Source organism: Microbacterium immunditiarum (assembly GCF_013409785.1).
Lineage (GTDB): Bacteria > Actinomycetota > Actinomycetes > Actinomycetales > Microbacteriaceae > Microbacterium > Microbacterium immunditiarum.
In genome coordinates this window covers 1,434,828-1,490,051 of the sequence record NZ_JACCBV010000001.1, presented here as the reverse complement: position 1 = coordinate 1,490,051, position 55,224 = coordinate 1,434,828, and the positions used below count along the sequence as shown (strand labels likewise).

General features: G+C 70.3%; 56 protein-coding genes and 1 tRNA gene (2 of these 57 running past the window's edge). 16 read left to right on the top strand and 41 right to left on the bottom strand.

The genetic code is table 11. From position 1 onward, the window contains the following. Positions 1-835: the 5' end (the start) of a helicase HerA-like domain-containing protein gene (locus BJ991_RS06725; RefSeq protein ID WP_179488582.1), read on the bottom strand. It extends 1,172 nt beyond the left edge of the window; 835 of the gene's 2,007 nt are visible here — the first part of the coding sequence; the start codon lies at positions 833-835; its stop codon lies beyond the left edge, outside the window. A 60-nt stretch (positions 836-895) separates the two neighbouring features. Then, the gene (locus BJ991_RS06720) at positions 896-1,570 is read right to left on the bottom strand and encodes a phosphatase PAP2 family protein (protein WP_179488580.1); all 675 of its coding nucleotides are present in this window, start codon (positions 1,568-1,570) and stop codon (positions 896-898) included. 50 nt (positions 1,571-1,620) lie between these two features. On the opposite strand from BJ991_RS06720, the gene BJ991_RS06715 reads away from it, so the two are divergent. Next, positions 1,621-2,115 (top strand): nitroreductase family deazaflavin-dependent oxidoreductase, encoded by a 495-nt coding sequence (locus tag BJ991_RS06715; protein WP_179488578.1) that lies wholly within the window; start codon positions 1,621-1,623, stop codon positions 2,113-2,115. A 15-nt stretch (positions 2,116-2,130) separates the two neighbouring features. Here BJ991_RS06715 and BJ991_RS06710 read toward each other — a convergent pair whose 3' ends face one another. After that, entirely contained in the window at positions 2,131-3,477 is a 1,347-nt protein-coding gene (locus tag BJ991_RS06710) for a multidrug effflux MFS transporter (RefSeq protein ID WP_179492568.1), read from the bottom strand. Between the two features lie 421 nt (positions 3,478-3,898). Between BJ991_RS06710 and BJ991_RS06705 the strand changes: the two genes are divergently transcribed. From BJ991_RS06705 to BJ991_RS06695, 3 genes are read left to right on the top strand one after another with little or no spacing between them, the layout of a single operon-like run. After that, the gene (locus tag BJ991_RS06705) at positions 3,899-4,618 is read left to right on the top strand and encodes a thioredoxin-like domain-containing protein (RefSeq protein WP_179488576.1); all 720 of its coding nucleotides are present in this window, start codon (positions 3,899-3,901) and stop codon (positions 4,616-4,618) included. A 7-nt stretch (positions 4,619-4,625) separates the two neighbouring features. Next, the gene (locus tag BJ991_RS06700; protein WP_179488575.1) at positions 4,626-5,300 is read left to right on the top strand and encodes a DUF305 domain-containing protein; all 675 of its coding nucleotides are present in this window, start codon (positions 4,626-4,628) and stop codon (positions 5,298-5,300) included. A 16-nt stretch (positions 5,301-5,316) separates the two neighbouring features. After that, positions 5,317-5,757, top strand: a complete 441-nt coding sequence (locus BJ991_RS06695) for a hypothetical protein (RefSeq protein ID WP_179488573.1) — start codon at positions 5,317-5,319, stop codon at positions 5,755-5,757. A 6-nt stretch (positions 5,758-5,763) separates the two neighbouring features. Here the strand turns inward: BJ991_RS06695 and BJ991_RS06690 are convergent, their stop codons facing one another. The 4 genes from BJ991_RS06690 to BJ991_RS06675 form a co-directional block, all read right to left on the bottom strand. Next, the gene (locus tag BJ991_RS06690; protein ID WP_179488571.1) at positions 5,764-8,190 is read right to left on the bottom strand and encodes an HAD-IC family P-type ATPase; all 2,427 of its coding nucleotides are present in this window, start codon (positions 8,188-8,190) and stop codon (positions 5,764-5,766) included. A 70-nt stretch (positions 8,191-8,260) separates the two neighbouring features. Continuing rightward, positions 8,261-9,232 (bottom strand): carbohydrate ABC transporter permease, encoded by a 972-nt coding sequence (locus BJ991_RS06685; RefSeq protein WP_179488569.1) that lies wholly within the window; start codon positions 9,230-9,232, stop codon positions 8,261-8,263. Beyond that, positions 9,232-10,365 (bottom strand): carbohydrate ABC transporter permease, encoded by a 1,134-nt coding sequence (locus BJ991_RS06680; protein ID WP_179488567.1) that lies wholly within the window; start codon positions 10,363-10,365, stop codon positions 9,232-9,234. The genes BJ991_RS06685 and BJ991_RS06680 overlap by 1 nt, the downstream gene beginning before the upstream one ends. A gap of 99 nt (positions 10,366-10,464) precedes the next feature. Beyond that, a complete protein-coding gene (locus BJ991_RS06675) occupies positions 10,465-11,799 on the bottom strand; it encodes an ABC transporter substrate-binding protein (protein WP_179488565.1) in 1,335 nt (444 codons plus the stop codon). A gap of 258 nt (positions 11,800-12,057) precedes the next feature. Between BJ991_RS06675 and BJ991_RS06670 the strand changes: the two genes are divergently transcribed. Further along, positions 12,058-13,113, top strand: coding sequence for a substrate-binding domain-containing protein (locus BJ991_RS06670; protein ID WP_179488563.1), 1,056 nt, complete (start codon positions 12,058-12,060; stop codon positions 13,111-13,113). A gap of 79 nt (positions 13,114-13,192) precedes the next feature. Here the strand turns inward: BJ991_RS06670 and rplL are convergent, their stop codons facing one another. The 3 genes from rplL to BJ991_RS06655 all read right to left on the bottom strand — a co-directional run bounded on the left by rplL (position 13,193) and on the right by BJ991_RS06655 (position 15,526). Continuing rightward, entirely contained in the window at positions 13,193-13,582 is a 390-nt protein-coding gene (rplL, locus tag BJ991_RS06665; RefSeq protein ID WP_179488561.1) for a 50S ribosomal protein L7/L12, read from the bottom strand. Between the two features lie 41 nt (positions 13,583-13,623). Beyond that, a complete protein-coding gene (rplJ, locus tag BJ991_RS06660) occupies positions 13,624-14,139 on the bottom strand; it encodes a 50S ribosomal protein L10 (protein WP_179488559.1) in 516 nt (171 codons plus the stop codon). A 403-nt stretch (positions 14,140-14,542) separates the two neighbouring features. After that, complete coding sequence (locus tag BJ991_RS06655) at positions 14,543-15,526, bottom strand: hypothetical protein (protein ID WP_179488557.1); 984 nt, start codon at positions 15,524-15,526, stop codon at positions 14,543-14,545. A gap of 297 nt (positions 15,527-15,823) precedes the next feature. On the opposite strand from BJ991_RS06655, the gene BJ991_RS06650 reads away from it, so the two are divergent. Beyond that, positions 15,824-16,492: a YqaJ viral recombinase family protein gene (locus BJ991_RS06650; RefSeq protein ID WP_179488555.1), complete on the top strand. Its 669-nt coding sequence runs from the start codon at positions 15,824-15,826 to the stop codon at positions 16,490-16,492. Positions 16,493-16,516: 24 nt separating this feature from the next. Here BJ991_RS06650 and BJ991_RS06645 read toward each other — a convergent pair whose 3' ends face one another. After that, positions 16,517-17,020 (bottom strand): 2'-5' RNA ligase family protein, encoded by a 504-nt coding sequence (locus tag BJ991_RS06645; protein WP_179488553.1) that lies wholly within the window; start codon positions 17,018-17,020, stop codon positions 16,517-16,519. A 167-nt stretch (positions 17,021-17,187) separates the two neighbouring features. Between BJ991_RS06645 and fdhA the strand changes: the two genes are divergently transcribed. From fdhA to BJ991_RS06620, 5 genes are all read left to right on the top strand, one after another. After that, a complete protein-coding gene (fdhA, locus tag BJ991_RS06640; protein ID WP_179488551.1) occupies positions 17,188-18,405 on the top strand; it encodes a formaldehyde dehydrogenase, glutathione-independent in 1,218 nt (405 codons plus the stop codon). Between the two features lie 43 nt (positions 18,406-18,448). After that, the gene (locus tag BJ991_RS06635; protein ID WP_179488549.1) at positions 18,449-18,853 is read left to right on the top strand and encodes a GlcG/HbpS family heme-binding protein; all 405 of its coding nucleotides are present in this window, start codon (positions 18,449-18,451) and stop codon (positions 18,851-18,853) included. A gap of 172 nt (positions 18,854-19,025) precedes the next feature. Next, a complete protein-coding gene (locus BJ991_RS06630; RefSeq protein ID WP_179488547.1) occupies positions 19,026-20,741 on the top strand; it encodes an MDR family MFS transporter in 1,716 nt (571 codons plus the stop codon). Continuing rightward, positions 20,738-21,244, top strand: a complete 507-nt coding sequence (locus tag BJ991_RS06625) for a MarR family winged helix-turn-helix transcriptional regulator (RefSeq protein ID WP_179488545.1) — start codon at positions 20,738-20,740, stop codon at positions 21,242-21,244. The genes BJ991_RS06630 and BJ991_RS06625 overlap by 4 nt, the downstream gene beginning before the upstream one ends. Before the next feature lie 129 nt (positions 21,245-21,373). Further along, on the top strand, positions 21,374-22,405 hold the full coding sequence (locus BJ991_RS06620; RefSeq protein WP_179488543.1) for an NADP-dependent oxidoreductase: 1,032 nt from the start codon (positions 21,374-21,376) through the stop codon (positions 22,403-22,405). A gap of 33 nt (positions 22,406-22,438) precedes the next feature. Here the strand turns inward: BJ991_RS06620 and BJ991_RS06615 are convergent, their stop codons facing one another. Then, a complete protein-coding gene (locus tag BJ991_RS06615) occupies positions 22,439-23,332 on the bottom strand; it encodes an ArgP/LysG family DNA-binding transcriptional regulator (RefSeq protein ID WP_179488541.1) in 894 nt (297 codons plus the stop codon). A 71-nt stretch (positions 23,333-23,403) separates the two neighbouring features. Here BJ991_RS06615 and BJ991_RS06610 point away from each other — a divergent pair, with 71 nt between their 5' ends. Next, complete coding sequence (locus tag BJ991_RS06610; protein WP_179488539.1) at positions 23,404-24,072, top strand: LysE family transporter; 669 nt, start codon at positions 23,404-23,406, stop codon at positions 24,070-24,072. On the opposite strand, the gene BJ991_RS06605 is transcribed toward BJ991_RS06610, so the two are convergent. After that, entirely contained in the window at positions 24,050-24,421 is a 372-nt protein-coding gene (locus BJ991_RS06605) for an iron chaperone (protein ID WP_179488537.1), read from the bottom strand. The genes BJ991_RS06610 and BJ991_RS06605 overlap by 23 nt on opposite strands. Positions 24,422-24,483: 62 nt before the next feature. On the opposite strand from BJ991_RS06605, the gene BJ991_RS06600 reads away from it, so the two are divergent. Then, a complete protein-coding gene (locus tag BJ991_RS06600; RefSeq protein WP_179488535.1) occupies positions 24,484-24,759 on the top strand; it encodes an acylphosphatase in 276 nt (91 codons plus the stop codon). A 14-nt stretch (positions 24,760-24,773) separates the two neighbouring features. Here the strand turns inward: BJ991_RS06600 and BJ991_RS06595 are convergent, their stop codons facing one another. The 5 genes from BJ991_RS06595 to BJ991_RS06575 form a co-directional block, all read right to left on the bottom strand. After that, complete coding sequence (locus tag BJ991_RS06595; RefSeq protein WP_343048666.1) at positions 24,774-25,814, bottom strand: NAD(P)H-dependent flavin oxidoreductase; 1,041 nt, start codon at positions 25,812-25,814, stop codon at positions 24,774-24,776. Positions 25,815-25,874: 60 nt separating this feature from the next. Continuing rightward, positions 25,875-26,852, bottom strand: coding sequence for an aldo/keto reductase (locus tag BJ991_RS06590; protein ID WP_179488533.1), 978 nt, complete (start codon positions 26,850-26,852; stop codon positions 25,875-25,877). A gap of 224 nt (positions 26,853-27,076) precedes the next feature. Beyond that, positions 27,077-27,766: a 50S ribosomal protein L1 gene (gene rplA, locus BJ991_RS06585; protein WP_179488531.1), complete on the bottom strand. Its 690-nt coding sequence runs from the start codon at positions 27,764-27,766 to the stop codon at positions 27,077-27,079. Between the two features lie 14 nt (positions 27,767-27,780). Continuing rightward, positions 27,781-28,212 (bottom strand): 50S ribosomal protein L11, encoded by a 432-nt coding sequence (gene rplK / locus BJ991_RS06580; protein ID WP_179488529.1) that lies wholly within the window; start codon positions 28,210-28,212, stop codon positions 27,781-27,783. A 114-nt stretch (positions 28,213-28,326) separates the two neighbouring features. After that, the gene (locus BJ991_RS06575; protein WP_179488527.1) at positions 28,327-29,307 is read right to left on the bottom strand and encodes a helix-turn-helix transcriptional regulator; all 981 of its coding nucleotides are present in this window, start codon (positions 29,305-29,307) and stop codon (positions 28,327-28,329) included. Between the two features lie 101 nt (positions 29,308-29,408). Between BJ991_RS06575 and BJ991_RS06570 the strand changes: the two genes are divergently transcribed. Beyond that, positions 29,409-29,804, top strand: coding sequence for a VOC family protein (locus BJ991_RS06570; RefSeq protein WP_179488525.1), 396 nt, complete (start codon positions 29,409-29,411; stop codon positions 29,802-29,804). Positions 29,805-29,865: 61 nt separating this feature from the next. On the opposite strand, the gene nusG is transcribed toward BJ991_RS06570, so the two are convergent. The 7 genes from nusG to gabT form a co-directional block, all read right to left on the bottom strand. After that, on the bottom strand, positions 29,866-31,011 hold the full coding sequence (gene nusG, locus BJ991_RS06565) for a transcription termination/antitermination protein NusG (RefSeq protein WP_179488523.1): 1,146 nt from the start codon (positions 31,009-31,011) through the stop codon (positions 29,866-29,868). Between the two features lie 59 nt (positions 31,012-31,070). Further along, complete coding sequence (gene secE / locus BJ991_RS06560; RefSeq protein ID WP_179488521.1) at positions 31,071-31,343, bottom strand: preprotein translocase subunit SecE; 273 nt, start codon at positions 31,341-31,343, stop codon at positions 31,071-31,073. 45 nt (positions 31,344-31,388) lie between these two features. Next, positions 31,389-31,461: transfer RNA gene (locus tag BJ991_RS06555), tRNA-Trp, on the bottom strand. Between the two features lie 170 nt (positions 31,462-31,631). Next, positions 31,632-32,066: a pyridoxamine 5'-phosphate oxidase family protein gene (locus BJ991_RS06550; RefSeq protein WP_179488519.1), complete on the bottom strand. Its 435-nt coding sequence runs from the start codon at positions 32,064-32,066 to the stop codon at positions 31,632-31,634. A gap of 71 nt (positions 32,067-32,137) precedes the next feature. Further along, positions 32,138-32,479: a hypothetical protein gene (locus BJ991_RS06545; RefSeq protein ID WP_179488517.1), complete on the bottom strand. Its 342-nt coding sequence runs from the start codon at positions 32,477-32,479 to the stop codon at positions 32,138-32,140. Positions 32,480-32,543: 64 nt separating this feature from the next. Beyond that, positions 32,544-33,908: an NAD-dependent succinate-semialdehyde dehydrogenase gene (locus BJ991_RS06540; RefSeq protein ID WP_179488515.1), complete on the bottom strand. Its 1,365-nt coding sequence runs from the start codon at positions 33,906-33,908 to the stop codon at positions 32,544-32,546. A 61-nt stretch (positions 33,909-33,969) separates the two neighbouring features. Next, a complete protein-coding gene (gabT, locus tag BJ991_RS06535) occupies positions 33,970-35,337 on the bottom strand; it encodes a 4-aminobutyrate--2-oxoglutarate transaminase (protein ID WP_179488513.1) in 1,368 nt (455 codons plus the stop codon). A gap of 91 nt (positions 35,338-35,428) precedes the next feature. On the opposite strand from gabT, the gene BJ991_RS06530 reads away from it, so the two are divergent. After that, on the top strand, positions 35,429-37,000 hold the full coding sequence (locus BJ991_RS06530) for a helix-turn-helix domain-containing protein (RefSeq protein WP_179488511.1): 1,572 nt from the start codon (positions 35,429-35,431) through the stop codon (positions 36,998-37,000). 55 nt (positions 37,001-37,055) lie between these two features. Here the strand turns inward: BJ991_RS06530 and BJ991_RS06525 are convergent, their stop codons facing one another. The 15 genes from BJ991_RS06525 to BJ991_RS06455 all read right to left on the bottom strand — a co-directional run bounded on the left by BJ991_RS06525 (position 37,056) and on the right by BJ991_RS06455 (position 52,586). Further along, entirely contained in the window at positions 37,056-37,577 is a 522-nt protein-coding gene (locus BJ991_RS06525) for a LeuD/DmdB family oxidoreductase small subunit (RefSeq protein ID WP_179488509.1), read from the bottom strand. Next, positions 37,570-38,844, bottom strand: coding sequence for a 3-isopropylmalate dehydratase large subunit (locus tag BJ991_RS06520; RefSeq protein WP_179488507.1), 1,275 nt, complete (start codon positions 38,842-38,844; stop codon positions 37,570-37,572). Before BJ991_RS06520 ends, BJ991_RS06525 begins: the two co-directional genes overlap by 8 nt. Further along, the gene (locus BJ991_RS06515) at positions 38,841-40,109 is read right to left on the bottom strand and encodes a 3-isopropylmalate dehydratase large subunit (protein WP_218852889.1); all 1,269 of its coding nucleotides are present in this window, start codon (positions 40,107-40,109) and stop codon (positions 38,841-38,843) included. Before BJ991_RS06515 ends, BJ991_RS06520 begins: the two co-directional genes overlap by 4 nt. After that, the gene (locus BJ991_RS06510) at positions 40,109-40,624 is read right to left on the bottom strand and encodes a LeuD/DmdB family oxidoreductase small subunit (protein ID WP_218852888.1); all 516 of its coding nucleotides are present in this window, start codon (positions 40,622-40,624) and stop codon (positions 40,109-40,111) included. The genes BJ991_RS06515 and BJ991_RS06510 overlap by 1 nt, the downstream gene beginning before the upstream one ends. Next, entirely contained in the window at positions 40,621-41,700 is a 1,080-nt protein-coding gene (locus tag BJ991_RS06505; RefSeq protein ID WP_179488505.1) for an ornithine cyclodeaminase family protein, read from the bottom strand. Before BJ991_RS06505 ends, BJ991_RS06510 begins: the two co-directional genes overlap by 4 nt. Positions 41,701-41,723: 23 nt before the next feature. Beyond that, on the bottom strand, positions 41,724-42,752 hold the full coding sequence (locus BJ991_RS06500) for an aminopeptidase P family N-terminal domain-containing protein (RefSeq protein ID WP_179488504.1): 1,029 nt from the start codon (positions 42,750-42,752) through the stop codon (positions 41,724-41,726). Next, positions 42,749-43,930, bottom strand: a complete 1,182-nt coding sequence (locus BJ991_RS06495) for a M24 family metallopeptidase (protein ID WP_179488502.1) — start codon at positions 43,928-43,930, stop codon at positions 42,749-42,751. Before BJ991_RS06495 ends, BJ991_RS06500 begins: the two co-directional genes overlap by 4 nt. Further along, a complete protein-coding gene (locus BJ991_RS06490) occupies positions 43,927-44,730 on the bottom strand; it encodes an ABC transporter ATP-binding protein (protein WP_179488500.1) in 804 nt (267 codons plus the stop codon). Before BJ991_RS06490 ends, BJ991_RS06495 begins: the two co-directional genes overlap by 4 nt. A gap of 1 nt (position 44,731) precedes the next feature. Next, entirely contained in the window at positions 44,732-45,601 is an 870-nt protein-coding gene (locus BJ991_RS06485) for an ABC transporter permease (RefSeq protein ID WP_179488498.1), read from the bottom strand. A 78-nt stretch (positions 45,602-45,679) separates the two neighbouring features. Beyond that, positions 45,680-46,696 (bottom strand): ABC transporter substrate-binding protein, encoded by a 1,017-nt coding sequence (locus tag BJ991_RS06480; RefSeq protein WP_179488496.1) that lies wholly within the window; start codon positions 46,694-46,696, stop codon positions 45,680-45,682. A gap of 358 nt (positions 46,697-47,054) precedes the next feature. Beyond that, positions 47,055-47,579, bottom strand: a complete 525-nt coding sequence (locus BJ991_RS06475) for a LeuD/DmdB family oxidoreductase small subunit (protein ID WP_179488494.1) — start codon at positions 47,577-47,579, stop codon at positions 47,055-47,057. Beyond that, positions 47,576-48,850, bottom strand: a complete 1,275-nt coding sequence (locus BJ991_RS06470) for an aconitase/3-isopropylmalate dehydratase large subunit family protein (protein WP_246301286.1) — start codon at positions 48,848-48,850, stop codon at positions 47,576-47,578. The genes BJ991_RS06475 and BJ991_RS06470 overlap by 4 nt, the downstream gene beginning before the upstream one ends. A 34-nt stretch (positions 48,851-48,884) precedes the next feature. Next, a complete protein-coding gene (locus BJ991_RS06465) occupies positions 48,885-49,376 on the bottom strand; it encodes a MarR family winged helix-turn-helix transcriptional regulator (RefSeq protein WP_218852887.1) in 492 nt (163 codons plus the stop codon). 52 nt (positions 49,377-49,428) lie between these two features. Further along, positions 49,429-51,180 (bottom strand): thiamine pyrophosphate-requiring protein, encoded by a 1,752-nt coding sequence (locus BJ991_RS06460; RefSeq protein ID WP_179488490.1) that lies wholly within the window; start codon positions 51,178-51,180, stop codon positions 49,429-49,431. Further along, positions 51,177-52,586: an aldehyde dehydrogenase family protein gene (locus tag BJ991_RS06455; RefSeq protein WP_179488488.1), complete on the bottom strand. Its 1,410-nt coding sequence runs from the start codon at positions 52,584-52,586 to the stop codon at positions 51,177-51,179. Before BJ991_RS06455 ends, BJ991_RS06460 begins: the two co-directional genes overlap by 4 nt. Before the next feature lie 85 nt (positions 52,587-52,671). Between BJ991_RS06455 and BJ991_RS06450 the strand changes: the two genes are divergently transcribed. Continuing rightward, entirely contained in the window at positions 52,672-53,970 is a 1,299-nt protein-coding gene (locus tag BJ991_RS06450; RefSeq protein WP_179488486.1) for an MFS transporter, read from the top strand. A gap of 49 nt (positions 53,971-54,019) precedes the next feature. On the opposite strand, the gene BJ991_RS06445 is transcribed toward BJ991_RS06450, so the two are convergent. Further along, a protein-coding gene (locus BJ991_RS06445; protein WP_179488484.1) for a helix-turn-helix transcriptional regulator crosses the window boundary here: on the bottom strand, positions 54,020-55,224 show its 3' portion. Its footprint extends 274 nt past the window's final position; only the last 1,205 of its 1,479 coding nucleotides appear in the window; the start codon falls outside the window, past its right edge; the stop codon is at positions 54,020-54,022.

Genomic DNA, 55,224 nt, shown 5'->3' with positions numbered 1-55,224 from the left:
CCTGCGTCTCGTTGAGCCCCAGCACCTTGCTCAGCAGCAGCGGGCCGAAGCCCGACACCGTCGCCCGCACGGGGACGCCCTTTCCGATCCCGCCGAGGGCGAAGAACTCGGTGACGGATGCCTCGGGCTTCCAGTCCTGCCCGATCCCGCGCGTGCGGTCGAGGAGCTTCTCGTTCGCCTCGCCCGGCGTCGCGACACCGGAGAGATCGCCCTTGATATCGGCCGCGAACACCGGGACGCCCTTCGCCGCGAGCTGCTCCGCGAGCCCCTGCAGCGTGCGGGTCTTACCTGTTCCGGTCGCTCCCGCGACGAGGCCGTGCCGGTTCATCATCCCGAGCGGGATGCGGATCTGCGCCTCGGGCACGGGGTCGCCGTTGACGAGGGCTCCGACGTCGAGCGTCTCGCCCTCGAACGCGTACCCCGCAATGACCTTGGCGACCTCGTCCGCATCGAGGGGACCATCGGCGGCTGCCGCGGGAGGAGTTGTGGCGGCGGGAGGAGCGGATTCGACGGATGCCTCCGCCGGTGGCTTCTCCTCCTCCGGTTGCGCGGGCTGCGGCTCCTCTGCCGCTGCCCCCGGTTCGGACGCAGGAGATGGTGCGAGGGTAGGAGCATCCGCGGGGGATTCGTCCTTCGCCCGAGCCGTCTCCTGCGCCGGAGGCGCGTCCGCCCCCGCCGCGCGCGCCTTCGCGGCATCCGCCTCCGCCGCGGCGAGCGCCGCCCTCGCCTGAGCCGCCTTGAGCTGGGCTTCGGCCGCTTCCGCCTCGGCGCGGAGCCTCGCGAGCTCGGCTTCGGCTGCGGCGACGGCGGGATCGGGCGAGGCGGGCGCTGACATGGCCACAGCCTATCGACGGGCGCGCGAGCGGGTCGTCCCGCGAAGGCCGGAGCCGAGGTGCTACTCGACGGCGATGCGGCGGTCCGCGGCATCCGACCGCTCTCGCGAGATCTGCGACCAGAACACCGCCGCGACGACAAGCGCCGCGCCCGTGCCTGCGAGCGCTCCTCCAACCGTGTCGCTCAGCCAGTGCGCGTGGAGGTACGTGCGGCTGAAGGCCATGAGCAGGACCCATACGGACCCGGCGACGACGACCGAGAGGCGCGGGAACAGCACGACCGCCACGGTCGCGATCGTCGCCGCGTTCGCGACGTGCCCCGACGGGTAGGAGCCGACGTCCGAGAGGACGAGGATCTCGTCGGGGCGCACGCGACCGAAGACGTGCTTCATCACCTGCACGACCGCGACCGAGCCGATCTCGGCCGCCAGGAAGTACGCCGCCGACCACGGCCTTCGCAGCAGCACGAGCGCGCCGGCGCCGATGATCGGAACGGCGAGCACGCCGAACCATCCCCCGCCGAGCCAGTTCATGACGCGCGAGAACCCGCCGATCGCGGGGACCCACCACTCGACGAGCAGGTCGTTCCACCACACGTCGACCGCGAACGGATCGTCGCCCCGCAGGAAGATCGCCCATCCGAGCAGCACGCCGAGGCCGATGAGGCCGACACCCACGATCGTGACGGCGATGAGGCGGGACGGCGCGGCATCCGGTCGTGTCGTCGGGCGTTCCATCGCCCCATTCTGCCTCCCGCGCCCCGTCGATCGAGGGCAGGATTGACGCCATGTCCCGTGTTGTGCAAGCCGTCCGCGCCGTGGTCGCACCCCTCTCGCGAACGCGGGTCTTCCGCCGCTGGATCGGCCCCACGCTGCTGCCGCCGATCGAGCGGGTCGTGTCGTGGATCTCGCGGGGCCGCGTCCAGGTGAGCGGGCTCATCGTCCCCTCGCTCGTGCTGCACACGATCGGTGCGAAGTCGGGCGAGCCGCGCGACGCGCCGCTCATGTACACGCCCGACGGCCGGGGTCGCGCGATCGTCGCCGGAACGAACTTCGCGGGCAGGAACCACCCCGCGTGGACGAACAACCTGCTCGCGCGCCCCGACGCCGAGATCACCGTGCGCGGGCGCCGCATGGCCGTCCACGCGACCCTCATCCCCGACGACGAGCTCGACGCGGCGTGGGCCACCATCGAGCGGCAGTGGCCGGGCTATCGCGATTACGAGCGGTCGTCGGGCCGGAAGGTGCGGCTGTTTCGCCTGCAGCCGGTCAGGCGGGACTGAGCCGGATGCCGAGCCTCACGGCGTCAGCTGCTCGACCGTGCGCGGCCGCACGATGATCCAGAGCGCGAGCACGCCGACGACCGCGCAGCCGACCATGACCGAGGCCATCGTCGTCGCGGTGATGCCGGCGCCGGTGGCGATCGCGCCGACGAGCGGCGAGATGATGCCCGCGACGCCGAAGTTGGTCGCGCCGATGATGGACTGCGCCGTGCCCGCGGCCTTGCCGTGGCGGTCGAGCGCGAGCACCTGGACGCACGGGAACGTGAACCCGCACGCCGTCATGAACACGAACAGCGGCACGATCGTGCCCCACAGCCCGAGTCCGAGCTGGTCGGTCACGATGATCGCGACGGATGCCACGACCAGCGTCGCGGTCGAGACGGCGAGCACCCACTGGGGCCCGAACCGGGCTGCCAGCCGCGCGGCCGTCTGCACGCCCGCGACGACGCCGACCGAGTTGACCGCGAAGAGGACGCCGTACTCCTGCGGGCTGAACGCGTACATCCCCTGGAACAGGAACGACGAGGCGGACAGGTAGGAGAACAGACCGCTGAAGGTCATGCCGCCGATGATGAGCACGCCGATGAACACGCGGTCGCTGAAGACGCTGCGGTAGCGCTGCCACACGGTCGTCGTGCCGCGCTCGCGGCGTCGCGCCGGAGGGAGGGTCTCCGGCACGAACGCGATCGCCGACACGAGCATGACCGCTCCGTAGAGGGCGAGCACGACGAAGACGCCGCGCCACGGCATCACGAGCAGCAGCGCCGAGCCGACGAGCGGCGCGAGCACGGGCGCCACACCCGACACGAGCGCGAGGCGCGAGAGCATCACGACGAGTCGGCGACCGCCGAACAGGTCGCGCACGATCGCCGCCGCCACGACACCGCCGGCCGCGGCGCCCGCTCCCATCAGCACGCGCGCCACGCTGAGCAGCTCGAGCGACGGCGCGAGCGCTGCGGCGACGCTCGCGAGCACGTGCAGCGCCGTCACCGACAGCAGCGGAAGGCGCCGGCCGACCTTGTCGCTGAGCGGCCCGACGATGAGCTGCCCGAGCCCGAACCCGATCATCGTGCCCGTGAGGGTGAGCTGGATCGCGGCCGCGGTCGTGTCGAAGTCGGCCTCGAGCACCGGGAACGCCGGCAGGTAGAGGTCGATCGTGAACGGCCCGAGCGCCGTGAGCGCGCCGAGCAGGATCACGTAGAGCAGGCGGCGCCCGGACGACAGCGAGTCGCCCGGGTGGAGCACGATCGGCGCGGTGGCCGGGTTGCTGCCGAGTGTGCGGATCGCGCCGGTCGGGTTGCTGCCGCGCGTGCGGATGGAGCCCGTCGCGGTCGAGGCGCCGGCGGGCGCGGCATCCGTCATCGCCTTCTCCGGCGTCGCGGCGAGCACGTCGGCGTCGTCGGAGAGGGCGGGCGGCGTCTGGGTGGGGATCGAGGCGGTGTCGAGCAAAGGTCTTCGGCAATCGAGACGAGGGCGGCGTGGGAAGGCGAACCATCGGGGCAGGCGGCGGCAGCCGGGTGCGGCGACGGGACGACGACGAACGATGCGAGCAAGAGCATCTCGAATCGATTCGGGGCCGGTCCATGCTATCGGATGCCGCGAACCCTCCCGCGACCGAAACGACCCGGCAATACCCGATTCACGGCGTACTTCTCCCATTGCCCGGGCTGGTTCACAGGCGGCGGATGCATCGAGACGAATAGGCTTGTGCCAGCGGGCCTGCTCTGCCCGCCGCATCCGTTGTCCGTCGCCCGCCGGGCGCCCGAGCCGAGATCAGCGCCACATGACCCCGACATCCCCGCGCCCCACCGACAAGCGCACGAGCGGCAACCCCGCCAAGCGGGCCGAGATCAACCTCACCGTCAAGCAGCAGCGCGAGCAGAAGCGCCAGGAGAAGCTGGCCGAATACCAGAAGCAGCTCGCCCGTCGCCGCCGCGGCAAGGTCGTCGGCTGGGCCGTCGGCGCCGTCGCGGTCGTGGGCATCGTCGTCGCGATCATCGCGTCGTTCGCGTTCGCTCCCCCTCCTCCCGCCAGCTACACCGCGGGCGGCGAGGGTGTCGAGATCCAGGGCGTCGAGACCTTCACGAACGAGACCAACCACGTCGAGGGCGCCGTCGACTACGAGCAGACCCCGCCCGCCGGCGGTCCGCACAACGCCGTGTGGCTCAACTGCGGCATCTACACCGAGCCCCAGCCCAACGAGAACGCGGTGCACTCGCTCGAGCACGGCGCCGTGTGGGTGACCTACGACGCCGACGGACTCAGCGACGACGAGCTCAACGCGCTCGAGCGCAAGCTCCCCTCGAGCTACGTGATCCTGTCGCCGTACGAGGGCATCGACACGCCCATCGCGCTCAGCGCGTGGAACGCGCAGCTCAAGGTCGACTCCGCCGACGACGAGCGCATCGGGCAGTTCTTCGAGGAGTACTGGCGCAACCAGAACGCGCCCGAGCCGAACGCCGCCTGCACCGGCGCGCTGGACGGCCCGGGCAAGGTCTCGTGACGCGGGCATGACCGCCCCGGAGCGCCCCTCCCGCACCGCGCGCTGGCTCGTGCCCGCGCTCGTCGTGCTGGCGGCCGCCGCCCTCGCGTTCGCGATCGGGCGCTTCTCGACGTTCGGCTCGTCCCCCTCGCTCGCGCCCGCGAACCACTCCGCCGAGGCCGGATTCGCGCGCGACATGCAGGTGCATCACGCGCAGGCCGTCGAGATGGCGATGGAGCTCTACCGCAAGACCGGCGACGACGAGCTGCGGGCGCTCTCGTACGACATCGCGACCGGACAGTCGGCGCAGCGCGGCGAGATGTTCGACTGGCTCGTCCAGTGGGGGCTGCCGCAGGCCGGGGGCGCGCCGATGGCGTGGATGAGCGGCGCAGACGACGAGCACGGTCACGGGGCCGGCGCATCCGATGAGCCCTTGACGGATGCCGAGATGCGCGAAGCCATGGGCATGGCGAGCGAGGCCGAGCTCGCGCAGCTCCGCGCCGCCGAGGGTGCCGACGCCGACTGCCTCTTCACCGAGCTCATGATCCGTCACCACGAGGGCGCGATCCCGATGGTCGACGCGGTGCTCGAGCTCGGGTCGGAGCCGCGCGTGCTCGCGGTCGCCGAGAGCATGAAGGTCGCGCAGACGGCCGAGATCGACGCGATGCAGTCGGTGCAGGCACGACTGGCCTGCACGAGCTGACCTCTACAGTGGTCGCGTGACCGCTCCGAGCCGTCCCCGGCCACGGCGTCCCGCCGTCGTCGCCGCCGCGGTCGTGTTCGTGTACCTGAGCGGGCTGTCGAACGTCGCGCTCGGGCTGCTCGTGCTGCTCAGCCGCTACCGCGTGGAGCCGGATGCCGTGCTGCCGGTGTCGCTGCTCGGCGCCGGCACGATCCTGTTCGGGCTCCTCTCGCTCGCCCTCGCGTCGGGACTCAGCCGCGGAAGCCGCTTTGCGCGGCTGCTCGTCACGGCGTACCTCGTCGTCCAGTCCGCGCTTCAGGTCGTCACGATCTTCTCGACGGACTCGTGGGATCTCGTCGCTTCGGTGGTCCTCGCCGTCGAGGTCTTCATCGTGGTCGCGCTGTGGGCTCCGCCGGGGTCGCGATGGTTTCGCGCGATCGCGGAGGCTGAGGCATCCGTCGTGCCGCCACCCGTGTGACCGACGTCACAGATCCCAGCGTCGTGCGAGATACCGCCGATGGAAGAACCGCACGATCTCGATCGCCCCGATCGTGAGCACCGTGACAAGCGCGACGAGGTAGGCGGCTGTCTCTCCGGGGTCGACGAGCTCGAAGAACCGCGTGAGGAGCGGGATCGTGTAAATCCCGACCAGCCCGATGAACATGGTGCCGATCACGAGGCCCTTCACGCGCGTGATCGGGCGTGAGAGCACCGTCAGCACCCAGATCCCGACGACGGCGAGGATGATCGTCGATCCCGTGCGCAGTTCGGGCTGGGGCACCCCGAGGGACCGTGCGACGAGGGTGTAGGTCGTCAGCGCGGTCGCGATGATCACGCCCGCGGGGATCGCGAAGCTGAGCGAGCGGCGCAGGAATCCGGGAACGTAGCGCTGCCCGTTCGGCATCAGCGCGAGGAAGAACGCGGGGAGCCCGATAGTGAGGCCGTCCGTGATCGAGAGTTGCCGAGGCAGGAACGGGAACTCCAGCAGGAGAAGGCCGAACAGGATCGCGAGACCGGTCGCGTAGACCGTCTTCGTGAGGAAGAGCATCGACACGCGCTCGATGTTCGCGATCACCTGGCGCCCCTCGGCGACGACCCCGGGCAGGTGCGAGAACCGGTCGTCGAGGAGCACGAGCTGTGCGACGGCCCTCGTCGCCGCCGAGCCCGAGTTCATCGCGATGCCGAGGTCGGCGGTCTTGATGGCGAGCGCATCGTTGACCCCGTCGCCCGTCATCGCGACCGTGTGCCCGGCACGCTGCAGCGCGACGACCATGCGCTGCTTCTGCTCGGGGCTCACGCGCCCGAAGACGGTATTGTGCTCGAGCACCTCGGCGAGCTCGTCGTCATCGTCGGGCAGCCTTCGCGCGTCGAAGCCGCCGTCCACGTCGATCCCCACCTGGCGGGCGATCGCGGCGACGGTGCGCGGATGGTCGCCGGAGATGATGCGGATGCCGACGCCCTGCGCCGCGAAATACGCGAGCGTCTGGGTGGCATCCGGTCTCACCGTCTCGCGGAACGCCACGATGACCGCCGCCCGCAGTCCGTCGGGCAGGCGCTCGGCGTCGACGTCCGCCTCTGTGAGGGAACGCTCGGTGTGCGCGAGCACAAGGGTGCGGCGGCCCGTCGAGATGAGCTCTCCATGGAGGCCTGCGAGCGCTCCGTCGCCCTCGAGAACCTCATCGCCGAGGACCATCTCGGGTGCGCCGAGCACCCAGGTGCCGGCATCCGGCGCCAAGGTCACGGCACTCCACTTGCGCGCCGACGAGAACGGCACGTACGCCACCGGGTCGAGCTCGTGTGCGAGCGGGTACGGGTCACGGAGGCATCGCGCCGTCGCATTCGCGTCGGGCGCGGCGCCGTACCACGCGAGGGCGCCCTCCCACCCGGACGGGACGGCGTCGAGCGGGTGCGCGGAGTCGAAGCGGATGTCGCCCTGCGTGATCGTGCCGGTCTTGTCGAGGCACACGACATCCACCCGCGCGAGGCCCTCGACGGCAGGAAGCTCGTTCACGAGCACTTTGCGCCTCGCGAGGCGCGCCGCCCCGACGGCGAACGCGATCGACGTCATGAGCACGAGGCCGAGCGGGATCATCGCCGTGATCGAGGCCACCGCGTTGACGACGGCCTGCACCCAGCCGCCCGTGTCCCACGCCTCGACCCAGCCGCCCGCGACCATCACCTGCGCGTTCAGCACGAGGAGCCCGATCGGGCCGAGGCCCCATCCGACCCACTTCAGCACGCGATCGATCGACGACCGCAGCTCGCTCGCCACGAGCGAGAAGCGCTTCACCTCGGCGGCGATGCGGTTGGCGAAGGCACCCGCCCCGACCCGCACGACCCGCGCCTCGCCCTGTCCGGCCATCACGATCGACCCCGACAGCACCTCGTCGTCGGCGTTCTTGTCGACCGCGTCGGACTCGCCAGTGAGCAACGACTCGTCGACCTGCAGCCCGCGCGAGCGCAGCACGACGGCGTCGGCGGGAACCTGATCGCCCGCGCGGAGCACGAGCACGTCGTCGATGACGACGTCGGACGGGAGCGGCTCGGTCTCGATGCCGTCGCGCCGCACGCGCGCACGTGGCGCGTTGAGCAGCGCGAGGCGATCCAGCGCGCGCTTCGCGCGGAACTCCTGCACGCCGCCGATGATCGAGTTCGCGAGCGCGATGAGCCCGAAGAGCGCGTCCTGCCACCGGCCGAGCACGAGCAGCACGGCGAAGCACGCGAGCACGATCCCGTTGAACGACGTGAACACGTTCGCGCGGATGATCGACCAGGCACTCCGGCTCGTGCGCGTCTCGAAGGCGTTCGTCTGTCCGGACGCCGTGCGCTCGGCGACGTCGGCGGCGCTCAGGCCGACATCGGGGTCGACGGATGCCGCGGCATCCGTCTCGGACTCGATCAGCTCGCTCATTCGTCCCGCCACGATGACTGCGCGGCGCACGCCCCGTGGAGCGTGCGCCGCGCGGTACGGTCGTGACCGATTATCCCTTCGTGGAGCCTGCCAGCAGACCTCGCACGAAGAACCGCTGCAACGACAGGAAGACGACCAGCGGAACCACCAGTGCGATGAACGCACCGGCCGTCAGCAGGTGCCAGTCCTGTCCGCGGCTTCCGGTCATCTCGGCCAGCAGCTTCGTGATCGGGGCCACGTTGCCGTCGGCGAAGATGAGGGCCACGAGCAGGTCGTTCCACACCCAGAGGAACTGGAAGATCGCGACCGACGCGATCGCCGGCATCGTGAGCGGCAGGATCAGCCGGAAGAAGATCTGCCCGTGCCCGGCGCCGTCGACGCGGGCCGCCTCGATCACCTCGCGCGGGATCTCCGAGACGAAGTTGTGGAGCAGGTAGATCGTCAGCGGCAGGGCGAAGATCGTGTGGGCGATCCACACCTGCGCGTAGCCGAACGAGCCGAACGCCTCGATCACGGGGAACCCGAAGATCGTGCCCTGCGAGAACAGCTGCAGAAGCGGGATGAGGGCCATCTGGATCGGCACGATCTGCAGCGCGAAAACGAGGATGAACAGCGTGTCCTTGCCGCGGAAGTCCATCCACGCGAACGCGTACGCCGCGAGCAGCGCGATCGAGATCGGGATGACCGTCGCCGGGATGGTGATCGCGAACGAGTTGACGAACGCACCCGCCATGTTCAGCTGGCTGTTGCCCGTCTGAAGGGCGGTCGAGTAGTTGTCGAGCGTCCAGCCCCAGTTCTCGAAGACCGTCCACCAACCCGTCGTCTGGATGAGCTCACGCGGACGGAACGAGGAGATCAGCAGCCCGAACGTCGGGATGGTCCACAGGACGGCGATGATGAGCGCAGCCGCAGTGGCCCACGGCGACGACAGCTTGCGCTTGGTCGCCCCGAGCTGGATCTTGTCGGCCCGGCGCGCGCCGCGGCTCAGTTCGTCCTGGCCTTCTTCGTCGATCGGCAGATCGACGGGCATCACCGCGCTCATCAGCGCACCTCCCGCTGCTTCTTCAGCTGCACCGCGTTGTAGATGACGATCGGCAGGACGAGGATGAACAGGATCACCGCGAACGCGGCCGAGCGCCCCGCCTCGAAGCTGCGGAACTGGGTGTACATCTCATTCGCGAGGACCGACGTGTTGTTCGCCCCCGCCGTCATGGTCCGGACGATGTCGAAGACCTTGAGCGAGGCGATCGAGATGGTCGTCAGGACGACGATGAGCGCGGGCCGGATGCCGGGGACCACGACGTTGATGAACTTCTGCCACGCGTTCGTTCCGTCGAGCTCCGCCGCTTCGAGCTGCTCGGTCGGCACGCCCTTGATCGCGGCCGAGAGGATCACCATCGCGAAACCGGTCTGGATCCAGATCAGGACGACGATGAGGAACAGCGTGTTCCACGGCTCGACCGCCAGGAAGTTCAGCGGCTGACCGCCGAACCACACGATGATCTGGTTCAGGAAGCCGATCTGGTTCGACCCGGCCGGACGCACCGTGTACATGAAGCGCCAGATGATCGAAGCGCCCACGAACGAGATGGCCATCGGCATGAACACGAGGATCTTGTAGTACCGCTCACCGCGGGACTTGTCGATGAAGTACGCGTACGCGAGACCGGCGATCGTCGAGATGATCGGCGCGACCAGCACCCACACGATCGTGTTGATGACGATGCGCACGTTGGCCGGCTGCGTGAAGATCCACGCGAAGTTCTCGAAGCCCACGAAGGTGTTTCCGCGGGAGTTCATGAACGCCTGGACCGTGGTCTGGATCGTCGGCACGATGAGCCCGATGGCCAGCAGGACGATCGCGGGTGTCAGGAACCCGAACAACTGGAACAGCGAGCCCGCACCATCGCGCGCGCGCTTGTCCAGGAAGAAGAAAAGCAGGCCGAGCACGGCCGCTGCGATCATCGCCTCGACCCAGGACTGGAGCAGGAAGAGCACCAGTACGGGACCGAGCACGCACGCGATGAGACGGATGATCGTGTACATCCGTCCTTTTCGCGGCGCGATCTCGATGAAGAACAGGATCAACCCCACCACGGCGAGGAAGATCCCGACGATCACGATGATCTCCAGCCACGGGTTGAGCGTGCTCAACCATCTGAAGAAGTCGGACATGGATTCCTTTCGAGTGCGTCGTCGGACCCGGGGACGTCCCTAGCGATCACGGTAGGGAACGGGGCCGCCCTTTGGGAAGGGCGGCCCCGTTCACGAAGGTCAGCTCGACGGCCAGCCTGCCTCGATCTGCTCGAGGACGGTGTCGGTCGGCGTGCCGTTCACCCAGTCACGCATGCCCTGCCAGAACGTGCCCGAGCCCACGGCCGACGGCATCAGGTCGGATGCGTCGAACCGGAAGGTCGTCGTGTCGTCCTGCAGGATCGCGATCGCGGCCTTCAGGATCTCGCTCGAGGCGTTCTCGGGGTCGAGACCCTTGTTGGCGCTGATCACGCCACCCAGGCCCACGCGGCTGTTGGCCCACTCGGGGCTCGACAGATACTCGAGCACCGCGACAGTCGACTCGGAGTCGTCGAACGCGCCGACGATCTCGCCACCGCCCGTCACGACCGCGCCATCGCCGGTCTCGCCGCCGAAGCCCGGGGTGATGAAGGCCCAGATGTCGCCGTCCTCGGCGACGGTGCCGCCTGCGTCGGTGATGAACCCGTCGTAGAACGACGCCTGGTGGTGCAGCGTGCACTCACCCGACACGAGAGCCGCGGCGGGATCGCCGAACGGCGTCGTCACGATCGTGTCGAGGCCGCCGAAGCCCGCGTTGACGTAGTTCGGGTCGAGCAGGATCTTGCCCACCTCATCGAACGCCGACTTGATCGCCGGGTCCGTGAAGGGCACCTCGTTCGCCACCCACTGGTCGTAGACCTCGGTGCCGGACTGGCGCAGGACGACGTCCTCGATCCAGTCGGTGCCGGGCCAGCCGGTCGCGGCGTCCGAGCCGAAGCCGACGCACCACGGCGGTCCGCCGATGTCGGACTGGATCTGCGCCGTCAGGTCGAGCAGGCCCTGCCAGTCGGTCGGGATCTCCCAGCCGTTCTCTTCGAACGTGGAAGGCGAGTACCAGATCCAGCCCTTGACGCTCGCCATCAGCGGCGCGCCGTACAGCGTGCCCTCGACCGTGCCGTAGCCGGCCCAGTCATCGGTCCAGTACTCCGCGACGTTGTCGGCGACGCTCTGCGGCGCCTCCTTCAAGAAGCCGCGCGTCGCCATGTCGGCGAGCAGACCCGGCTGCGGGAAGATCGCGATGTCGGGTGCGTTGCCACCCTGGGCGCGAACGGCGATCTGAGCCTCGAACTCCTTCGACGACTCGTACTGGATGTCGATGCCGTTCTCTTCCTCCCAGTCGGCCCACGACTCCTCGAGAAGCTCGGCCTCTGTGTCCGCGATCGTGCCGTAGATGGTCACGACGTTGTCGCCGCCGCCACCTTCGTCGTCACCGCCGCCGCCCGATCCTGGGCCGCCGGAACACCCGGCGAGGGCGATACCCGCGACTCCTGCCGCGGCCACCGAGATGAGGAGCCTCCCCCGTCTCTGTGTCTTCATTGGTCCTCCTCGTTGAGATGTGCGGGATGCGAATGACCCGCCGAACCGGCGCAAGGAACTTCGGGAACCGATTCCAGAATCACGCTAGGGGATGCGGTGCATCCGCACAATCGCATGGGATCACAAGTCGATAAACCCCACGACTCTCCCTAGCGCGTGGACGGTTTCCACGGCAGGATGGGGATGGAACCGGTTCCCGAAAAGCCGCGGGCCGGTGCCCTGGTGCGCGACGGCGCGTAGGACCGAGGGAGGTGTCCGGTGGCCGGCATCGCCGACGTCGCACGCCTTGCCGGCGTCTCGAAGTCGACGGCCAGCCGCGCGCTCACGGGCTCGGGCTACGTCTCAGAGCGCACGCGCGATCGCGTGGCCGAGGCGGCCGCGACGCTGGGCTACGTGCCGTCGACGAGTGCGGTCAGCCTCGCGACCGGCCGGACGCAGACCGTGGGCGTCGTCATGCCCTACGTCAACCGGTGGTTCTTCGCCGAGGTGCTCGAGGGTATCCAGCACGCGCTCCTCGAGCGCGGGCTCGACCTCGCGCTCTACGACGCGAAGCCGGGAACTGCGGGGCGTCGGCGCATCTTCGAGCACTTCCTCGCGCGCAAGCGCTTCGACGGGCTCATCGCGGTGGGCCTCGAGCCGGAGGACGAGGAGCTCGAGCGCATGCTCGCCCTCGAGCGTCCGGTCGTGAGCGTCGTCGCCGCGACCTCGGCGACGAGCGTCGTGTCGATCGACGACGGCCACGCGGCGCGCCGCGCGACCGAGCACCTCATCGACCTGGGCCACCGCGACATCGTATTCCTCGGCGGCGGGTCGACGGCCCACTGGGCCCACGTTGACCGCCGCCGCATGTCGGGCTACATCGAGACGATGACGGATGCCGCACTCGCCGACCACGTGCGGCACGTGCCCTCCGACGTGACGTGTCCCGGCGGCTACGCGGCGGCCGTCGATCTGCTGGGCGACGCCCGCCGCCGCCCGAGCGCGATCGTGGGCGTGTGCGACGAGGTCGCGATCGGCGCAATCATCGCGGCGCGGCGGCTCGGCATCCGGGTCCCCAGCGAATTGAGCGTCGTCGGCATCGACGACCACGAGTACGCCGAGATGTTCTCGCTCACGACGCTGCGACAGGTGCCGCGCGAGCAGGGCACGGCCGCGGTCGCGCTGCTGGAACGCCACCTCTCCGACCCGACGCTCCCGCCGACGGAGGTGCGCCTGAAGCCGACGCTCGTGATGCGGACCTCGACCGCACACCCGGACTCGCTCGAGTCGGCGATGGCGGTCGACATGCGCGCGACGCCCCGCTCCGGCGCATGACACGCCGGGCGCACGGGCCTGGGCATGACGAAGGCCCCCGGGCGAACCCGGGGGCCTTCGTGACGCGTGAAACGCTGAATTACTTCAGGGTGACCGTCGCGCCGGCCTCCTCGAGGGCGGCCTTCGCCTTGTCGGCGGTCTCCTTGTTCGCGCCCTCGAGCACGGCCTTCGGAGCACCGTCGACGACGGCCTTCGCCTCACCGAGGCCGAGCGAGGTGAGCTCGCGGACGACCTTGATGACCTGGATCTTCTTGTCGCCCGCGGCCTCGAGGATGACGTCGAACGCGTCCTTCTCCTCGGCCTCCTCGGCGGGGGCACCACCGGCGGGGGCGCCGGCGGCGGCGACCGCGACGGGCGCGGCGGCGGTGACGTCGAAGGTCTCCTCGAACGCCTTGACGAACTCCGACAGCTCGATGAGCGTGAGCTCCTTGAACGCGTCGAGCAGCTGCTCGGTGCTGAGCTTAGCCATGATGTTTCTCCTTGATTGGGGTATTCACGCCGGGCCTGATGTCAGGCCGCGGACTCCTGCTTCTCGCGCAGCGCGTCGACCGTGCGAACGGCCTTCGTCGGGAGCGCATTGAAGACGTATGCCGCCTTGGTCAGCGAGGCCTTCATCGCGCCGGCGAGCTTCGCCAGCAGGACTTCACGGCTCTCGAGGTCGGCGAGCTTGTTGACCTCGTCCGCGCTCAGGGGGTTTCCGTCGAAGAAGCCGCCCTTGATCACGAGAAGAGGGTGTGCCTTGGCGAAGGCGCGCAGACCCTTCGCGACGGAGACCGGGTCACCGTGCACGAACGCGATGGCCGACGGACCCTTGAGGTCATCGTCCAGCGACGTGATCCCCGCGTTGTTCGCGGCGATCTTGGTCAGCGTGTTCTTCACCACGGCGTACTCCGCGTCCTGACGGATGCTGTTGCGGAGCTCCTTGAGCTCCTTCACCGTCAGACCGCGGTACTCGGTCAGCAGAACGGCGGTCGAGTCCTCGAAATGCTTCGTGAGCTCGGCGACCGATGCTTCCTTCTGCGCCATGGCCACTCCTTGTGTTTACGAGACGCTCCGCGGTGGCGGGGCGCCGTGCCCGAGGCATCCGCTCATCTGATCTCGCCCACAATGGAAAAAGCTCCGGCGCAAGCGCACGGAGCTTCGGCCTGGAATCCCAGGAGTTCGTTCGTGTCACCTGCGCAGGCCCCTGCATCGCAGAGCTTCGATCGTCATGCGCTTGCGCGCACATCGATGACCGGCGGTCTTCGGCGCACACCAGTCTACGGGAGCCCGCGGCTTCCCCCAAATCGGCGCGCTCCCTCCCCACTCCCCCTCGCCCTCTTCGTCGAGTGCACGACTTCCCTTCGAGTGCACGGCCTGCCGGCGTGGGTAAGCCGTGCACTCGGCGCGAAGTCGTGCAGTCGCCGCGCCCGAGCGCGCCACCCGGCGGTCAGCGGGGTGGACGAATGCCGAAAGCCGCGAGGCGTTCGGCCAGGTGCCACGGCGTTCGGATGTGCTCGTCCTCCCACCGCACGAGGTGGCGCCCGGTGGTTCCCCGGATCCAGTCCTCGCGCTGCTTCTCCGCGAGAAGCACCTGCTCGAGGGGAACGCCGCGCCGCAGCGACTCGTCAAGATACTTGCTCCTGCCGTCGACCTCGCCGAAGGCATCGACGTCATCGAGACCGAAGTCCACATAGAAGGAGCCGCCGTGAGGAGCGGGCACGGCCGCTTGAAGCGACGGCGTCTCGAACCCCAGACGCAGAAGGTGAAGACGGCTCACGGATTCGCCCGGCGACTCGGCACGGCCGTCGCTCACCGGCGCCAGGCGGCGGGCTTGACGGATGCCGCGTGCTCCAGACGCGAGGTCGATCATCTGCTGCAGCTCACGGCGCCACGACGCAAGGCTGTCGAGGTCCCACTCGCGCTCGCGCGCGGCTCGTTTCCGCTCGGCCGCGTCGGCCGCGGCGAGCGCGGGCTCGGGGCGGAGCGTGCGAAGCAGATCGAAGACAGTCCTCTCCAGCGAGGTCGTGCGAATACCGTCGCATACCGCGACATCGGTCGGCCGCAGAGGGGCGACATGGCGCATGACATCGGGGGCGCTCGAGATTCGCTGCGGCGACGACGTCGTCATGTGCACCCGCAATGGGCGATGGCGATACAGCGGCAGCCCCCACAGCACGGCCGCCGACTCATGCGACATCACCGCTGATCCGCGCGCATCGCGCGCCACCGCGATGACGTGAGCGAGGTGGCGACCCTCCGGCCAGAGCTCGTCCCACTCGTCCGCGCCGATGTACCAGCCGCGCCGGATCTGACGGTGCCTTCCCGTCGCCACCGCCGCGGCGATGCTTCGCTCGGTCGAGCCGAGCACGAGCAGGTCCTCGCGCGAGAGGACGAGCGGATCGAGGTCTGCAACGGTGACGATTCGAGGCACTCTTCACCGTCCGGCATCCGCACCCGCGTCATCGGCTTCGCCCGCGCGCATTGTGGAGAATCGGCGTTCGCTCGGGCCTGTTCAGGACCGGTTCCGTCCCTCCTGCCATCCCCGTCCTCCGCGAGTGCACGGCTTCTCGTCGACCGCACGGGAACCTCGCGTCGGCATGTCGTGCGCTCGACGAGAAGTCGTGCACTCGCGAGGAAGAGGAGGAGAGGGAGGAGAGGGAGGAGACGAAGGGAACCGCCCGCGGGTCGCACCCCGCGGACGTCCGTCACCCGGGCTACCCTCGAACGCGTGACCCCCGAACTCGCCGCCCGCATCGTCGCGGACTCCCGCGATCGGGTGGCGTGGGTGCGCGCGCGATCGCGCGGGATCACGGCGACGGATGTCGCGGCGCTCACGTCCGAGCGTGCGATCGCCCGCTCCGCCGACGCCAAGCTGGGCCTATCGGGCACCGGATTCTCGGGCAACGCGTACACCGCTCACGGGCGGCAGCGCGAGCCGGAGATCGCGCGGTGGCTCGCCGCGACGCACGGCATCCTCCCCTCGACGGCCCTCTTCCACGCAGTCGTCGAGAAGCGGCACCTCGCGACGCCCGACGGACTCGCGGTCGACTCGGCCGGGCGCATCACGCTCGCCGAGATCAAGACGACCAACAAGCCGTGGCGCAGCATCCCCCGGTCGTACCTTCGCCAGGTGTGGTGGCAGCAGCACGTGCTCGGCGCCGAGCGCACGCTCGTCGCCTGGGAGCAGCACGACGGCTTCGTGCCCATCGACGACGAGCCGCGGTGCCAGTGGGTCTATCGCGACGACGGCGAGATCGCGAAGCTCGTGCGCCTGGCGACGGCGCTCATCGACGAGCTGCACCGCCGTCACGTGGCGGGGTCGGCGCGGAGGGAAGAGCGGATGCCGCAGCCCGTCGCCCCGCGCGAGCCGTTCCGCGCTCTCGCGCTCGCCGACTGACCGGGCAGTCGACAGACCCCGGCCTCACCTCAGCGTCGTGACGACGCGCTCCTGCGCGTTCCACACGCGCAAGCCGGTCGCCTCGCCCATGACGTGCCGGTGCGAGATGACGCGCAGCGCGGTCGCGAGGCGCGTCGCGGTGAGCCCGCGCGCCAGAGTCACGTGCGGCGTCCACCGATCCGGAGCCGTGTTCGAGTAGCGCGGCTCGGGCGGACCGGCGAGCTCGGCGACGGCGCGGTGCACCTCGAGGAGCGGCCGGTTCAGGACGATGTGGCGCGTGAGGATGAACCGGTCCCGGTGGCCGAGCAGCAGCACGCCGCCGAGCTCGATCGGGACAGGGAGCAGCTCGGTGACGTCGGCGAACATCGCCGGATCCAGGGAGCCCCGCACGGCGAGCGTCACGTGAGGCCGGTTGCTCGGCGCCGGATTGCGGCCGGCGCTCGGCAGGTCGGCGGCGAGGAGCCGATCCCAGTCCTCGCGCACGGCGCGCTCGGCCTCGGCATCGAGCACGAGCTCCACGCTGAACACGCACCCATCCTCTCGCCGTCGTCGCGGCCGCGCATCCGCACATCGCGAGGACGACCCCTATTGCGGCACCCCACGCGAAGGGAAATGCTGATGCCGAGGCGCGTCGGCGCCCCGAATCGGCGATGCGGCCGACTCCCGGAAGACCTCGGCCGCGAGGAAGGACGAGGATGTCTGCGAACAGAGCTGTGGCCTACAAGGGCCCCGGGGTCGTCGAAGTCATCGACACGGACTACCCCGAGTTCGAGCTCAAGGACGGTCCCGGGGTCAACCCCGCGAACGTCGGCCGGAAGGTGCCCCACGGCGCGATCCTGCGGACGGTCGCGACGAACATCTGCGGTTCCGACCAGCACATGGTGCGCGGCCGCACGACGGCACCCGTCGGACTCGTGCTGGGCCACGAGATCACCGGCGAGGTCGTCGAGACGGGCCCCGACGTGGAGTTCATCGAAGTCGGCGACATCGTGTCGGTGCCCTTCAACATCGCGTGCGGGCGCTGTCGCAACTGCAAGGAGGGCAAGACGGGCATCTGCCTCAACGTGAACCCCGACCGCCCCGGCAGTGCGTACGGGTACGTCGACATGGGCGGCTGGGTGGGCGGACAGGCCGAGTACGTGCTCGTGCCCTATGCCGACTGGAACCTGTTGAAGTTCCCCGACCGCGACCAGGCGCTCGAGAAGATCCTCGATCTGGCGATGCTGTCCGACATCTTCCCGACGGGCTTCTACGGCGCGTACACGGCGGGGGTCAGGCCCGGCTCGACCGTGTACATCGCGGGCGCGGGGCCGGTCGGACTCGCCGCCGCCGCCGGCGCGCAGCTGCTCGGCGCGGCCGTCGTCATCGTGGGCGACCTCAACCCCGAGCGCCTCGCGCAGGCGCGATCCTTCGGCGCCGAGACGGCCGACGTGTCCAAGGGCGACCCGAAGGACCAGATCGAGCAGATCCTCGGCGTGCCCGAGGTGGACTGCGCGGTCGACGCCGTCGGGTTCGAGGCCCGCGGCCACGGGTCCGACGCGAGCCACGAGGCTCCCGCGACCGTCCTCAACTCCCTCATGGACCTGACCGCGGCAGGCGGCGCGCTCGGCATCCCGGGGCTCTACGTGACCGGCGACCCGGGCGGCGTCGACGAGGCGGCGAAGGTCGGCTCGCTGTCGTTGCGCCTCGGACTCGGCTGGGCGAAGTCGCTGTCGTTCACCACCGGCCAGTGCCCGGTCATGCGCTACAACCGTCAGCTCATGATGGCGATCCTGCACGACCGCGTGCAGATCGCGAAGGCGGTCAACGCGACGCCCATCCCCCTCGATGACGCGCCGCAGGGCTACGCCGACTTCGACAAGGGAGCGGCACGCAAGTACGTGCTGAACCCGAACGGGTACATCACCTCCTGACGCGACGCGAACACCCACCCCGACACCACGAAAGGAACACCCCATGTCCATCACCCTCGAAGACGCCCGGCGTGTGATCGCCGCAGCCGAGAAGCGGGCCGACGAGATCGGCCAGCCCATGAACATCGCCGTCGTCGACGCCGGCGGAAACCTCGTCTCGCACGTGAGGCAGGACGGCGCGTGGATCGGCAGCATCGAGATCTCGATCAGCAAGGCGTGGACCTCGCGCGCGTTCGACATCTCGACGAAGGACCTCGGCGACAACTCGCAGCCGACGCAGCAGTTCTTCGGCATCCACACGACCAACGCGCACGGCCGCGGCGTCGCGATCTTCGCGGGCGGCGTGCCCCTCACGCGTGACGGCAAGGTGGTCGGCGCTGTCGGCGTGAGCGGCGGCTCGGGCGAGCAGGACCAGACGGTCGCGGAGGCGGGCGCGGCAGCTCTCTAGAGCGGCGGAGACGGATGCGGCGGCCATCCCGGCGCCGCCGGGGACGTGCGCGCGCGCCGACGGGAATAGTTGACGCAGATCAACGATTTCCTCTATCGTTGACTTTCGTCAACGATCTCCCGCAGCCGTCGCCGTCGCGGCATCCGTCTCTCCCCTCTCTCGAAAGAGCTTCATGTCACAGACCTCCCCCGACCAGGTCACGGCCGGCGCCAAGCCCTCGATGTCGCACCGCCAGGTGCTCGAGGCGCTGTCCGGCCTGCTGCTGGGCATGTTCGTCTCGATGCTCGCGTCGACCGTCGTCTCGACGTCGCTGCCGGTCATCGTCCACGACCTCTCCGGCGACCAGGCCGCCTTCACGTGGGTCATCACTGCGACGCTGCTCACGACGGCGATCTCGACCCCCATCTGGGGCAAGCTCGCCGACCTGTTCAACCGCAAGCTGCTCATCCAGATCGCGCTGACGCTGTTCGTGGTGGCGACCGCGGCGGCGGGCTTCTCGCAGGATCCCGGCATGCTCATCGCGTTCCGCGCGGCGCAGGGCCTCGGCGCGGGCGGTCTCGCGGCGCTCAGCCAGGTGATCATGGCCGACATCATCAGCCCGCGCGAGCGCGGCCGGTACATGGGCCTGTTCGGCGCGGTCATGGCCGTCGCGACGGTCGGCGGACCGCTGGTGGGCGGCCTCATCACCGACGCGTGGGGCTGGCGCTGGAACTTCTTCGTCGCGATCCCCTTCGCCGTCGCCGCGCTCATCATCCTGCAGAAGACCCTGCACATCTCCCCGCGGCCCAAGCGCAAGGTCTCGATCGATTACTTCGGCATCGTGCTGCTGTCGGTCGCGACGTCGCTGCTGCTCATCTGGGTGACGGGGGCAGGCACCGACTACGACTGGTGGAGCGCGACGACCCTCCTCATGGTGGGCGGCGCCATCGTCGCGGCCGTGCTGTTCGTGATCGTCGAGCTTCGCTCGAAGGAGCCGCTCGTGCCGCTGTCGCTGTTCCGCGATGCGACCTTCACGCTCTCGGTGGTCGCATCGATCGCCACGGGCATCGCGATGTTCGGCGCGTCGGTCTTCCTCAGCCAGTACATGCAGCTCGCGCGCGGTGCGACGCCCACCGAGGCCGGCGTCATGACGATCCCGATGATCGCCGGCCTGCTGCTCGCGTCGGTCGGCGTCGGAGCGCTCGTCACGAAGTTCGGCCGCTGGAAGCCGTACCTCATCGTGGGCGCGATCTCCCTCACCGCCGGCTCGTACCTGCTGTCGACGATCGAGTACGACACGAACTTCGCCCTCGTCTCGCTGTACATGTTCCTGCTCGGCGCCGGTGTCGGCATGACGATGCAGAACCTCGTGCTCGTCGTGCAGAACACGGCGAAGCCGACCGAGATCGGCGTCGCGAGCTCGGGCGTCACGTTCTTCCGGAGCCTCGGCGGCACGATCGGCGTCTCGATCATGGGCGCCGCGCTCGCCGCGACCGTGACCAACCTCGTGGCGGGTGCGAAGGACGACATCGCGGCGGCGATCATGGCCCTCGGCGACAAGGCGCAGTACTGGAGCGAGCAGCTGCAGTCCGGGGCGCTGCCCAAGGTCTCGGCGATGCCCGAGCCGCTGCGGACCCTCTTCGAGGACATCTACGCGCAGGGGATCTCGCACTCGTTCCTCATCGCCGTGCCGTTCGCGGTCGTCTCGCTCCTGGCGATCGTGTTCCTCCCGAACAAGCCGCTCACCCGCATGACGACGACCGAGCGCCTGCGCGCGAGCGAGGCCGACCTCGCGACGGTGTCGGTGAGCGAGGGCATGGACGCGATCACGGCGACGGCCGAGACGGTGAAGACGGATGCCGCGGCATCCGCCACCCGTTCCGCGAAGCGCGAGGACGAATCGCGATGACCACGCGAGCCACCGACCCCGAGGACCGCACGCTGGCCGTGCGCGTCCTCGAGGTCGAGCTCAGCGACCTCGTGACGCGGTTCCGCCGTCAGGTGCGCGATGCCGCCGAGCGCATCGAGCCGGGGATGCATCCGGGGGCGTACAAGGTGTTCGCGCGCATCTCGCGCGACGAGCCGATCACGGTCTCGGCGCTCGCGGAGGCGCTCACGCTCGACAAGGGGCTCACGAGCCGCACGGTGGCGTGGCTCGAGAATGTGGGTCTCGTCGAGCGAGCGCCCGATCCTCACGACCGCCGCTCGTCGCTGCTGTCGCTCACCGAGGAAGGGCGCCGACGCCTCGAGCAGGCGCGCAGTCCAGAGCGGAGCAACCTCGCCGAGGCGCTGCGGTCGTGGAGCGTCGACGACGTGCGCCGTTTCGCCGTGCTGCTGCACGCGTTCGGCCTGGCCGAGGAGCCCGGCGGGTTCGACGACCTCGAGTCGACGCGCAGACTGCTCGAGAAGTGACGGATGAGAACCACGTGACGGGTGTTTCTCGCCGCGGTAGCACTCGCGTAACACGCCCGAGACATACGAGGAGTTGACTGGGCGCAGCGGGAACGACCGCGTGCCGCACTCTCACGGAAGGAGCGACCGATGAGATTCCGGCCTTTGCGAACCGCCTCGGTCCCGGATGCCCCTCCCCTCCCGGTCCCCGACCCGCCCGAGGTCATGCGCGCGGTGGTGTACGACTCCCCCGGCGCGGCCGAAGCGCTGCGCGAGGCATCCGTTCCCGTCCCCGCCCCGGTCCTCAGCGAACTGCTCGTGCGCGTCGTCGCGGCGGGCGTGAACCCGATCGATGCGAAGACGCGGGCGGGCAAGGGCGCGTCGGCCGCCATCGACGCCTACCCCGCGGTGCTCGGCTACGACTTCAGCGGCATCGTCGTGAGGTCGCCGTACGAGTCGCATCCGCTCCAGCCCGGAGCCGAGGTGTTCGGCATGGCGGCCTTCCCGCGCACGACCGGCACCTACGCCGAGTACGCCGTCGTGCCGTCGCTGTCCGTCGCGCGCAAGCCGCCCTCGCTCTCGCACGTCGAGGCGGCGGGGGTCCCCCTCGCGGCGCTCACCGCGTGGGGGCTCATCGTCGAGACCGCGCATGCGCACGAGGGGCAGCGCATCCTCATCCACGCCGGGAGCGGAGGCGTCGGGCATTTCGCCGTGCAGTTCGCGGCGTACTTCGGCGCGCACGTGACGGCGACCGGCTCGGGGCGCAACGCGTCGTGGCTGCGGGAGCTCGGGGCATCCGTCGTCATCGATTACACGACGACCCGATTCGAAGAGGTGGTCGGCAACGTCGACGTCGTCATCGACCTCGTCGGCAACGTGCACGACGCCACCGGCACGCGGTCGCTGACGGTCCTGCGCCTGGGCGGCCTGTACGTCATGGTGCCGACCGGCGCGTGGCCGGGCTATGCCGAAGCAGCCGCCGACGCGGGCGTGCGTGCGACCTCGTACAAGGTCGTTCCCGACGGCGTTGCGCTCGCCACGATCGCGCGGCTGCTGGAGTCGGGGGCGGTGCAGGTCTACGTCGACAGGGTCTTCGATCTCGCGGATGCCGCGGCCGCGCACGCCGAACTCGAGCGAGGCCATACGCGGGGCAAGGTCGTGCTGCGCATCAGCGACGACTGAGCCTGTCGTCGTCGGTCGGGGTTTGGGGCACTCTCACGCGGCTAGCACCCTCCTCCCCTCGGCCACGATCTCGTCGGCGACCGCGTCGAGCAGGGGGGAGCGCAGGTTCCACTGCTGCCAGTGCAGGACGACGTCGACCGGCGGGCCGCCGAGCGGCACGAGGGCGCCCGACTCGAGGGCCTCGGCGGACTGGAACCGCGGCAGCAGTCCCCATCCGAGCCCGATCTTGATCGCGGTCGCGAAGTCGTTCGACGCCGGCACGTAGTGCCTCGGCGGGGTCGCCGGGTCGACACCGCGCGCCGTGAGCCACTGCGACTGCAGGTCGTCGCGACGATCGAACTCCACGACCGGCGCGACCGCGAGCGCGTCGGCGTCGACGCCGCCGGCAAGCCAGCGGGCGACGAACCCCGGAGTCGCGACCGCCTCGTACCGCATGGTCCCGAGGCTGCTGACGCGGCATCCGGCGACCGGCGTCGTGCGCGAGGTGACCGCGCCCATCACCGTCCCCGACTCGAGCAGCCCGGCAGTGAAGTCCTGGTCGTCGCGGTGCAGCTCGAACACGACGGGCAGCCGCTCGCTCAGCCGCGCGAGCGGCGCGAGGAACCACGTCGCGAGAGAGTCGGCGTTGACCGCGAGGGGCACCGACACGAGCGTCCCCGAGCGCTCGTCGCCGACGCCGAGCTCGGCGAGCACGTCGTGCTCGAGCAGGGCGAGCTGGCGCGCGAGCCGCACGACGGCGGCTCCGGCATCCGTCGCCCGCACGGGCCTCGATCGGACGACGACGGTACGACCGAGCTGCTCCTCGAGGGTCTTGATGCGCTGGCTCACCGCGGACGGTGTGATGTGCAGCCGTCGGGCGGCCGCGTCGAGGGTGCCCTCGTCGACGACGGCGGCGACGGTCTCGGCGAGCTCGAGCGGGATCCTCACTTAAGCGATGCTAATGCTCGTGAAGTATCCTGAGCTGGTCTTCGGTTGGTGCGACCCTTAGCGTCGAACCCGTGGTCCCCTCCGCCCTCGCGGGCTTCGGCCTCGGCCTCTCGCTCATCGTCGCCATCGGCGCGCAGAATCTGTTCGTCCTGCGCCAGGGCCTGCGCCGCGAGCACGTCCTCGTGGTCGCGGCGATCTGCGCGGCATCCGATTCAGTCCTCATCGCCCTCGGCGTCTCGGGCGTCGGTCTCGTGCTCCTCGCCGTCCCGTGGATCATCGACGTCGTCCGCTGGGCGGGCGCCCTCTTCCTGGCGGGGTACGGGATCCTCGCCCTGCGTCGAGCGCTCACGCCGAGCGGTCAGGTGCTCGACGCCCGCGCCGACGCGGATGCTCCGGCCGACGCCGCGGCATCCGCCGCGCACCGCGCCGCCGCCGCGACCAAGTCGCGCACTCGGCTCGTGCCCGTCGTGCTGACGTGCCTCGCGCTCACGTGGCTGAACCCGCACGTGTACCTCGACACGGTGTTCCTGATCGGATCGGTCGCGAACACGCACGGCGACGCACGCTGGATCTTCGCGGTCGGGGCGATGGCGGCGAGCGTGCTGTGGTTCTTCGGTCTCGCGCTCGGCGCCCGCTACCTCAGCCGCTGGCTGTCGACCCCGCGCGCGTGGCGGATCCTCGACGGCGTGATCGCGGTCGTGATGTTCGCGATCGCCGTCAGCCTCGTGCTGCCTTCCTGAGCGACGGGTCGTCGATCTCGGCCCGCCGCGCCTCGACGATCGCACGGATCGTGTCGTCGGGCAGCGGATCCTCGGGCTGGAAGCGGATCGTGCCCTTGTCGAACTCGATCCCCTCGAGTGCCGACGCGATGCGCTCGGGCACCAGGCCACTGAACGGGTACACGCCGATGTGCTTCTTCGTGCGCATCACGGCGATGAGAGCCTTGCCCCGGTACGTCAGCGCCGGCATGCCGTAACTCGTGCCCTGCTCGAGGTCGGGGATCGTCTCGCGCGCGACATCGAACACATGCGCGATGACCTCGCGGTCGGCCGGATCGAGCGAGGCGAGATAGTTGTCGACAGTGCCCATGAGCGCATCCTTCCACTCCGTGGCCCTCGTGCCCAGGGGCCGCGTCGCGGCACGATGGAGGCATGAAGCGCGTGCACGTGGTCGTCCGCGGAGAGGTCCAGGGCGTCGGCTATCGCTACACGATGCGCATGGTCGCGCGTGACGCCGGGGTGACCGGGTGGGTGCGCAACCGCCGCGACGGGAGCGTCGAGGCCGAGATCGAGGGCACGCCCGAGCAGGTCGACGAAGTGGTCGCGTGGATGGCCGAGGGACCGCCCGGCTCACACGTGCGCGAGGCGAGAGTGTCGGATGCCGCGCCGGCCGGCTCGCGCGGGTTCGACGTGCTGCCGACCGAGTGACCGCGGGGTGACGGTCAGCCGGGCAGCCCGGCGCCCAGCTCCGCGAACACCTCGACCGCCCTCTCCCGGCGAGCGAGCGGCGCCGACTGTCCCGCCCACAGCGACACGAGGTCGCTGAGGTCGCGACGCCCGGCCTCGGCGCGGAACTGCCCCGTGAGCCAGTTCTGCGCGGGGAAAGGCAGGTTCGTCGCGTCTTGGAGCATCCGCATCGCCCGGTTCGGGATGCCGCGCGCGAGCCGCCCGCTCATCGCACGCGTGAGCACGGTCGTCGTGTCGGATGCCCCGGCGATCGCGCGCCGGTGCGACGGCGGCGCCGCGGACTCCTGAGTGCGCAGGAACGCCGTGCCGACCTGCACACCCGACGCGCCGAGCGCGAAAGCCGCGGCGACCCCTCGTCGGTCGGCGACCCCGCCCGCCGCGATCACGGGCGCCCGCACGGCGTCGGCCACCTGCGGCACGAGGGAGAACGTGCCGACGAGCGACTCCTCGGCGGGTGCCAGGAACGACACGCGGTGCCCCGCGGCCTCGGCCCCCGTCGCGACGATCGCGTCGACCCCGGCTTCGTCGAGCGCGACGGCTTCCGCAACGGTGGTGGCGGTGCCGATGAGACGCATGCCCCGCTCCCGCGCAGCCTGGACGAGCTCGGCGCCCGGCACTCCGTACACGACGCTCAGCACCGCCGGCGCCGCGTCGAGCACGGCCTCGAGCTGTGCGGACAGGTCGGGAAGGAACGCGGCGGGCGGCTTCGGGAGCGGCAGGCCGAGCTCCTCGAACACCGGCGCGAGCTCTGAGATGCGGGGCTCGAGGTCCACGTCCGCCGGCGTCACCTCGTCTCCCGTCGCGAGCCACAGGTTCACCGCGAAGGGCTTCGCCGTGCGCTCGCGAATCGCCGCGATCGTGTCGCGGATGCGCCCGGGCGAGTACCCGTACAGCCCGTACGAGCCGAGTCCGCCGAGCTCGCTGACGGCCGCCGTGAGCTCGGCCGACGAGAGACCTCCGAACGGGCCGAGGACGATCGGGGCGTCGATTCCGAGGGTGTCGCGCAGATCCGTCACGCTTTCGACGCTACTGCGGATGCGGCATCCGTCCCCTCTTCGTTACGACGGTCCGCGGGCTCAGAACCCTTCCGGCAGCCGAGGCGTGTACGGCGCCTCGAGCCGGGCGATCTCGTCTTCGCCGAGCTCGAGGTCGACGGCCGCGATCGCCTCGTCGAGGTGGTGCGGCTTCGTCGCGCCGATGATCGGGGCCGACACCGCCTGCTTCGAGAGCACCCATGCGAGCCCGACCTGCGCACGCGAGACGCCGCGCTCCGCGGCGATCGCACCGACCGCGTCGACGATCGCCCGGTCGGACTGCTCCTGCTGGTGGTAGAGCGTGTTGCCGAAGTCGTCGGTCGCGGTGCGCGCCGTCTCGGTGCCCCACTCGCGGCTGAGGCGGCCGCGGGCGAGCGGGCTCCACGGGATGACCCCGACGCCCTGATCCAGACACAGCGGATGCATCTCCCGCTCCTCCTCGCGCATGAGGAGGTTGTACTGGTCCTGCATCGACACGAACCGAGTCCAGCCGTTGCGCTCGGCGGTGTGCTGGAGCTTCGCGAACTGCCACGCCCACATCGACGACGCCCCGATGTAGCGCACCTTGCCCGCGCGGACGAGGTCGTGGAGGGCCTCCATGATCTCCTCCATCGGCACGGCGGGGTCGAGGCGGTGGATCTGGTAGAGGTCGATGTAGTCCGTGCCGAGGCGGAGGAGCGAGGCATCCGCCTGGGCCATGATCGCCGCACGCGAAAGGCCGGAGTCCTTCGGACCAGGACCCATGCGCATCGCGACCTTCGTCGCGATGACGACGTCGTCGCGCGACGAGAACTCGCGCAGGAGCTGCCCCGTGATCTCCTCGCTGCTGCCGAGCGAGTACACGTTCGCGGTGTCGAACGTCGTGATGCCCGCCTCGATCGCACGGCGGAAGAGCGGGCGCGCGTCGTCGATGCCCATCGACCACGCGTGCGCGCCCCGGTTCGGATCTCCGTAGCTCATGCAGCCGAGCACGATCCTCGAGATGCGGAGACCGGACGAGCCGAGACGTGTGTGCTTCATCGCTGGGGTGACCCTTCGTCGACGTGTGGCGCGGAGCGCGGGATTCCCCATTCTGCCGCTCTCCGGCGACGCTCGACGGGGGGTTTTCACTCAGCAGGCAGCCCGAGCGCGCAGCGGCCGCCCGGCGTGCGAGCTGACGGTGGCTCCGTCCCCGGCGCATCCGCGGAAAACACGACGGGGCCCCGCCGGATGGCGGAGCCCCTCGTGAATGCGACGGCGATGCGTCAGATGGAGTTGACGTCCAGCGGGATGCCGGGGCCGAACGTGGTCGACACGGCGCCCTTCTGGATGTAACGGCCCTTCGAGCTCGACGGCTTGAGACGCACGATCTCTTCGAGAGCGGCGTGCAGGTTCTCGTTCAGCTGATCGGCCGAGAACGAGGCCTTGCCGACGACGAAGTGCACGTTGGCGTGCTTGTCGACGCGGAACTCGATCTTGCCGCCCTTGATCTCCTCGACGGCCTTGGCCGGGTTGGGGGTCACGGTGCCGGTCTTGGGATTCGGCATGAGGCCGCGGGGACCCAGGACCTTGCCCAGGCGACCGACCTGGCCCATGAGCTCGGGCGTGGCGACGGCCGCGTCGAAGTCGGTCCAGCCGCCGGCGACCTTCTCGATGAGCTCGGCGCCGCCGACCTCGTCGGCGCCCGCCGCGATCGCGGCCTCAGCGGCCGGACCGGTGGCGAACACGATGACGCGCGCGGTCTTGCCCGTGCCATGCGGCAGCATGACGGTGCCGCGCACCATCTGGTCGGCCTTGCGGGGGTCGACCGAGAGCTTGAGCGCGACCTCGACGGTCGAGTCGAACTTCTTCGAGCCGGTCTCCTTCGCGAGGGCGACGGCCTCGGCGGGCGAGTAGAGCTTGGTGCGGTCGATCTTCGCGACCGCTGCTTCGTAAGCCTTGGACTTGGTGGCCATGTTCTTTACTCCCCTCAGTCCTCGACCGTGATGCCCATGGAACGGGCGGTGCCGGCGATGATCTTCGAGGCGGCCTCGATGTCGTTCGCGTTCAGGTCGGGCTGCTTCGTCTCGGCGATCTGACGCACCTGGTCCTTGGTGAGCTTGCCCACCTTGGCGGTGTGCGGTGTCTTCGAGCCCTTCTGCACGCCGGCGGCCTTCTTGATGAGCTCAGCGGCGGGCGGGGTCTTCAGGACGAAAGTGAAGCTGCGGTCCTCGTAGACGGTGATCTCGACGGGGATGACGTTGCCGCGCTGCGACTCGGTCGCCGCGTTGTACGCCTTGCAGAACTCCATGATGTTGACGCCATGCTGACCGAGCGCGGGGCCGATCGGCGGCGCCGGGTTGGCGGCGCCGGCGTTGATCTGGAGCTTGATCAGGCCGGTCACCTTCTTCTTCGGTGCCATGTGTTTTCCTCTCATCGAATCGGATGCCGGGGCATCCGGTTCTCCCGCAGATCCGGCCGTTCCGGAACGCGGTGTCGTCAGCGCGCGCGAAAGCGCACACAAAACCAAGACAGTCTACCGCACGCGGGCGGTGCCCTCCGAACCGTAGGTCGCCACGAGCTGCGCGCCGAGATCGGCGAGCGCGCGCGTGACCGACGCGGGCTCGAGCACCCGCGCGGCGGGGGTCCAGCCGGCGAGCTGCTCGGCGAGCGCCTCGTCGCTCTGCGCCCGCACCTCGACGACGGAGCGCTCGTCGCCCTCGTCGATCACGCGCGCGTGCACGCCGAATCGGGAGCACAGCGGCGCGACCGCGTGGGCTTCGACCGAGACGGTGGCGGATGCCGCGCCCCGCCGCGCCTCCATCTCGGTCACCATCGCGTCCCACGCCTCCCCCGGCACGAAGCCTGCCGCAGCGCGGCCCCGCGCGCGGAGCGCCCTCAGGCCGCCCATCCGGTCGACGCGGTACGTCCGCAGCCGCGCGGCATCCGCCGTCTCGGTCCCGGGGTGCGCCGGGGCGGCCATGAGGTACCAGCGGCGCCCGCGCCGGCCGACCACGAGCGGAACCACCTCGAGGGTCCGGCGCTCCGCGCCGTACTCGAACGACACGAGCCGCTCGTCGGCGATCGCCTGTTGGAGCAGTGCCGCCTCACCGGGCTCGGGCTCGCCGGGCGCCGCTCCCCACTCCGGGCCGACGACGGTCGTCGCGGCGATGCGCTCGGCCGCCACTCGGAACGAGGCGGGCAGCGCCTGCACGACCTTGCGCCTCGCGCGGGTCGCCGCGTCGGAGTCGGCACCTTCCCGGACGAGCTGGAGGAACAGCGCCGTCGCCTCGGGACCGGTGAGCCCCGTGAGGTCGGTGCGGGCGCCGCCGATGAGCCGCCAGCCCCCGCCCCGCCCGGGTTGCGGGTAGAGGGGGACGCCGGCCGCGAGGAGGGCTTCGAGGTCGCGGCGCGCCGTCGGCACCGACACCTCGAGCTCGGCCGCGAGCTCTGCCGCGGTGAGTGACTCGCGCCCCTGGAGAAGGAGGAGCGCCTGAATGAGGCGGTCTGCGCGCATGACTCCAGACTTGTGGTTAGAGCGATCAGTTCTTGATCACTTTAGCCGGAAGGCTGGACCTCGAAGCGGTTGACGGAACCGCCGACGGAAGGAACGAAGACATGCTCCGCGGACTCGCGAACCTCAACCTGGTGGCCGACGACATGACGGCTGCGATCGACTGGTACACACGCGTACTCGACGCCCCGCCCTACTTCACGCGGCCCGAGACCGGCCCGGCCCAGTACGCCGAGTGGCGCTTCGGCGACGACGAGGACGAGCTCGCCCTCATGTCCAGCGCCTACCGCCCCGCACTCCCCTCCCCCGGTGGCGCGCTCGTCAGCATCCACGTCGACGACATCCCGGCCGCGTTCGACCGGCTCGTCGAGCTCGGCGCGAAGCCGTTCGACCCGGTGACGCAACGCGGCGAGGGCTGGTGGTCGGCGTCGGTGAGCGACCCGTTCGGGAACCTCCTCGGGCTCATCCAGAGCCCGCATTGGGCCGCGCAGCACGCGTGAGCGAGACGAGAACGCCCCGCCGGCCGGAGCCTGCGGGGCGTTCTCGTGAGTTCGGGTTTCGTCAGAGCTTGGTGACCTGGTCGAAGCTGAGCTCGACCGGAGTCTCGCGCTCGAAGAGCGACACGAGCACCGTGAGCTTTCCGCTCTCGGGCTTGATCTCGCTGATCGTGCCGGGAAGACCGGCGAACGAGCCCTCCTTGATCGTGATGGTCTCGCCGACCTCGAAGTCGACCTCGGCCGGGATGGAGCGGGCCACGGCCTGACCGCCCTTTGCGGCGCCGCCCTTCGCGGGAGCGACCTCCTTGACCTCGACGAGCGACTTCAGCATGTTGAAGGCCTCTTCGAAGCGCAGCGGTGTCGGGTTGTGCGCGTTGCCCACGAAGCCGGTGACGCCGGGCGTGTGCCGCACGACCGACCACGTGTCTTCGTTGAGCTCCATGCGCACGAGCACGTAGCCGGGGATCCGGACACGCGTGACCATCTTGCGCTGGCCGTTCTTGATCTCGACGACGTCCTCCATCGGGACCTCGACCTGGTAGATCTCGTCCTCGACCTCGAGCGTGGACTTGCGCTGCTCGATGTTCGCCTTCACCTTGCGCTCGAAGCCGGCGTACGAGTGGATGACGTACCACTTGCCGGGGAGCAGGCGCAGCTCCGTGCGGAACGCCTCGTATGGGTCTTCGACCGAGTCATCCGTCTCGTCTGCGCCCTCGGCGCCCTCGGGCTCGGTCGCGGCGTCGGCGGGCGAGACGGATGCCTCGACCTCGTCGACCTCCTCGGCGGCTGCCTCGACTTCCTCGACGAAGTCCTCGTCGAGCACAGGGCGGTCTTCGTCGCCGTTGATGTCGGGGCCGTCGTAGGGGGTGATCTCTTCGGCCGCCTCGGCCTCGCGCTCGGCTGCTTCTTCGGCGATCGAGTCGTTCAGCACCTCGGCTGCCGCCTCGGCCTCAGCGGCCTCGTCGATTTCCAGTGCGTCGTTCACGATCGCATCTGCCTCCGGGTCGTCGATGTCGTCGATGTCTTCGAGGTCGTCGAGGTTCTCGTCGTCTTCTTCCTCGTCGTCGACGATGTGCAGAGCGCTGTGCTCCGCCGCCTCGACAGCGCGCTCCTCGGCCGCGAGGACGTTGCCCTCCTGGGCTTCGTCATCCTCACTGGACTGCTCGGCCGCGGGCGCCCAATCGGCGTCGTCGACATATCTCTCAGACACTTGACATCTCTTTCTTCGTGGACGGCTGCGGATGCCATGACCCGCGCCGCTCGGTGCGATCAGGCGCCGCCCGGCACTCCGAAGACGACGGTCGTGACCCAGACGAAGAGAACGTCGAGGCCATAGACGAAGGCCATCATGACGATGACGAAGCCGAGCACCACCAGCGTGAACTTCACGAGCTCCTGACGCGTCGGCGTGACGACCTTGCGAAGCTCGGCGAAGACCTGGCGGATGAAGAGGGCGATGCGCGCGAAGACGTTCGGCTTCTTCTCGCGCGGCGTGGCGTCGCCCTTCGCGACGACTTCGCCCTTCGGCTCATCCTGGACCATCGAACCCACCTGATTACCTTCCATGTGCCAGCTTGGGCTGACGCGCAGGGCGGACAGGAATCGAACCTGCAACCTGCGGTTTTGGAGACCGCTGCTCTGCCAATTGAGCTACCGCCCTAGAGACCCGGCGGGCCTCGGCAACCCGCACTCCTGCGCCGAGTCCATCACGATGAGGGAGTCTGCCAAACTGGCGGGCACGGCAAAAGAATGCAGATTTCAACTGCATCACCCAGTGTACGGCATGCCCTTGGGGGTCGCGAACCGAGCGGGGCATATCGAGGCGCGCTCTCAGTACTGCTGGATACCGTATCGATCGGGCTCGGACTCGCGTCGGAACAGCCGCCCCGTGAGCGCGTCGGGCTTGACCACGACGTAGTTGTACTTGAGCGTCGGGATCCACGGACGAAGCGGCAGGCTGTCGGCGTGCTCGACCTCGCCGGCCGTGTCGAGTCGGTGCGCGTGGCCGCGCACGATGACGCTCCACGCCTCGTCGTCGGTGTGGTCGTCGACCTCGAACACGACCTCGTCGTTGACCGTCAGCTCGAAAAGCTTGCTGCCCTCGGCGGTGCGGAACACGATCGTCTCGTCGTCGACGACGTAGTTGACCGGGAAGATGTCGATCACCCGGCCGACGTGCGTCACCAGGCGCCCGAGCTCCTGCCCGCGCAGCAGCTCCCAGCACTGGGCGTCGTCCAGGACGACGACGGGGTCGGTGTCGCTCATGACTCCATCGTGCCCTGTGCGAGGCATCCGGCGCCAGCGTCGCGCCACCTCCCGGGAGATCTTCCGCCGCCCTACGATCGGCGCATGACGCTGCGCCAGGAAGACCTCGACGCTCTGTGGGACTTCTCCGATCCGCGGGGTCGGAAGGCCGGCTGCGCGAGGCCGCCGAGGCCGAGACGGATGCCGCCGCCCGCGCCGAGCTCCAGACCCAGGTCGCCCGTGCGCTGGGCCTCCAGGATCGCTTCGCCGAGGGCGATGCGGTGCTCGACGCGAACCCCGCCGACCTCGCCGAGCGACCCGCGCACGCTGCGCTGGCACGTGAGCCTGCACAACAACGCCGGATGGGCCCACTTCGACGCGGGGCGCTTCGACGAGGCGCTCGCCGAGTTCGAGCGTTCGAAGGACGCGGCCATCCGCTGGGCACGCCCCAGCAGGTTCAGTGGGCGGACGAGGCCATCGCCGAGGCGACGGCTGCGATCACGGACCGACGCGGATGAGCTTCTTGTTGACGAACTCGTCCGCGGCCAGAAGGCCGAGCTCACGCGAGGTGCCGGACCGCTTGACGCCGCCGAACGGGAGCTCGGGCGAGTCGGCGAGCACGATGTTGACGTAGACCATGCCCGCGTCGATGCGGTCGGCCACGCGCTGGGCCTGCTCGGGGTCGGTCGTGTAGACGTACGAGCCGAGGCCGAAGGGCGTGCCGTTCGCGATCTCGACCGCCTCGTCCTCGTCGTTCGCGCGGAACACCATGCCCACAGGGCCGAAGAACTCCTCGCGGTACGCGTCCATGTCGGGCGTGACGTCGGTCAGCACGGTCGGCTCGAAGAACGCGCCGTCGCGCGTGCCGCCCACGACGAGCTTCGCGCCCTGCTCGACCGCACGCTGCACCTGCTCCTCGAGGCGCTGCGCCGCCGTGAGCGACGAGAGCGGGCCGAGCACGGTGTCGTCGGCGAGCGGGTCGCCGACCTTCGCGGCCTTCATCGCCTCGGTGAACTTCTCGAGGAACGGCTCGTACAGGTCGTCCGCGACGATGAAGCGCTTCGCGGCGTTGCACGACTGGCCCGTGTTGTCGAGGCGCGCCTCGACCGCCGCCTGAACGGTCGCGTCGAGATCGGACGTGCTGAGCAGGATGAACGGATCCGACCCGCCGAGCTCGAGGGCGACCTTCTTGAGGTTGCGGCCGGCGACCTCGGCGACGGCTGCACCGGCGCGCTCGGAGCCCGTCACCGACACGCCCTGCACGCGCGTGTCGGCGATGACCTGCGCAGCCTGCTCGTTGGTGACGTAGAGGTTCACGTACGTGCCGCCGGGCATGCCGGCGTCACGGTAGATCGCCTCGATCGCCGCCGCCGACTCAGGGCACTGCGACGCGTGCTTCAGCAGGATCGTGTTGCCGAGCACGAGGTTCGGCGCCGCGAAGCGGGCGACCTGGTAATACGGGAAGTTCCACGGCATGATGCCCAGCAGCACCCCGAGGGGCGACTTGCGGATGACGGCGCTGCCCTCGCCGAGGATGTCGATCGGCTGGTCGGCGGTGATCCTCTCGGCGTTGTCGGCGTAGAACTCCGTGATGTCGGCGGCGAAGTCGACCTCGCCCAGCGCGGCCTCGAGCGGCTTGCCCATCTCGCGCACGATGATCCGGGCGAGCTCATCGCGTCGTTCGCGGTGCAGCTCGGCGACCCGGCGGACGAGCGCGGCGCGCTCGGCGACGGGCGTCTCGCGCCACGTGCGGTATGCGGCATCCGCGCGTGCGATGCATTCCTCGACCTCGGCGTCGGTGAATGCGGGGAACGTGGCCACAGTCTCGCCCGTGGCCGGATTGACGACGGCGTAGTCGGTCATCTGCTCTCCGATCGGTTCTTTCAGACAGTCTGCCGTGCCCGGACGCGTCCGGCACGGGAGATCACGCGGCGGCGAGCACCTCGGCCAGCACGTCCAGGCCCTCGTTCAGCAGGTCGTCGCCGATCGACAGCGGCGGGAGGAACCGGATCACGTTGCCATGCGTGCCGCACGTGAGCACGATGACGCCTCGCGCGATGCACTCCTTCGCGACGGCGGCGGTCAGCGCGGCATCCGGGTCGCCCGTCGCCGGGTCGACGAGCTCGGCGGCGACCATCGCGCCGCGTCCGCGCACATCTCCGATGCGCGGGTCGCCCGCCTGCATCGCCGTGAGGCGCGACACGAGGATCTCGCCGACCTCGCGGGCCCGCTGCGACAGGTTCTCGCTCTCGAACACGTCGATGGACGCGAGCGCCGCGGCGCACGCGACAGGGTTTCCGCCGTACGTGCCGCCGAGGCCGCCGGCGTGCGAGGCGTCCATGATCTCCGCCCGGCCGGTCACGGCCGCCAAGGGCAAGCCCCCCGCTATGCCCTTGGCGGTCGTGATGAGGTCCGGCACGACGCCGAACCCTTCGCTCGCGAACATCGCCCCCGTGCGAGCGAAGCCGGTCTGGATCTCGTCGGCGATGAACACCACGCCGTTCGCGCGGCACCACTCGGCGAGAGCGGGGAGGAAGCCGTCGGCGGGGACGATGAATCCGCCCTCGCCCTGGATCGGCTCGATGATGACGGCGGCGAGGTTGTCGGCGCCGACCTGCTTCTCGATGACGGAGATCGCGCGCTTCGCGGCATCCGGCCCGCTCAGTCCATCGCGGAAGGGGTACGACAGCGGTGCGCGGTAGATCTCGCTCGCGAAGGGTCCGAAACCGCTCTTGTACGGCATGGACTTCGCCGTCAGCGCCATCGTGAGGTTCGTGCGGCCGTGGTAGCCGTGGTCGAAAGCGACGACCGCCTGCTTCTTCGTGAACTTGCGCGCGATCTTGACGGCGTTCTCGACCGCCTCGGCCCCCGAGTTGAACAGCGCGCTCTTCTTCTCGTGGTCGCCCGGCGTGATGCGGTTGAGCGCCTCGGCGACCGCGACGTACGACTCGTACGGCGAGATCATGAAGCACGTGTGGGTGAACTGCGCCACCTGCGCCTGAACCGCTTCGACGACCTTCGGGTGCGCGTTGCCCACGGTCGTGACGGCGATGCCCGAGCCGAGGTCGATGAGCGAGTTGCCGTCGGCGTCGACGACCACGCCCCCGCCCGCGGCGACGGCCTCGATCGGTGCCGTGTGCCCGACGCCCGCGGCGACCGCCGCGGCCTTGCGCGCGAGCAGCTCCTGCGACCGCGGGCCCGGGATGCTCGTCACGACGCGCCGCTCCTGGGGAAGCGAGGGTCCTCCGAGGGGCGGGGCGGCGATCGTGTCGGCGGTGTCGGCAGCGGTCATGAAAGGGAGATTAAGAGCCGGATGCCGCACCCGCACTCTCCTGCATGTACATTCTCCCTACGGTGATGTACGCCACGTACAGGAAGGTCACATGACCGTGGTCAGCGACTCCCCTACGCTGCGCGCCCTGCTCGCGCGCACCGACCTGCGCCTGCGCCTGGAGACCGCACCCGCCGACGATGAGGCCCTCGACCGGCCGGTTCGCTGGGTGCACAGCTCCGACCTCGCCGATCCGACGCCCTTCCTCTCGGACGGTCTCGTGCTGCTGACGACGGGCACGCAGTTCCGGGGCGCGGACGAGGAGGACTACTCCGCGTACGTGCGCCGGCTCACGGCCCGCGGCGTGCTGGGACTCGGGTTCGGGACCGGCCTGGGCCCCGAGCTGGGCTCCAGGACGTGGACGAGCACTGACCAGGAGGGCATCCCGCCCGCACTCGCCGGCGCATGCCGCGACGCCGGACTCGCGCTGTTCGAGGTCCCGTACCGGACGCCGTTCATCGCGGTCGCCCGCGCGAACGCCGAGGCGATCGCCGCGCAGGCGTACGCGCGGCGCTCGTGGGCGCTCGCCGCGCAGCGCGCGATCTCGCTCGCGGCCCTGCGCCCCGACGGCCTCGGCGCGACGCTGGCCGAGCTCGCCCGGCAGCTCGACGCGTGGGTCGGACTGTTCGACGCGACCGGATCCCTCACGCGCGAGCATCCGGCCGGCGCCCTCGACGCCGAGGCGCTCGCGCAGGTGACCGCCGAAGCAGGCACGGTGCTGCGGCGCGGCACGCGGGCCGGGTCGTCGCTGCGCATCGGCGACACCCCGTTCACCCTGCAGACGCTCGGGCGGACAGGACACCTCCGCGGGGTCATCGCGATCGCCTCGGGCGACCTCGACCAGGAGGAGCGCGGCGTCGTGACCTCTGTCATCGCGATGGCGGGACTCGCGCTCGAGCAGAACCAGGGCCTCGGCCGTGCTCGGGCGTCGCTGCGCGCCGGCGTCGTGCAGTCGCTGCTCTCGGACGATCCGACCCTCGCACGGCGCATCGCTCGCGACGCGTGGCGAGGGCTGCCGCATCCGCCGATCACGGTGGCGATGACGGATGCCGCGACGGCCCGCGACCACACGGCGACCGAGTGGCTCGAGCTGAAGGCGGACGAGAGCCGCGGCGACGTGTTCTACGGTCGCGGCGACGACGGGCTGGTGATCGTGACGTCGGCCGACCACGACGGGCTCGTGGGCGAGTTCGCGGAGCTCTTCGGGGTCGGCGTGGGGGTGTCGCGCCCGGCGCCCTACTCGGCGTTCTCGGCGGCCGTGCGCGAGGCGCGCGTCGCGCGGGACCGCGGGGCGGCGGCGGGTGCGCCTATGTCGCGGTTCGGCGACGCGGGCGTCGGGAGCGTGCTCTCGGCGGAGCCGTCCGACGAGGCGCGCGCGGTCGCGGCGGCGCTGCTCGCCCCGCTCGATGAGTACGACACGGCGCACGGCGGGGCGCTGCGCGAGACCGTTCGCACATGGCTCGAGCAGGACTGCTCGCACGAGGCGACCTCGCGCGCGCTCGGCATCCATCGCCATACCGTGCGCGCCAGGCTCGCGTCGGCGCAGCGCGTGCTCGGGCGGGATCTCTCATCCTTCCCCGAGCGCGCCGAGGTGTGGGCCGCGCTCAGCGTCGCGGGCAGCTGAGCAGGGGTCCAGTCCGTGGCGCCGAGCGCGTCACGCCTCCCTCGCGCTGCATGAGTCAGCGCGCGGTCTCCGCCCAGTTCGGGTCGGACTGCGTGAGCGCGATGAGACCGCCGGCCTCCAGCATCCGCAGCAGGAACGGCGACGCGGGCGGCACCCGGCGCTCGGCTCCCGTCGTCTCGTTGCGGAAGAGCCCCTCGGCGATGTCCACCACGAGGTGGTGGCCGTCCTCGACGAGCTCGGTCGCGTCGGGCACCTCGAGCGACGGCAGCCCGATCTCGAACACGTTGCGGGAGAACGTGCGCGAGAACGCGTTCGACACGACGCATCCGATTCCCGTGGCCTTGAGCGCCTTCGCCGCGATCGCCCGCCCCGACGACTGGCCGAAGTGGTGACCGGCCACGACGATGTCGCCCGGCTGCACCTCGAGCGGGAACCGTGGGTTGTGGTCCTCGAGCACGTGCTTGACGATCTCCTCCATGGGGTCGAACACATACGCCGACTTCACGAGGGCGTCCGTCGGGATGTTCGCGCCGAACTTCCAGCAGCGCCCTTCGAAGCGCGTGACGAACTCACTCATGCGGCTTTCCTTCCGAGACGTGGCGGCGCGGGTCTGTGATGCGGCCTGCGACCGCGGATGCCGCGACCGTGAGCGCCGACGCCAGGTACATCGACGCCTCCGTGCTGCCGTTGCGGCCGGGGAAGTTGCGCGAGTGGGTCGAGATCATCGCCTCGCCGGCCGACATCGCCCCCATGTTCGCGGTCTGGTTCGAGCCGGTGCTCGGCGGGAACCATGTGCCTCCGGCCTCGTGGAGGTCGGCGACCAGGCCGAGCTCGAGCGCCCGCCGGAAGACCTCGCGGTTGCCGGGCACGAGGTTGAGCTTGACGTCCGGGTGGATCCGCCGACCGCGCAGCACCCTGGCTGCGAGGACGAAGTCCTCGAGGCGTCCGCCGCCGTGTCCGCCGAGCTCCGCCCACTGCACGGGCGTGCCGACGACATCGTCGACCGGATGCACGTTGCCGACCGTGGGCGGCGCGGCCACCTGCGGCGGGAGGTCGCTCACGTCGAACCGGCGGACGTCCTCGACGGGGTCTCCGTCGCCGTTGACGATCCCGTCGACACTGCCGTTGGGCAGCGACTCGACGAACGCGCGCGTGACCTCGTCGGGCTCGATGTAGCCGCACTTCGCGCCGAGGTCGACGCACAGCACGGGGAACAGCCACCGATCCCAGAACCCCAGGCCCTTGATGAACGGGCCCGTGAACTCGAGCGCCTTGTAGATGACCGACCCTTCGCCGAGCTCCTTCACGAGCCACAGCGCGACGTCGCGCGGCGTGGTGCCGGGCCGCAACTGCCCCGACAGCTCGATCTGGACGAGCTCGGGCACGCGGAACCACGCCTTGCCGAACGGCATCACCGTTCCCGCGTGCGAGTCGTTGCCGAGGGCGACCGCGAGCGCTCCGACGGCGCCGTGAACGGGCGTGTGGCTGTCGGAGCCCACGACGATCTGCCCGGGCAGGGCGAGCCCGTGCTGCACGAGCACATTGTGGATGTTCCCGCTGCCGCAGTCGAACAACTGGGTCCCACGGCGCTTGGCCCACTCGCGGTTGCGGTTGAGCACGTCCGCCTGCTGCTCGGTGGGCGGCGAGAAGTGGTGGTCGAACACCGTGACGACGCGGTCTGGGTACGGCAGGTCGACGCCGACGCGCTCGTCGTACACCTTGCCCGTGAGGTAAGCGCTGAGGTCGTGCATCACGAGCCGGTCGACCTCGGCCACGACGACGTCGCCTGCCGACACGGACTCCCTCCCGCTCGCGCGCGCGAGGATCTTCTCGACGAGGTTCATGCCGGCACCACCACGTGACGCGGGTCGGTGATGACGCCGGTGACAGCGGATGCCGCGGCCACCGCCGGGCTCGACAGGTAGATGCTGGACTCGTAGCTGCCCATGCGCCCGCGGAAGTTGCGGTTCGCGGTGGAGAGCGTGACCTCGCCGTCTGCCATCGCGCCGCCGCTGCCGGCGCATGCGCCGCATCCGGGGTTCGTGATGAGCGCGCCCGACTCGATGAGCGTCGTGACGATGCCGTCGGCCGCGGCCTTCGCCATGATGTCGGCGGATGCCGGTGTCACCACGAGCCGCACGCCCGGGGCGATGCGGTTGCCCTTGAGGTACTTCGCCGCGATCGCGAGGTCGTCGTACTTCGCGTTCGCGCACGATCCGATGAACACCTGGTCGACCTTCGTGCCGGCCACGCCCGAGATGCCCACGACGTCGTCGACGTTGTGCGGGATCGCGATCTGGGGCTCCAGCTCCGTCGCGTCGAGCTCGATCGCCCTCTCGAAGACGGCGTCGGGGTCGGATGCCAGCGGCTGGACGGTGTCCAGGTCGACGCCGTGCTCGGCGAGATAGCGCATGGTCTCGGCATCCGGGGGCACGACCGCGTTCTTCGCACCCGCCTCCATCGCGAGGTTGCACAGCGTCATGCGCTCCGAGGTGGAGAGCGACTCGACCCAGTCGCCGTGGAACTCGACAGAGAAGTACGTCGCGCCGTCCGCGCTGATGTCGCCGATGAGCTTGAGCATGACGTCCTTGGGATAGACGCCGGCGGGGAGCGGCCCCTTCACCACGATCTTCATCGACTCGGGGACGCGCATCCACAGCTTGCCGGTGACCCACGCGGCCGTGATCTCGCTGAAGCCCACGCCCGTGCCGAGCGCGCCGAGCGCGCCGTAGATCGTCGAGTGCGAGTCCGTGCCGATGATGAGGTTCCCGGGCTTGACCAGCCCGTTCTCCATCAGCACGACGTGCGCGATGCCCGCGTTGACGTCGAAGAAGTTCTTGATGCCCATCTTGTCTCGGAAGCCGCGCGAGAGCCGGTGGTCGCCCGCGATCTTCGCCGTCTGCGCGGGCGAGATGTGGTCCATGACCATCGCGATGCGGTCCTTGTCGAACAGCTCCGGCTCGCCCATGCGCTCCCACGTCTTGATGCAGCGCCAGGTCGCGGTGTGGCTCATGTAGAGGTCGGGGTAGGCGTCGACGATCTGACCGGGAACCAGGCCCGTCTCCCCCGAGGCGCGCTCGAGCGCCTTGACGGCGAAAGTCCTGCCCATCAGCTCTTCTCCTTAGCGAACTTCTTCATGAGGTGCTCGATGAGGCCGCCGGCCTCGAGGATCTCCCGCAGCACCGGCGGGAACGGCGTGAAGGGGAACGACCGGTCCCCGACCGTCACGGTCCCCGCCTCGTAGTCGACCCACACCTCGTCGCCCTCGGTGATGGCGTCGACCGCCGCCGGGCACTCCACGGCCACGAGTCCCGTGTTGATCGCGTTGCGGAAGAAGACGCGCGAGTACGAGCGGGCCACCACGGCCGTCACGCCGACTCCGATGAGGCACGTCGACGCCTGCTCGCGCGCGCTGCCGCATCCGAAGTTCCGACCGGCGACGACGACCCGGCTCTCCTTGAGCTTCGCCTGGACCTCGGGCCCGAGCGGCTCGAACGCGTGCGCGCCGAGCTCGACCGGGTCGATGCTCACGAGGTAGCGGCCGGGGATGATGACGTCCGTGTTGATGTCGTCGCCGAAGACGATGCTCTTGCCGCCGAGGCGGTCCTTCGTGACGGCGCTCACGGCGTCGTGTCCTCGACGAACCACTCGGTCGGGACGACGTGACCGAGATCGCGCTCCTCCGCGAGCTCGAGGATCTTCGCCCCGACCGCCGCGAACTGGATGCCCATGCCGGTGTTGTTCGCGAAGATCGTGATCTCGTCCTCGCTCGAGCGCGCGGGCGCGGGGTCCACCAGGATGTCTCCGAGCTCCTGGATGTCCTCCCACTTCTTCAGGCCCCGCTCGACGGGGCCGAGGATGTCGAACTGCTTGTCGTGGTGCACCTGCTCGCGGCTGAACACGACGATGCGGCCGGCTCGGTCGAACGCGGTGTCGTCGAGCTCGCGGCGCGTCGCCGTTCCGTCCGGGCTCGTGATGCACGACACATGCGTGCCGGGCTCGATCCAGGCGCCGTCGAACACGGGGTCCATCGCCGCCGTGGCCGCGGTCACGATGCCGCATCCGACGACCGCCTGCTTCGGGTCGTCCACGGCGACCACGTTGCGACCGGTCTTGTGGGCCCAGTCCGCCGCGAAGGTCTCGCGCCGCTCGCGCGTCGGGCTGAACACGCGGATCTCCTCGATGTCGGGACGCACGAGCAGGAGCGTCTCGAGGTGCGCGGCCGCCTGCCAGCCGGCGCCGAACATGCCGGCGACGGTGACGTCCTCCCGCGCCATCTCCCGGATGCCCAGAGCCGTCGTCGCCCCGACGCGGTACTTCTGGATGACCGAGTCGTGGATGATCGCGAGCGGCGCGAGCTCGGTGAGGCTGAACAGCGTCACGAGCCCGACGTAGTTGCCGCCCGGCGCGACCGGGAGCAGCCGGCGGCGCTTCTCACCGGTGGGGAGCGTCTCGACGCCGACCATGTCGGATGTGATGCGGGTGCCCCACACGCCGCTGGAGATGTTGCCGCCCTCCTGCGACTTGAAGCGGAACCGGAAGCCCGGGTACCGCTCATCCTCGACCGGGAAGTACGTGTGGTTGCGCGGGCGGTTGTGGCCGCGGTCCTGGGCGAGCTCGCGATACGCGACCTCGAGGACATCGAGCACGTCCAGAGGGCTCAGGAGCTGCTCGACGTCGGCGTTCGACAGGATTCTCATGGATCTGGGGGGTTCTCTCTCGTTCAGATGGTGAGGGGCTCGACGCCGTCGCCCGCGACGAGCACGGTGTCGGTCAGGACGCTGCGGATGCCGCGGGGGTCGACGACCTCGAGCACGACGGCGATGACCTCGCCTTCGGCCGGGCCACTCCTGGGTGCCGGCTGGAGCTCTCCGCCCGTGGCGAAGTCGGCCTGGCTGATCCAGCGCAACGTCGAGACGGCGCCGGACGGCAGCGCCTCGAGCACGGGAGCGGCGGCCGCCTCGACGGCGTCCCACTCGACGGCGGGCCGGATCGCGGCGAGCGCCGCGCGCTGCGCCTCCGCCAGCGCGGGCAGCCACGGCTCCTCGCCGAACGTGCGGGCGATGAGCAGCCAGCCGTTCCGGTACTGTCCCGCCGCCTCGAACGTGACGTGGCCGTCGTCGTCGGCCATGCGGAACAGGAGGTCGGCGAACCCGCCGCGGCGCGCGATGTCTTCGATCGCGGCGATGCGGTCCCGCGCGCCGAGGCCTTCCGCCGTCGCCGCGCGGAGCGCGTCGCGCAGGATGGCGGACCCCGTGCGCAGGAGCGCGAGCTCCGCCTCGGACGGCAGGGCCCGGCGGTCCCGCACGAGCGGACCGAGCAGCTTCGAGCGCCACTCCGGCACGGCGGCCTCGATCTCGCGCACGACGCCCGCCGGCCACAGCTCCGCGTCGACGAAGCCGATCGTCCCGGCGGGGCGATCTGCGACGTACGCCGACACGAGGGCGCCGAAGGCGCGGCCGCTGCGGATGTCGGTGAGGTTCGACGTGCGCTGCATCCACGGGAACACGCGCTTGGACAGCTTCGTGAGCAGCGTCGCCTCGCCCTCCGCGGGGACCGCGAGCACACCCTCGTTCCAGTAGATGACGAGGTTCGTCAGGTACCCGATGTCGTCGCCGCGCGAGACGTCGTTGTAGATGAGGGCGAGGTCGACGCCCTGCGCGCGCAGGTCAGCCTGCAGCGCCGCGACGCGGCCGCTCCGCTCGTCGAGCGAGACCTCGTCATGGTCGAGCACCACGAGTCCGCGCTTCATCGGCGGCTCCCTTCGTCGGACGAGAAGAGTCGTCGCTCGGTCGAGACGAAGTACTCGGCACCCGTCGCGGTGACGACGACCTGGTCGCCGAACACGTGGTAGCCGGCGATCGGCGTGAACGTGTTGGGGTGGATGATGAAGGTCGCGCCCTCAGGCAGCACGGTGTGGTTGCCTTCGATGATGGGCGTCTCGTCGAGGTGGAGGCCGACCCCGTGTCCGCGCACGCGCGTCCACTGGTCGGAGCAGTACTCCCCCAGCCCGTGCCTGCGGAACACGTCGTTCTCGGCGACGGCGATCTCGTGGGCGGTGACGCCCGGCTTGACGACGGCGAACCCCGCATCCGCCGCCTCGCGGAACAGCTCGAACGAGCGCCGCTGCTCCGGCGAGGGCGGGCCGACCGTGACCGAGCGGCAGATCTGCAGCCAGTAGCCGCCCGTCTGCGGGGTCAGCTCGGTGCGGACCATGTCTCCCGCCTGGATGACCCGGCGGCTGGGCGGCGTCATTCCGAGCACCTCGTCGGTGCCGGAGGCGATGAGCATGAAGTTGTCCTCGGCGCCGAGCCGCTTGATCTCGGCCTCGACGCCGGCGACGATGTCGTACTCGGTGATGCCGGGCTCGAGCACCTCGACGAACGCGTTCCACGCGGCATCCGACACCGCGGCGGCCGTGCGCATGCGCTCGAGCTCCCACGCGCTCTTGACCATGCGCGCCTCGTCGAGGAGCGTGGTCGCCGAGACGAGCTCGACTCCGGGCATGCCCTCGCGGATCGCGCGGTCGAAGCCGAGCGGCAGCAGCTCGAGGTGCCCGACGCCGATGCGCCGCAGGCCGAGCTCGGCCACCGCGTCGACGAGCGCCTCGGCGCCCGGGAGCGCGATGAGACGGGCGTCGTCGACCCAGCCCGTGCGCAGGAGCGGCGCGAGGTCGCTCAGTCGCGTCGAGTACGCCGTCGCCGGGCCGTCCAGGGGCAGCAGCGCGAACGTCGCCGTGCCTCCCACCGACGTGTCGGTGAGGTAGCGCACGTTCTCACGGCGCCACGCGGGGGCGTACGCGAGGATCGCGTCGAGCCCCTGCTCGGCCATCGCCGCGCGCAGCTTGCGGTGGCGCAGGGCGCGCTCCGCGGCATCCGCCGGTTCGAGTGCCGAAGGCGCGCTCGCGGCGAGAGTCGTCACATCCGTCATGCCACGGCCTCCTGCAGGCGGCGCTTCATCTCGGACTCGTCCTCCATGCGCATGAAGTCCGCCGTGATGGACTTCTCCAGCTCGAAGAGCGCGTCGTCCTCGGGCTTGCGCGGCTGGGGCACGTCGATCTCCATGTCGAGGAACGTCGTGGACGGGCGCGCGGTGATCACGAGCATGCGCGACGAGAGGAACACCGCCTCGCGGATGTTGTGCGTGACGAACAGGATCGTTCGGCCGGTGGTCGCCCACACCCGCACGAACTCCTGGCGGAGCTTGCGCGCCGTGATCTCGTCGAGGGCCGAGAAGGGCTCGTCCGCGAGGAGCAGGTCGGGCTCGATCGCGAGCCCGCGGGCGAGCGACACGCGCTGTTGCATGCCCCCCGACAGCTGCAGCGGGTAGTACCCGCCGAATTCGGCGAGGCCCACGAGGTCGAGGTACTTCTCGACACGCACGTCGGCTTCGCGCTTTCCGACGCCGCGCTCGAGCAGAGGGATGCGGACGTTGTCACGCACGTTGCGCCAGTTGAGCAGCCGCGCCTGCTGGAAGACGACGCTCACCTTGACGTCGGAGCGCGCCTTGGTGCTCACCTCCTTGCCGTTCAGGACGATGCGGCCGGAGGTCGCGTCGTCGAGGCCGTTGATGATGTTGAGCATCGTCGACTTGCCGCATCCGCTCGGTCCGAGGATGGACAGCAGCGCACCCTCTTCGACGCTCACGTTGAGTCCGTCGATGACCTTGAGAGGCGGCTGCCCAGGACGGCGGAACTCCTTGCGCAGGTTGTCGATCTCCAGATACGCCATGTCAGGCCGTCCCTTCCAGCGCCGCTGCGTGCGGGCGCCACCGAGTCAGCCGCTTCTCGATCGGCTTGAGGATGATGTTCTCGATCAGCAGCAGCGTGATCGTGAAGAGCAGGGTCCACGCGAGCACCTGCGTCATGTTGAAGTTGCCGAACCACCAATGGAGCATGTAGCCGACGCCGCTGGAGAGTCCGATGAGCTCGACGACCGTGACGATCTTCCACGAGATCGCGAGCGCGGTGCGAAGGGCCGCGAGCACGAACGGGACGAGCTGCGGGATGACGACCTTCAGCAGCATCGAGCGCTGCGAGAAGCGGAACGCCTTCCCCATGTGCATGAGGTCTCGGTCTATCGCCTTCGTGCCCTGCCAGATGTTGATCGCGATCGCCGGGGTCGCCGCGACGCCGACCGCCAGGATCGCCGCGGTGTCGTTGAGCCCGAACCACAGGATGAAGAGGATTCCGAACACGACGGCCGGGATCGAGAATCCGACGAGCACGACGTTGATGAGCAGGTCCTCGCCCCAGGCCGACAGGCCCATGATGAGGCCGATCACCAGGCCCATGACCATCGCGATGGTCATGCCTCCGAGGACGCGCCCCATCGTGACGGCGAGCTGGTAGTAGGTGTCGCCCTCGGTGAGGTTGTCGAGCATCGTCGTGAAGACGAGGAACGGACCCGGCAGCGTCTGCGGGCTCATGAACAGCGACGCGAGCCACCAGATGACGATGATGCCGACGAGGGCCGAGAACCGCCGCAGCGGCCGTTTCCACGACGTGCGCCGCTTGATCGGGACGGGCTCTTCGATGCCCCGCACGACGTCCGTGTCGACGCGGATGCACGAGTCGTCGGCGACTTCGGTGGAAGTGGACATGGGGTTGCCTTCCATATCGATGTGGAGTGGTTCCGGTGGGACTCGGCCCGGACGCGGCGTCCGGGCCGAGCGGACGGATCAGTCCTCGGTGGCCACGAACTCCAGGCGGAAGAGGCCGTCGGGCACCTCGGGCATGAAGTCCTCTTCGCCGAGGATCGGGATGAAGGACTCGAGCATCTTCGTGATGCCCTCGACCTGCTCTTCGTCCCACTCGGTGCGGAAGTTCGCACCGAGGAGGTTCTGCAGCGCCTCGGGCGCCTTCGGGTCGGTCAGGTCGAGCGTCTCGGCGTACCGCTCCCACGCTTCTTCGTCGGCCTGCACGTACTCGACGCCGTCGCGCATCGCGTTCGAGAACGCCACGAGCTCGCTGCAGTGGTCCGCCGCGTAGCTGTCGGTCGAGACGATCCCGAGGTGCACAGGGGCGATGCCGGTCGCCTCGATGTACTCGCTGGAGAGGTCGCCGATCTGCTTGTACTTGCCCTCGAGCTGCGTGACGACCGTCGCGGTCGAACCCATGAGGATCGCGTCGAGTTCGCCCTGGCCGAGCAGGCCGGAGATCGCGGCGTCCGGAGCCACCGCGAGCGAAGCGAGCTCGTCCTCCAGCTTGTCCATGCCGAACGCCTCGGAGGCGATCGCGGACAGGACCACGAACGTCGCGCTGTTGTTCGCCGAGAACGAGCCGAACCGCGCGCCGGCGAGGTCCCCGATGTCTTCGATGTCGGAGTCCTTCTGGACGAAGACGCCGTTCGACGGGCTCGCGAGGGCGCCGAAGAGGAAGACGTCGAGGCCCTTCGAGCGGGCCTGGGCCATCGTGGTGACGCCGCCGAAGCCGATGTCGACGGCCTTCTGCGTGACCGCCTGGGCCGACGCCGGCGGGTTCTCGAAGCTCCTGATGTCGAGGTCGAGGTTGTACTTCTTGTCGAACTCCTGTTCCTTGATCGCCTGGGTCACGAGGTCCTGGGCGCCGGGGTTGACGCCCAGCGAGACCTTCGTCATCTCGGTCAGCGGGCCGCACTCATCGGCTCCGCCCTCGGACGGACCGGCTTGGGGCTGCTGCTGGCCTGCGCAGGAGGCGAGGGCGATCGTGCCTGCCACGACCATCGCCAAGGCGAAACCACTCTTTGCACGCATTACTGGCCTCTTTCTCTTCATCGAGGTCGGGGCTCTGCTTCGAGTCCCGGCCGGGGGCTGCGTTTCTTCGGGCAACTGACGCGTTCTCCACCCGCCGGGCCGGGTTCGACCGCCGGGTGCCGTACCGGAGCCTCGCCGTGGGTCGACCTGTGGGCCAGATCCATTAGTACGGGTCCCTAAGTACTCGCCCGACGATACCGTTAGGGTCCCTAACTAGTCAAGAGATCCGGATGCGCCGTGCCCGATGTCCGGGAATGCCCACTCCACCAAGCGGAGCGGCGCCGCGCGCCCGGCGTCCCGGTAAGCGGGAAAGTGCCTCTGATCAGCCGATCGGCGCGAGATAGCCGTCGCGCCGCAGAAGCGCGTGGACACCGCCCGCGGCGATCGTGTCGAGCAGCATCGGCGGGAGGGGCGTCGCCGACACGGCCGAACCGGTGGTCAGATTCGTCACGGCGCCCCGAGCGATGTCGACGTCGAGCTCGTCGCCCTCCGACACGGCGCCGAGCACACCGGGAGCCTCGAGCACCGGCACGGCGTACGCGACCGCGTTGCGCAGGAAGATGTCGCCGAGCGACTCCGCGACGACCGCGGCGATCCCCGTGCGCGCGAGCACGAGCGGGGCGGGGCGGCTCGAGCCGCATCCGAATCGACGCCCCGCGACCAGGATGTCGCCGGACCTCACGGTCGCGGCCCACCCGGGCCGGATCGAGTCGAGCACGAGGGCGGACTGCTCCTCCGGCGGAAGCTCGAAGCCCCGCCGTGGCATGATCTGGTCGGTGTTGATGTCGTCGTCCGCGAACACCCGCGCGCGGCCCGTGAAGACCCAGTCCCGGTCGCGCCCGGTCATGAGATCGGCCGATCGGCGAGGTGCGGCATGGGGTCGGCGATGACGCCTTCGATCGCGGATGCCGCGACCGTCGCCGTCGAGGCGAGGTAGATCTCGGCGTCGGCGCTGCCCATGCGGCCGCGGAAGTTGCGCGTGCTCGACGTGATGCACACCTCGCCCGGGGCGAGCACGCCCAGGTGCCCGCCCGCGCACGCGCCGCACGTGGAGTTCGTGACGACGGCTCCGGCCTCGGTGAGCGTCTCGATGTACCCCGCGCGCAGCGCCTCGAGGTACACCGCCTGCGAGCCCGGCGTGACGATGAGTCGCACGCCGTCGGCGACGCGGCGCCCGTCCAGCAGGCGCGCCGCGATGCGCAGGTCGGAGAGCTTGCCGTTCGCGCAGGAGCCGATGAACGCCTGGTCGATGCGGATGCCGTCCGCCGCGACGGCCGCCGCGCTGCGGACGTTCCCGTTGATGCGGTGCGGGAGGGCGATGCGCGGCTTGACGTCGGCGAGGTCCACGACGTGGACGGCGGCGTACTCGGCATCCGGATCCGGCTCGACGGGCTCGTACGCGGCATCCGTGACCGACGCGATGTGCTCGCGCAGGAGGGCGTCGTCGGGCATCATGACGAAGTTCGCGTTGAGCTCGGTGCACATCGTGGCGAGCGTCGCGCGGTCGTCGAGCGGCATCGTCTCCAGCCCCGGGCCGCCGAACTCGATGTCGTGGCCCTCCTGGCTGCCGTGCAGGAGCGACAGGTGCAGGAAGACGTCCTTGCCGTAGACGCCGAACGGGAGCTCTCCGACGAGCTCGAACCGCACCGTCGGCGACGCCCGGTACCACGTGCGGCCGGTCGCGGCGAGCTGGAGGATGTCGGCGAGCCCCAGCCCGCGCGCGGCGCAGTTGAGCACGCCGGCGGCGCTCGTGTGCGAGTCGTTCGACGCGACGAGCTGACCGGGCAGCGCGAGGCAGCGCTCGAAGATGAGCTGGTGCTCGATGCCTCCCCCGCCGACGTCGGCGACCTCGCGGAACCCGAGGCGCCGGGCGTGCTCGCGGGCGCGGCGCTGCGCGCGAGCGTACCGCTCGTTGGGCGCCGGGACGCCGTGGTCCATCAGGACGACGATCCGCTCCGGGTGGGCGACGCCGAGCAGGTCGGTCGGGAGCGTGTCGGGAGTGTCGCTGAAGACCGTGTCGGCGAGCACGATGAGGTCGACATCGGTCACGACGATGTCGCCCGGCCGCACGACCGTCCGCCCGCTCCGGCGCGCGAGCACCTTCTCGGCCATCGTCATGCCCACAGCGGCGCCTCCTCGGCTCTCGTTGCGGCTACCGGCCCTGGACGTTCTGCACGAAGTACGTCGTCGCCGCCTCGTAGACCACGCGCAGCGAGTCCTGCAGGTCGGCGCGTCGATCCGGCGCGAGCTCGGCCAGCAGGGCCTTGGTGAACTCCTTCAGCACGGCCTGGCCCGCTGCCGCGGCCTCTCGCCCGGCATCCGTCGCATGCAGGACGATCGCGCGCCGGTCGGACTCGCTCGCCGTCGTGGTCATGAGTCCGCGCTTGACGAGTCCGTCGACGTTCTCGGAGACGGTCGGGAGCGAGAGGTTGCCTCGCTTGGCGAGCTGGCTGAGGGACGTGTACCCGCCGATGACGCGGGACAGCGTGCGGTACTGGCGGAAGGTCAGCGGCACGGGCAAGGATGCCAGGAGCATCTGGCTCGTGCGGTTGAGGCGCGCGGCCACGCTGATGAGGAGCTCGTGATCCTCTTCGATGCGATCAGCGGCTAGTACCGGCGCGGCCTCCGACACGATCGTCTCCATTTCCTTAGGTGACCTAACTACTTCCCAGATTACGTGTCGCCGCGTCGGCGCGTCAAGCCGACCGGACGCCCGTCGTGAGCACGACGGCGCGCTGTCCGCTGATGGGCGCGAGGCGCGCCGAGACCACCGCGGCGCGGCCGCTCGCGACCGCCTCGAGGCCGATCCGCAGCTGCTCCTCCAGCTCCGCCACCGTCGACGCGGTGCCGGCGTACGCGCCGCCGGCCGCGGCCGCGACACCGGGCAGGTCGGCCTCCTGCGCGAGATTGACCCAGAACCGATCGCTCGAGGCGGCAGGACCGTCCGGATGCTGGCGGATCACGTTCTGCTTCGTCGCGTTCCACCCGCCGTTGTCGAGGATCACCGTGAGGAAGGGCGCTCCGTAGCGGTGCGCCATCCAGTGCGACGACGACGGCTCGCTGAGGAAGTACGACCCGTCCCCGACGATCGACACCACTGTCGCGTCCGGCCGCGCCAGCTTGATGCCGACCGCCGCCGCGCTGCTCCACCCGAGCGACGATCCGCCGCTCGCGAACCGCGTGCCCGGATGCGTGCGCGGAAGGTGCCGGAAAACCGTCTCGGCGTTGCTGATCGCCTCGTTGAGCACGATCGTCGACGGGTCGATCGCCCTCTCGAGCGTCGCGCACACGAGCGGCACGGTGAGGCGCCCGGCTCCGCCGTCGCGCTCGCCGCGCCACCGCTCGCGCTGCGCGGCGTGCTCCGCCGCAAGTCGCGCCCGACGGCCCCCGACGTCTCCGCGGTCGGCGAGCTCGCGCACGCCGTCCCGCAGCTGCCGCAGCGCGACGGGCGAGTCCGCACGCGCGAACGCCTCGGCCTCGAGGTACCACAGCGGCGTGCGCTCGTTGAGGGGATCGGGGCCGAGCACGAAGATGCGCGCATCGTCGCGGGGCGTCGCCCGGGTCGGCATCCACGGCGCGTGCGTGTCGACCGCGATGAGGACGTCCGCGCGCGACAGCAGCGGCTCGGCCATGAAGCCCACATGCAGCTCGTGGTCGGCCGGGAAGCTCAGCACATCGGGCACGGCCTCGACGACGCCCAGTCCGAGCGCCTCTGCGAGCTCGACGAGCACCGCGACGGAGTCCGGGTCGCGCCCGAGCGACGACGTCACGAGCACGGGGAACTCCGCCCCCGCGACCGCGGCGAGAATCTCCTCGACGAGCGACCGCTGCAGCGGGCTCTGTTCGACGGCGCGCCACCGCTGCGGGTCGACGTCACGACCGGTCGAGACGGATGCCAGGACCTCGCGCGCCCCCGTGAGGTAGACCGGCCCTTGCGGCGAGCTCTGGGCGAGCTGCAGCGCGCGCGAGACGAGCTGCCGCGCGTTGGCGCCCGTGCGCAGGTCGTAGCTCCACTTGACGTACGGGCGCACGAGTCCGTGCTGATCGGGGATGTCCTGCAGGTGGTTCGGGTACGAGTTGCGGCTCCCCGGCAGCTCCCCCTCCATCGTGTACGGGGTGAGGCCGGCGAACAGCAGCACCGGGACCCGCGCGCGGGCGGCGTTGTGCACCGCACCCCCGAGGTTCGCCGTGCCGACGTCGACGTGCACGAACACGGCCTGCGCCCGCCCACGCACGAGGGCGTAGCCGTGCGCGGCCGCGAGCGCGCTCGCCTCGTGCGGCGCGAGCACGACCGCCGGCACCCGCTCGCCCTGCTCGTGCAGGTCGGCGAGCGCGTCGATGAGGGCGGTGTGGTCGCTCCCGAGGTTCCCGAAGACGACCTCTACGCCGTAGGCAGTCAGGCCTTCGATGACCGCACGCGCGGCCGTCTCGCGGGACCCGCCCGTCATCGCGCGGCCTCCGCGGCCTGGATCCCATGGAACTGCAGGTACTCATCGATGCCGGCGGATGCCCCTTCCCACCCGATCCCGCTGCGCTTGACTCCCCCGAACGGCAGCGCGCGCCGCCCCGCGGGACTGAGCGCGTGCTCGTTGATGAAGGTGATTCCCGCCTCCAACCGCTCGGCGACCGCGCGCGCCCGATCGAGGTCCGCGGACCACACCGACGCGCAGAGACCGTACTCGGTGCCGTTGGCCTCGGCGACGGCATCCGTCTCTTCGTCGTAACCGACGACCGGCAGGATCGGGCCGAACTGCTCCCCCGTCACGACCTCGTCGAGCGGGTCCGCGTCGCGCACGAGCGACGGCTGGAGGTACCACCCGCGCTCCCATCCCTCCGGATCGAGGCGCACGCCTCCCGTCTCGACCCGCGCGCCGCGCTCGCGCAGGCCGTCGTGCAGGCGGCGGACGCGTTCGAACTGCGCCGCGTTGTTGACGGGACCCATCGTCGCGTCCGGATCGAGGCCGTGGCCGACGACGAACCGGTCCATCGCGGCGAACGCCGCGTCGGAGAAGTCGTCGAGCAGGCGGCGCGGGACGTACACGCGCTTGATCGCGTAGCAGACCTGGCCGGAGCGGCGGAACGCGTGCGACACGATCGCCTCGGCGGCGGCGCCCACGTCGGCGTCGTCGAGCACGATCGCCGGGTCGTTGCCGCCGAGCTCGAAATGGACGCGCGTGAAGGACTCGGCCGCGAGCGTCATGATCTGCCGCGCGACCGCTTCGCCACCCGTGAACGAGACCTTCCGCACCGCCGGGTGTGCGACGAGGGCCGAGCCGACCTCGCCGGCGCCGTTCACGACCGAGAGGACACCGTCGGGCAGCCGCGCGCCGATGCGCTCGAGGATGCGCGTCACGGCGAGCGGCGCGTTCGGGGACGGCTTCACGATCACGGTGTTGCCCGCGACGAGCGCGGGTCCCACCTTCTGCAGCGCGAGCACCACGGGCGCGTTCCACGGCACGATGCACGCGACGACGCCGTACGGGCGCCGCCGCAGCGAGATTCCCGTGCCATCGTCGGCGGGCTCGGCGAGAGCCTCGAGGCCCAGGTCGACGGCCATGCGCAGCAGGTGCGGCACGAGCGACACCTCGCGCCGCGACACCGGCAGCACCGACCCGTTCTCGCGCGTGAGGAGTTCGGCGACGGCGCCGTCGACCTCGTCGAAGTCGCGGGCCGCGGCGAGGAGGGCTTCGGCGCGCGCGTCGGCGCCGACTGCCGCCCACGGGAGCGCCGCGGCATCCGCCTCTCGCGCCGCCCTGTCGATCTCGCCGGGCGAGGCGACCGCGATCACGCCGGCCACCTCGTCGAACCGCCCCGGGTCGCGGACCTCAAGCTGTGCCACGCGCGTCATCGTCATGTGACCCTCCTCGAATTTCATAAGGTACCCTAAACATCGTGCGAGCGAACGGTCGACCACGGATGCCGGTGGGAGACCCGATCGCATGAGCAGCCCGTTCCGCTCGCTGAGGGTGCTCAACTACCGCCTGTGGTTCGCCGGAGCCACGGTGTCGAACATCGGCACGTGGATGCAGCGGACGGCGCAGGACTGGATCGTCCTGACCGAGCTCACCGACCACGACGCGGTCGCGGTGGGGATCACGACGGCCCTCCAGTTCGGGCCGGTGCTCGTGCTCACTCCCCTGACAGGACTCGCCGCCGACGTCTTCGATCGCCGACGGCTGCTGCTCGCGACTCAGACCGCGATGGCGGCGATCGGCGCCCTCTTCGCGGCGCTCGTCCTCACCGGTGCGGTCGAGCTGTGGATGGTCTACTCCCTCGCGGTCGCCCTCGGCGTCGCGAGCGCCTTCGACGGACCCGCGCGTCAGTCGTTCGTGTCGGAGCTCGTGCCGACCTCCCTCATCTCGAACGCGGTGGGCCTCAACGCGACGTCGTTCACCGTCGCGCGCCTGGCCGGCCCGGCGCTCGCCGGCCTGCTGACCGCGGCGATCGGCGCGGGGTGGGTGCTGCTCATCAACGCCGTGACGTTCGGCGCGACCATCACGGGCATCCTCGCGATGCGCCGCTCCGAGCTGCACGCCCAGCCGCGATCGCCGCGCGCGCCGGGGCGCCTGCGCGCCGGGCTGCTTTACGTGAGCTCGCGCGGTGACCTCGCAGTCGTCGTCGTCAGCGCCCTCGTGTTCGGCGCGATCGGCACCAACCTGCCGATCTTCGTCGCGACCATGTCGACCGTCGAGTTCGGGCTCGGCCCGACCGAGTTCGGCATCCTGTCGTCGGTCGTCGCGATCGGGAGCGTGATCGGGGCGATCGCGGGCGCCCGCCGCGAACGGGCACGCCTCTCCGCGATCGCGGCGTCGGCGCTCGTGTTCGGGCTCGGCGCGATCGGGTGCGCGCTGAGCCCGAATGCGTGGGTGTTCGGCGCCTTCCTCGTCGTGCTCGGCTTCACGTCGCTCGTGATCATGAACACGACGAACGCCTACCTGCAGGCGGCGACGCCTCCCGAGCTGCGGGGACGGGTGATGGCGATCTACATCGCGGTCGTGCTCGGCGGGCCGACCCTCGGGGCACCCGTCATCGGGTTCATCGCGACGGCGGCCGGCCCGCGCTGGGCGACGGCGGCCGGTGCGCTCGGCGGGCTCATCCCGGCGCTGCTCTTCGCCCTGTGGTGGGTGCGCGCTTCGCGGGCGACGGTCGCGTCATCTCGCGTCGAGGTCGCTCCCGCTGTGCCGGCCGCTCGTGCCCGCCGCGCCGCCGGCGCTCCGGCGAGCAGCCCCCGGCGCTGAGGCGCGCCAACCGCCCCGGCACCGCCGCGAACGGCCCCCCGCGAACGGGTCAGCGCGGCGCGTGCGCCTCGAGGAACTCGTACACGTCCGTCGAGTCGACGCCCGGGAAGGCGCCCGTCGGCAGCGTCGCGAGGAGCGTGCGCGGCGTGCGCACGTTCGGCCACGACTGGTCGCGCCAGGACGCCTCCAGGTCGGCGGGGGCGCGGCGGCAGCACGCTTCGACCGAGTGCTTCGAGACGCCGCGGTTCGTCGTGTCGCGCCCGAGGAACCATTTCGTGTCGTCGAAGCGCACGCCCACCGACACGGAGTGCGCACCTTCGCTCGAGTGCTCGACGCGCGCGGTGCACCAGTACGTGCCGTTCCCCGTGTCGGTGTACTGGTAATACGGGTTGAAGTGGTCCTCGATGTCGAAGACGACGCGCGAGGTCCACCGCCGGCAGCACATCTGCCCCTCGATCGCGCCGAGCCGGTCTGTCGGGAAGTTCACGTCGTCGTTCTCGTACGCCTTCGTGATCGTGCCGGACTCGTGCACCTTGAGGAAGTGCACGGGGATGCCGAGGTGCACCGTCGCGAGGTTGGTGAAGCGGTGCGCCGCGGTCTCGTACGACACCGAGTACGCGTCGCGCAGGTCCTCGATCGAGATCGCGCGGTCCTTCTTCGCCTCCTGGAGGAACGGCACGGCGTGCGCCTCGGGGATCAGCAGCGCGCCCGTGAGGTAGTTCGTCTCCACGCGCTGCCGCAGGAACTCCGCGTAGCTCGTCGGCTCGCGGTGCCCGAGGATCCGGCTCGACAGCGCCTGGAGCACCGCCGTGCGCGGGTCGCCCTTCGCCGTGAGCCGGCTCGAGAGGTAGAGGCGCCCGTTCTTGATGTCGGCGACCGACCGGGTCGTCTGCGGGAGGTCGGGCACGTAGTGGAGTGTGAACCCGAGGTGGGCGGCGATGTCGGATGCCGTGCGCTGCGTGAGCGGCCCGCCGGGGTGATCCACCGACCGCAGGATCCTCCGCGCCTGCTCCTCGAGCGCGCCGAAGTAGTTGTTCTGAGTGCGCATGAGCTTGCGCAGCGCGACGTTGGCCCGACGCGCCTCTTCGGGCGTCGCCGCGCGCTCGTCGTTGAGCCGCTCGATCTCGCCGTGGAGCGCGAGCATCGCCTTGAGGGCGTCGGTCGGCACGGACTTCGCGACGCGGAAGGGCGCGATGCCGACAGCCCGGAACGTCGGTCCGCGCATCGCGCGCTCGAGCGCGATCTCGAGCGTGG

Bases quoted from the DNA above. Each gene is read 5' to 3' on its own strand.
- BJ991_RS06720 (WP_179488580.1), bottom strand. From the start codon at position 1,570: ATGGAACGCCCGACGACACGACCGGATGCCGCGCCGTCCCGCCTCATC.
- BJ991_RS06715 (WP_179488578.1), top strand. From the start codon at position 1,621: ATGTCCCGTGTTGTGCAAGCCGTCCGCGCCGTGGTCGCACCCCTCTCG.
- BJ991_RS06710 (WP_179492568.1), bottom strand. From the start codon at position 3,477: ATGACGGATGCCGCGCCCGCCGGCGCCTCGACCGCGACGGGCTCCATC.
- BJ991_RS06705 (WP_179488576.1), top strand. From the start codon at position 3,899: ATGACCCCGACATCCCCGCGCCCCACCGACAAGCGCACGAGCGGCAAC.
- BJ991_RS06700 (WP_179488575.1), top strand. From the start codon at position 4,626: ATGACCGCCCCGGAGCGCCCCTCCCGCACCGCGCGCTGGCTCGTGCCC.
- BJ991_RS06690 (WP_179488571.1), bottom strand. From the start codon at position 8,190: ATGAGCGAGCTGATCGAGTCCGAGACGGATGCCGCGGCATCCGTCGAC.
- BJ991_RS06685 (WP_179488569.1), bottom strand. From the start codon at position 9,232: ATGAGCGCGGTGATGCCCGTCGATCTGCCGATCGACGAAGAAGGCCAG.
- BJ991_RS06680 (WP_179488567.1), bottom strand. From the start codon at position 10,365: ATGTCCGACTTCTTCAGATGGTTGAGCACGCTCAACCCGTGGCTGGAG.
- BJ991_RS06675 (WP_179488565.1), bottom strand. From the start codon at position 11,799: ATGAAGACACAGAGACGGGGGAGGCTCCTCATCTCGGTGGCCGCGGCA.
- rplL (WP_179488561.1), bottom strand. From the start codon at position 13,582: ATGGCTAAGCTCAGCACCGAGCAGCTGCTCGACGCGTTCAAGGAGCTC.
- rplJ (WP_179488559.1), bottom strand. From the start codon at position 14,139: ATGGCGCAGAAGGAAGCATCGGTCGCCGAGCTCACGAAGCATTTCGAG.
- fdhA (WP_179488551.1), top strand. From the start codon at position 17,188: ATGTCTGCGAACAGAGCTGTGGCCTACAAGGGCCCCGGGGTCGTCGAA.
- BJ991_RS06635 (WP_179488549.1), top strand. From the start codon at position 18,449: ATGTCCATCACCCTCGAAGACGCCCGGCGTGTGATCGCCGCAGCCGAG.
- BJ991_RS06630 (WP_179488547.1), top strand. From the start codon at position 19,026: ATGTCACAGACCTCCCCCGACCAGGTCACGGCCGGCGCCAAGCCCTCG.
- BJ991_RS06625 (WP_179488545.1), top strand. From the start codon at position 20,738: ATGACCACGCGAGCCACCGACCCCGAGGACCGCACGCTGGCCGTGCGC.
- BJ991_RS06620 (WP_179488543.1), top strand. From the start codon at position 21,374: ATGAGATTCCGGCCTTTGCGAACCGCCTCGGTCCCGGATGCCCCTCCC.
- BJ991_RS06605 (WP_179488537.1), bottom strand. From the start codon at position 24,421: ATGGGCACTGTCGACAACTATCTCGCCTCGCTCGATCCGGCCGACCGC.
- BJ991_RS06600 (WP_179488535.1), top strand. From the start codon at position 24,484: ATGAAGCGCGTGCACGTGGTCGTCCGCGGAGAGGTCCAGGGCGTCGGC.
- BJ991_RS06590 (WP_179488533.1), bottom strand. From the start codon at position 26,852: ATGAAGCACACACGTCTCGGCTCGTCCGGTCTCCGCATCTCGAGGATC.
- rplA (WP_179488531.1), bottom strand. From the start codon at position 27,766: ATGGCCACCAAGTCCAAGGCTTACGAAGCAGCGGTCGCGAAGATCGAC.
- rplK (WP_179488529.1), bottom strand. From the start codon at position 28,212: ATGGCACCGAAGAAGAAGGTGACCGGCCTGATCAAGCTCCAGATCAAC.
- BJ991_RS06575 (WP_179488527.1), bottom strand. From the start codon at position 29,307: ATGCGCGCAGACCGCCTCATTCAGGCGCTCCTCCTTCTCCAGGGGCGC.
- BJ991_RS06570 (WP_179488525.1), top strand. From the start codon at position 29,409: ATGCTCCGCGGACTCGCGAACCTCAACCTGGTGGCCGACGACATGACG.
- secE (WP_179488521.1), bottom strand. From the start codon at position 31,343: ATGGTCCAGGATGAGCCGAAGGGCGAAGTCGTCGCGAAGGGCGACGCC.
- BJ991_RS06550 (WP_179488519.1), bottom strand. From the start codon at position 32,066: ATGAGCGACACCGACCCCGTCGTCGTCCTGGACGACGCCCAGTGCTGG.
- BJ991_RS06545 (WP_179488517.1), bottom strand. From the start codon at position 32,479: ATGGCCGCGTCCTTCGAACGCTCGAACTCGGCGAGCGCCTCGTCGAAG.
- BJ991_RS06540 (WP_179488515.1), bottom strand. From the start codon at position 33,908: ATGACCGACTACGCCGTCGTCAATCCGGCCACGGGCGAGACTGTGGCC.
- gabT (WP_179488513.1), bottom strand. From the start codon at position 35,337: ATGACCGCTGCCGACACCGCCGACACGATCGCCGCCCCGCCCCTCGGA.
- BJ991_RS06530 (WP_179488511.1), top strand. From the start codon at position 35,429: ATGACCGTGGTCAGCGACTCCCCTACGCTGCGCGCCCTGCTCGCGCGC.
- BJ991_RS06525 (WP_179488509.1), bottom strand. From the start codon at position 37,577: ATGAGTGAGTTCGTCACGCGCTTCGAAGGGCGCTGCTGGAAGTTCGGC.
- BJ991_RS06520 (WP_179488507.1), bottom strand. From the start codon at position 38,844: ATGAACCTCGTCGAGAAGATCCTCGCGCGCGCGAGCGGGAGGGAGTCC.
- BJ991_RS06515 (WP_218852889.1), bottom strand. From the start codon at position 40,109: ATGGGCAGGACTTTCGCCGTCAAGGCGCTCGAGCGCGCCTCGGGGGAG.
- BJ991_RS06505 (WP_179488505.1), bottom strand. From the start codon at position 41,700: ATGAGAATCCTGTCGAACGCCGACGTCGAGCAGCTCCTGAGCCCTCTG.
- BJ991_RS06500 (WP_179488504.1), bottom strand. From the start codon at position 42,752: ATGAAGCGCGGACTCGTGGTGCTCGACCATGACGAGGTCTCGCTCGAC.
- BJ991_RS06495 (WP_179488502.1), bottom strand. From the start codon at position 43,930: ATGACGGATGTGACGACTCTCGCCGCGAGCGCGCCTTCGGCACTCGAA.
- BJ991_RS06490 (WP_179488500.1), bottom strand. From the start codon at position 44,730: ATGGCGTATCTGGAGATCGACAACCTGCGCAAGGAGTTCCGCCGTCCT.
- BJ991_RS06485 (WP_179488498.1), bottom strand. From the start codon at position 45,601: ATGTCCACTTCCACCGAAGTCGCCGACGACTCGTGCATCCGCGTCGAC.
- BJ991_RS06475 (WP_179488494.1), bottom strand. From the start codon at position 47,579: ATGACCGGGCGCGACCGGGACTGGGTCTTCACGGGCCGCGCGCGGGTG.
- BJ991_RS06470 (WP_246301286.1), bottom strand. From the start codon at position 48,850: ATGACGATGGCCGAGAAGGTGCTCGCGCGCCGGAGCGGGCGGACGGTC.
- BJ991_RS06465 (WP_218852887.1), bottom strand. From the start codon at position 49,376: ATGGAGACGATCGTGTCGGAGGCCGCGCCGGTACTAGCCGCTGATCGC.
- BJ991_RS06460 (WP_179488490.1), bottom strand. From the start codon at position 51,180: ATGACGGGCGGGTCCCGCGAGACGGCCGCGCGTGCGGTCATCGAAGGC.
- BJ991_RS06455 (WP_179488488.1), bottom strand. From the start codon at position 52,586: ATGACGATGACGCGCGTGGCACAGCTTGAGGTCCGCGACCCGGGGCGG.
- BJ991_RS06450 (WP_179488486.1), top strand. From the start codon at position 52,672: ATGAGCAGCCCGTTCCGCTCGCTGAGGGTGCTCAACTACCGCCTGTGG.